The organism is Amycolatopsis sp. NPDC052450, from assembly GCF_044547565.1.
GTDB lineage: Bacteria > Actinomycetota > Actinomycetes > Mycobacteriales > Pseudonocardiaceae > Amycolatopsis.
In genome coordinates this window covers 1-57,671 of record NZ_JBIUAQ010000045.1, presented here as the reverse complement: position 1 = coordinate 57,671, position 57,671 = coordinate 1, and the positions used below count along the sequence as shown (strand labels likewise).

The window sequence follows — 57,671 nt, the reverse complement described above, 5'->3', positions numbered from 1 at the left end:
CGGCCGACGTGTCGTCGAGCAGGTCGCCGTAACCGCGCAGGTCGACCCAGATCTCGCCATCGCGGCGAGGGACCTCTTCGACGACACCCCAGCTGCCCGCCATTTCGACGGTCTCGGTCTCCCCGGCGGGGCGGCCGGGCAGCGACCAGTAGTCGATGCCCTGCCACTCCCCGAGGAACACCGCGTCGGCGGGCGGCTCGGTGCCGACGTCCTGCGTCTTGCGGGTCGCGAGCGTGCCGGAACCCTCCATCACCGGGGTGCGCGCGTGCTCGTCGAGCAGGACGACCCTCGCGTTCGGCCAGCGCTCGGCGAGCCGGTCCGGGTTGGTGCGCAAGGATTCCTGACGGTCCGCCGTGGAGCGCGAAAGCGTCGGGAGCGCACCCAACTCGAACGGTGTCTCCATCAGGAGGACTCCCCGACCGTCACGTCGCCCAACGCCTCCAGTTTCGGCGCGAGGACGTCGGCGTCACCGACGACGACCCCGGTGAACCGCTTGGGCGCGAAGAACTCCAGCGCGGCGTTCGCGACGTCTTCGGCGGTGACCGCGGCGAGCCGTGCCGGGTGCTCCCTGAGCCACTCGACGCCCAGCCCGGTCGCGGCGAGCGCGGCCAGCTGTGCGGCGAGCCCGCCCTGCGAAGACGCGGACGTGACCAGCGAGCCGATCGCGTACTGCCGCACCGACTCGACCTCGTCGGCGGTCGGCGGCACGAGACCGAGCCTGGCCAGCTCGTACCGGGTCTCCATGAGCGCGGCCGCGGTGGCGTCGGTCGCGGTGTCCGCGTCGACGTTCACCACGGCGGTCTGGTCGGTGAACTCGAATCCGGAGTGCGCGCTGTAGGTGTAACCCTTGTCCTCACGGATGTTCTCGACCAGCCGCGACGAGAAGTACCCGCCGTACACGAGGTTCGCCAGCTGCAGTGCCGGGTACCGCGGGTCCGTGCGCGACACGGTCTGCGCGGACAGCCGGATCTGCGACTGCACGGCACCGGCCCGCGGCACAAGCAGGACGTTGCCCCCGGTGAGCTCGGGCAGCGGCGGCAGGCGGACGGCGGAGCGGTCCGAAGCCCAGCCGCCGAACGCCTTCTCCAGGTCGCCGATGACGGTCTCCGGGTCGATGTCGCCGACGATCACCAGCACGGATCCCCGCGGCAGCACCGAAGCCCGGTGCAGCGCGCGAACCTGTTCCGGCGTCACGACGGCCACGTCTTCGGCCTGCGGGACCTCCCGCACCGCGGGGTGGTCGCCGTAGCGGTGCTTCTGCAGTGCCTCGCGGGCGATCGTCCTCGGCTGCGTGCGGGAGACGGCGATCCGCTCGATGAGGCGCTCGCGTTCCCGCTCGACCTCGGCGTCCGCGTACGAAGCGCCGGTGAGCGCGTCGGCGAGGACGTCGAGCATCGTCGGCAGGCCGTCGGCCAGCGAGGTGCCGGTGATGGCGAGCCGCTCCGGGTCGACACCGGACGCGAGGTCGCCGCCGATCAGCGCCAGGTCGGCGTCGATCTCGATGCGGTCGCGGCGGGCGGTGCCGGTCAGCAGGGTCTCGGCCAGCACCTCGGCGGTGGCCGGGTGCAGTTTGCCGTCACCGGCGAACGGGATCCACACCCGCAGTTCGACCAGCGGCACGGTGGGCTTGCGGACGGCGAGCACCCGCAACCCGTTGCTCAGCGTGGTGTCCACATGGGACAGATCGGCGGCGGCGCGCTGCGTCCCCAGCGGCGGGACCGGCCGCGGCCCGGCGGCCGTGCGGCCGATCTCCTCGGCGGTGCGGTGCGGTGCGCTCACTGCTCGGTACCTTCCTGGTCTGAAGATCCACTACCCGGGCGGACGACGAGCACGGCGCGCGAATCCGGCCGCAGCGCCTTCGCCGCCGCCGAAACGGCCTCCCCGGTGACCGCCGAGATCTTCTCGGCGAGCCGGTACACCAGCGACGCGTCGCCGTACAGCAGCTCGAAAGAGCCGAGCGCGAGCGTCCGGGACACCAGCTTGTCGTGCTCGGAGTGCAGGCTCGCGGCCCACCGCGCGGTGACCTTCTTGATCTCCTGGTCACCCGGCGGCGTGGCCGCCAGCTTCTCCAGTTCCTCGTCCAGCGCGGTGAGGACCTGGTCGGTGCTCACGTCCGGCGGGTGGATCGCGGTGATGGTGAAGGTGTCCGGGTCACGGGCTTCGAACGGGCCGAACAGCCCGGCGCCCGCGCCGATGTCGACGACCAGCGGCTCGCGGTGCACCAGACGCTGCTGGAGCCGGGAACCGTCGCCGTCGGTCAGCACGCCGGCGAGCACGAGGTTCGCCAGGTAGCCGTCGAGGTCGTTGATCGGATCCGGCATGCGGTAGCCGACGCCGACCGCGGGCAGCGGGGCGTGCGGGTCCACCTGCTCGCCGCGCAGCTCGCCCTCGGGGGCGGGCTCGGCGAACGAGGGACGCTCGGGCGCGGGCCGGTGCGGCACGTCGCCGAAATGCTTCTCGATCAGCTCGCGGGCCTGCTCGACGGTGAAGTCACCGGCGACGGTCAGCACCGCGTTCGCGGGCGAGTAGTAGGTGTCGAAGAAGGCCGCGCAATCGTCCAGGGTGGCCTGTTCGAGATCCTCGAAACCGCCGTAACCGTTGTGCGCGTTGGGGAACGTGGAATACAGCACCGGCGGGAGGGTGATCCACGGGAACCCGCCGTACGGCCGGTTCAGCACGTTGAGGCGGATCTCCTCCTTGACCACGTCGATCTGGTTGGCCAGGTTCTCCTGCGTCAGCTTCGGCGCCCGCATCCTGTCCGCTTCGAGGAACAGGGCGCGCTCGAGAGCCGCGGCGGGGAGGACCTCGAAGTAGTCCGTGTAGTCCGGATGGGTGGAGCCGTTGAAGCTGCCACCACTCGACTGGACGTGCCGGAAGTGCGCGAGCTTCTCCAGGCTCTCGCTCCCCTGGAACATCAAATGCTCGAAGAGGTGCGCGAAACCGGTGCGCCCTTCGGGCTCGGAACGGAAGCCCACGTCGTAGTGGACGCTGACACCCACCACCGGAGCGGTCGAGTCGGGCGCGAGCACCACGCGCAGACCGTTGTCGAGGGTGAATCGGACAAGCTCGGGATCGGCCATGCGCACCACCCTACGGGCTACTCAGGCCTCCAGGCGACGACCCTGGCGGGTCGCGGCGAAGGTTCCCACGAGTGCGGCGGTGAAGTCGCTCACCCGCGCGACGTCCGCCTCGTCGTCGCCTTCCTTGCCACACCAGTAGATCTTGGGCGGCCCCTTCAGCCCGGCGAATCCGGCGACCCAGCTTTCTTGTTCGCCGAGAGCGAGCGCGTACGGCAGCGCCCGCGAGAGGAGCACCTCGCGTTCGAGCTTCGGGACGGCCGCCGCCTTGGTCTCCAGAAGCGCGTCACGGACGCCGAGCAGCCGCCGGTGCAGTGTGACGCCGGCCCCGGTGCGCGCCGGGAGCCACCGGGCGGCGACGGCCAGCACCGCGCCCGCGGCGATGACGATCAGCCCGAGCTGGGCGTAGCCGACGGTCAAGGCCAGCAGGACGGTGAGGAACAGCCCGTAGAAGCAGGCGCGCAGGCCGATGCCGGTGAGCCTGCCGGGCAGTCGCGAGTACCAGCGGCGTTCGACGACGCTGTCGTCCAGCGCGTCTCGCACCGTTTCGATCCCCACCCGTGCGGACTGGAGCTCCGACAGCAGCACCGACTCCCGCCCGTCCGGCAGCAGGACGTCGAACACCGCGCGTTCGCAGGCGGTCAGCTGCTCGTCCGGCGGATTGCGGCGGACGAGCCGCCAGCCGGTCAGCTCGCCGGGCTCCTCGGTCACCCAGAGGTAGTTCCGGACCGCGAGGTCGACGACCGTCGCGGCCAGGTCGACGGCGTCGGCGCGCCCCGTGAGCACGGTCCCGACCTGTCCGGGCAACACGCCATCGGGTGACGAGAACGCGGCCTGGTCGTCCTTCCCGGTGAGCAGCCGGACCGGGAGCGCGTCGCCCGGGTGCCGGTCGCGCCTTCGCAGCAGGGCCAGCGCCACGGCGGCCACGACCAGCGCGAGCGCGAAGCCGCCCCAAGCCCAGCCGACCGGAGAGGTGAGCACGAACGCTCCGGCGAAGGTCTTCGACGGCTCCAGCCGCGCGTTGGCCGGGACGGTGCCGCCGGGCAACTCGACCGAGACGTCCATCCGCTGCCCGGCCGCGAGATTCTGCTGACTGAACCGGGTCAGCCCGGAATGCGCGATCTGGGCGGTCCCGCAGTGCGCGCGCGAACCTTCGGGCCCGGCGTAGCAGGTGACCGCGTTCGGGATGGACGGCGCGGCGAAGCTCGCGCGCACGAGTTCGAGCCGGGCGTCCCAGCCGCCAGCGACCTGCCAGCCGACGCGCACCAGGCCGTCCGCTTCGGTGACCGCACCGTCCACTGTGTACCGGACGATCGAGGTGCCACCCCTGAGCTTGACGGTGAACTCGTCTTCGGTCAGCTCGGAGTTGCCCGCGCCCTCGATGACGACGTCGCGGATGCCGATGATCCGGTCACGGTCGTGCGGGGCCGCCGTGCGGAGCGGGATCCGGCGGGTCATCGTCGCCTCGCTCGGCACGGACACCGCCTCGACGACCGAGAGGGCGCCGTCGCGTTCCACCTTGAGCGAGATCTCCGCGCTGTTGGGCAGCGAAGGCAGCTGCGGTTCGCCCTGCGCTCCCGCCGGTGCCGCGCCCAGCACCAGCAGAACGAGCGCCAACACCACGCAATTCGGCACCAGCTTGCGATAGTTGCGCGCGCAAGGATCGCAAGCCGGTGCCGAATCGCGAGTCTTCATGATCAGGCGGGGACCGGTTCCGGGCGGAGCGAGCGCAGGTGCCCGGATTCGGCGAGCAGACCGTCCAAAGCGGACAGGAAAGACGGAAGGTGCGCGGCGAACCGGCGCAGATCCCGATCGCCTTCGAGGCCGCCGAACCAGTACAGCCCGGCCGAGCCGTCCGCCGACGGGTCGAGCCCCTCGAACGTGCGGAGCCAGTGCTCGGTGCCGCCGAGCACGATGGCGTACGGCAGCGACCGGGAGAACACCAGTTCCCGGTCCGCCACGGGGATATCGGCGACGTTGACGGTGTGCAGGTACTCGAGCAGGCCACGCACCTGGCCGACCAGCCGCCTGCCGCGGGAAGTCCGCGGCGGGACCCACGAGGCGCCCAGCAACGCGGCGACCCCGGCGAGCACGACCGCCACGCCGAGCAGCGCGTGCCCGGCCGTGAAGGTCAGGACGACGGTGCCCACGAGACCGAGCGCGACCAGGCCGATACCCGCCAACGCGAGCTTGCTCCTGCCCTTGTCCGGACGGCGGGAGAACCAGCCCTTGCGCACGACGTCGGCGTACATCGCCTCGCCGGCGACGCGGAGGTCGACGGTGCCGCGGCCGCGGAGTTCCGACAGCAGCACGGAATCGGCGCCCTCGGGGAGGAGCGCGGTGTAGATCTCGCGTTCGAAGGCGACGAGGTGCTCGTCGGGCGCGTTGCGGCGGGTGATCTGCCAGTCGACCGTGCCCGCGCCGCGGACCTCGGCGATCCACAGGTAGTTGCGGACCGCGAGGTCGACCACCGTTCCGCTGACGTCCACGACGTCGACCGTCTCGTCGACGACCGTGCCGACCTGGCCGGGCAGGACACCGTCGGGCGAGGCGAAGGAGACCCGATCACCGTCTCGCATGAGGACGTCGACCGGACCGGTGCCCGCGGTGAGCGCGCCTTTGTCGCGACGTCGCAGCAACCACACGGCGAGCGCGCCGAGGATCAGGAACAACGCCAGCGCCCCGAAACCGAGACCGGCGACGGTGGTGAGGGCGAACGCCCCGCCGACCGAGGCGATCTGTTCGAACCGCGCGTTCGCGGGCACCGTGCCCGCCGGAAGCCCGACGGCGAGGTCGACCCGTTCGCCCGCCGCGAGTTTGTCCTGCTCGACGCGGACGACGCCGCTGTGGTCGATCTCCGCGAGCGAACACTGCCTGTCCGAGCCGAGCGGCCCGGCGAAACAGTCCACTGTGGGCGTTTCCTGCGTCGGCGCGCTGAACGAAGCGGACACGCGGGACAGTTCGCCGTCCCAGCCGCTCGCCACCTGCCAGCGCACCTGCTGCGCGCCGTTGACGTCCGCGACCGCTCCGTCCACTTTGTACTTGAGGGTGGCCGCGCCGCCGTCGAAGGTGGCGACCAGCTGCTCACCGTTCGACTCGGCCTTCCCCGCGCCCTCGACCGAGACGTCACGGACGCCGTAGACGCGGTCCTGCTCTTCACCGGCGGGAACCTTCAACGGAATCCGGCGCACCAGGTGCTGTCCACCCGGGACGGTCACCTGCTCGGTGATCGACACCGAACCGTCGCGTTCCACCTTCACCGAGACGGCCGCGGCCGCGCCGCTCGGCGGCTGGAGCAGCCCGAGCTGGCCGCGTGCGCCGATCGGCGGCGGCTTCGGCAACTGCGGCGCGTTCGTCAGCGAAGGGCCCGCTTCGGGCGCCTCCGGAACCTTCGTATCCGACGGCGGGGCCATCAAGGCCGAGCTCGCCGCGACGGCCAAGACCGCCGTCCCCCATTTCGTCAACACAGCCACACACCTTAGGGCAGCCGATCTATGCTGACCGCCGAAACGCCGAATCCGCCACCTGGGCGAACGGCGTTGCCGAACCGCATGGGGGATCCACTCGATGAACCAGCAGCCGCCCGGCGCGCCTGATCCGCGGCGCCGGCCGACTCCGCCACCGACGCCACCGACGCACGGTGGCCGCCCGCTCCCGCCACCCGGAGCGCGGCCACTGCCGCCACAAGGTGGCCGTCCGCTTCCGCCGCCGGGCGCGCGTCCGCTGCCACCGCAAGGCGGCCGCCCGCTCCCGCCACCCGGCGCACGGCCACTGCCGCCGCGCGGTGGTCCGGGCCCCGTCCCGCCCGGCCGCCCAGGGCAACCGCCGGTCTCCCGGCCGACGCCGGTCCCGCCGCCGTTCCGGCCGGGTCCGCCGAGCGGCGGGATGCCGCTGCCCCCGCCGGGCGCGGCCCCGCTGCCGCCGCCACGGATGGGCGCACCGGTCCCGTTCCGGCCCGGCCCGGTCGGCCCGCCGCAGCTTCCGTACGGCCCGCGTTTCGCTCAGCCCGCGTTCACCCCGTACGGCGGATATCACGCCAAGAAGTCGAACGGCGGGGTGATCGCGGCGGTCGCGATCGTCGCCGTGATGGCGGTCATGGGCGGATTGCTGATGGTCGTCACCATCGCGAACGGCGACTCGCGTCACACCGCGGATGTCGGATACTCCAGTTATTCGACGACGTCCTCTTCGGACTACACGACGACCACGTCCAGCGACACGTCGACCGAGACGAGCACCCGTTCACGCGATTCGACCGCCTCGCGCGAAACGTCGGGGGGCTCGACCCGGGAGACCTCGGCCAGCCGTGCCCCGTCCGGTCCGCAACCGCAGTACAAGCTGGCGGACAACCCCCTGTGGCTCGATTCCCAAGTCGGCCTGCCGAACCAGCCGTGCAACCTCTCGCGCTGGGCGAACAACCCGGAAGCTGCCGCGGCGTTCTTCGAAAGCGCGCGGCCGTGCCTGGACAGCGTCTGGCAGCAGGTCATGAACTACACGAAACTGCCGTTCCGGGTCCCGACCGTGAAGTACCCGTCCGGCAAGAACTGGTCGAGCCCCTGCGGCGACGCCGGCAACGGTTCGGTGGCGGCGTTCTACTGCTCGCAGAACGAGACGCTTTACATGCCGTACGAAGGCCTTCAGGTCCCGCAGTACGGCAACCGGCCCGGGGTCTATCTGGCCCTCTACGCCCATGAGTACGCGCACCACATCCAGGCGCTCTCCGGTATCTCGAAGGCCTACTGGGACGCACGGTACGAAGCGGGCACCGACTCGGCGGCGGGCCTGGAGATGTCGCGGCGCAACGAACTTTCGGCGCAGTGCCTGTCCGGGACGTTCCTGGGCTCGACCGTCGGCCGCGGCGGCTCGGTCGACCAGGCGATGTACCGCGACGCCTGGCAGACCCAGGACCGCGGCGACCACAACGGCGGCCCGCGCGACCACGGCTCCGACGCGCACGCCGTCTCGTGGTGGCAGCACGGCGCGCAGAAGAACCGGCTGTTCCAGTGCAACACGTGGGCGGCCAAGCCGGCCGACGTCTCCTGACCCGCTCGGGTTTCGCCCGGCTCGGTCCGTGAAGGACTCCTTGAGGGACTCTGGGTCCCTCAAGGAGTCCTTCACGGACTTCTGCAACGCGACCTTTCGGCACTGTGGCACCGCCGGCAGCGTGTAAAGGCACGTCGGCGCAAGTCCGTGAGGGCCTCCTTCCCTACTCTCAGGGTAGGGAAGGAGGCCCTCACGGACTTCTGCGTAGGTCAGCTGGGCGGCGTGAAGGGGTTCTCCGGGACCGGGTCCGGGGGAGGCTGCGGCTGCGCGATCGGCTGCGTCGCAGGCGCAACAGGTGCCACAGGCGCGAAAGGCCGCACCACCGGCGGCCCGTACTGAACCGCCGGTTGCAGCTTCGCCTGGTCCCGCTGCCGCCGCTCCGCCAGCACCGCCGACAGGTACGCCCACGACGGCACCCCCGGCGGCACCGGCGCCCCGATCACCGAAGCGACCTGCTGCGCGAGCCCGTACCCGAGGGCTTCGACCGCTTCGGGGCGAAGCTCGCTCGTACGGCTCAAGTACTGCCGGACGGCCAGCGCGAGGTCGTTCGGCAGCCGGGTCAGATCCAGCTGCGAAGCCCAGTACGCCAGCTGCGGCGGCATCCCGACGTACGGCGTGCGGGAGGCGGGCATGCGTTCCCGGATCACCAGGGTGCCGGCGAGGTAGTCGCCGACGCGGCGGCCGTTGGGCGACAGCAGCGACGTGACCACGGCCACGACGCCGAGCATGCCCAGCGCCCAGAAGTCGACGAAGAATCCCGCGAGCCCGCGGACCAGCGCGTGCCGGAACCGGACCGGGCCGCCGTCGGTGCGGACCACCCGCAGGCCGAGCGCCATCTTCCCGAGGGTGCGGCCGCGGGTCAGTGTCTCGCAGATCACCGGGTAGCCGACCATGATCAGCACGAGGGTCACCAGGAACAGGGTCAGCGCCAGCGCCTCGTCCCCGAACGCGGCGACCTGGCTCAAGACCAGCATCGCGACGACCAGCGCGATCAGCTGGAGGGCGACGTCGAGCATCATGGCGAGCCCGCGGCTGGCCAGTTTCGCCGCGCGCACGTCCAGGACGACGGCCTCGCCGGTGACGAGTTCGGACTCTTGTTCCACCTGGCAAGCGTAGTGACGAATAGGCTGGGCGACCAAGGACGATCGCCGGGAGGGCTCCGAGTTGGACGTGGACGTGTTCGTCGCCGCGCATCAGGCCGAATGGAACCGGCTGCGTGACCTCGTCGGCCGCGCCGGGAAACTCAGCGGCCCGGACGCCGACGAGCTGGTGACGCTGTACCAGCGCGTCGCGACGCATCTTTCGATCATCCGCTCGGTCGCGCCCGATCCGGTGCTCGTCGCGCAGCTGTCCGGTCTGGTCGCGAAGGCCCGCTCGGCCGTCACCGGTTCGCACAGTCCCGCCTGGCGTGAGGTCGGGCTGTTCTTCACGCAGCGGTTCCCGGCGGCGCTGTACCTGAGCAGGCGTTGGTGGCTGGCGTCGGCGGCCGCGTCGATCGCGGTGATGGCGATCGCGGCGGTGTGGATCGCGGGCGACCCGCAGGTGCTCGCGTCGCTGGCCTCGCCCGAGGAGTTCAAGGACCTGACCGCGCCGGGCGGGAAGTACGAGACGTATTACTCGTCCGACCCCGCGGGGTCCTTCGCCGCGCGCGTCTGGACGAACAACGCGTGGGTGGCCGCGACCTGCCTGTTCCTGGGCGTGGTGCTGGGGCTCCCGGTGATCTACGCGCTCTGGGCGAACTCGCTGAACCTCGCGATCGGCGCGGCGCTGATGTCCTCGGCCGGACGGCTCGACGTGTTCTTCGGCCTGATCCTGCCGCACGGCCTGCTGGAGCTGACCGCGGTGTTCGTCGCAGCCGGGACGGGTTTGAAGCTCGGCTGGACGGTCATCGATCCGGGACGCCGGTCCCGGACGGCCGCGCTCGGCGAGCAGGGGCGGTCGGTCGTGGTGATGGCGCTGGGGCTGACCGTGGTCCTGCTGATCTCCGGCGTGATCGAGGGTTTCGTGACGCCGTCGGGCTTGCCGACCTGGGCCCGCATCGGCATCGGAGTGATCGCCGAGGTGGCGTTCCTACTCTACGTGTTCGTGGTCGGGCGCCGGGCCGCGAAAGCGGGCGAAGTGGGTGACGTCGACTGGCGATACGCTGGAGATTCTCGACCTGAAGCCGGCTGAACTGGTTAGCTCCTCCCATGGGGAGAAAACGGTTACGCGTTCTGGCGATCGTCGTCCTGTCCGTGCTCGCCTCGACGCTCCTCGTGGGCGCGTCCCAGGCGCGGACCGGGTCCGCGCCGTCGGGCAAACAGAACTGGGTGGTGAGCGTCGGCGGATTCCGCACCGACGCCGACCGCAACTACATCCGCCTCGGCTACCTCGTGTTCAACCCGGCCGACAACACCGTCGCGCACAACTTCTGGACCTGGAACCAGGCGGATTTCCCCGCCCCGGTCAACAGCGGCGACGTCTATTACTGCGGCGACTGGGCGCCGGGCTCCAATCCCCGCAACAACTGCCCGATCAAGACCGCGCCGGGCTTCACCGGTGAACCGAACGGCCACTTCACCGGCACCTATGCCGAGAACTCCGGGCAGGTGGCCATCACCTGGACGAAGAGCACCGTCAACGGCACCACGACGACCGTGAATCTCGCGGAGACGTGGGCGGTCTCGGAATCCCGGCCGGGCCTGGGCCGAATGCGGCTGGTGAGTGACGACTACTCGATCACCAGCGGCATCGCCTACGGCAGCAACGCCTCGCTCGCGCAGACCAGCAAGGCCCCGATGAGTTCGATCCGCGCGACCCAGCGGTCGTACCTGCTCGAAGGGCAAGGGGTGAACCGCCGCGCGATCACCGACTGGACCAGGGGCAGCAGTGGTGCCCTCGGTGTCGGTCCCGGGTGGAACAAATGCGATGACGGCTCGTGCCTGGGGTTCGTGCAGTACGACTCCGGCTGCGCCCCGACCTCCTGCTGCCTCCCGGGCGCCGGATACGAGGCGTGCGCGCAGAAGATCATCGACACCGGCGACAGGCGGTTCTACTACCTGAGCGATGCCTTCGGCGGACGGCGCAACAGTTACGAGTTCTGGTGCGAATGCCTGTCCTACAACGGTTGCTACCTCGGCAACAGTCACGTCCGCCCGCTGCTGCAGGTGATCGACGACGCGGGGGCGTTCCAGGGCTGGGTCGGCGCCGAGGTCAGCCCCGACCGGAGCGGTACGCGGGATCCCTTTGGCGAGTATTACTCGATTTTCGCTCTGGTCGCCTAAGTGAGCGGCAATGAGGTTCTCTTGAGGTGAGGCAAGGGTGGCAGGTTGCGAAAGCCCCGCGACCCGCGACACCTTCGCGTCACCCCTCGACTCCCGCGCAGTGCCGGTCGAAATCCATCGGTTCCTCCTGATGATCGGTTCACCAGGGGCCGGAGCCGTCGACATCAGAGCCGTCCGGCCGCCTTCAGCGCGAGATACCGGTCGGCCAGCCGCGGCGGCAGGTCCTCGGGGACGGCGTCGACGACCTCGACACCGTGCCGCGCCAGCCGCGCGGTGACCTGGCGCCGTTCGGCCAGCACCCGCTCGGCCGCGGCCGCGTCGTAGACGGCTTCCGCGTCGCCGCGGCCCGCCGCCATCTCGGCGACCCGCGGATCCGCCACCGAAGCGATCATCAGCTGGTGTCGCGAGGTCAGCTTGGACAGCACCGGGAACAGGCCTTCTTCCAGCGGCGCCGCGTCGAGCCCGGTCAGCAGGACGACCAATGCGCGCCGCCGGGTCCGCCGCAGCGCCTCCGCGATCATGCCGCGCGCGTCGGTCTCGACCAGTGACGATTCGAGCGGCGCCATCGCGTTCACCAAGGCGGGCAACAAGTCGCTCGAACCCTGGACCGCGGCGTGGACTTGCCGGTCGTAGGCGAGGAGGTCGACGCGGTCGCCCGCCCGCGCGGCGAGCACGGCCAGCAGCAGGGCCGCGTCCATCGCCGCGTCCAGCCGCGGCGCGTCCCCGACCCGGCCCGCCGAAACGCGGCCGGTGTCGAGCACCAGCACCACGTGCCGGTCGCGTTCGGGGCGCCAGGTCCGCACCATGACGTCGGACGCGCGCGCCGAAGCCCGCCAGTCGATCGACCGGACGTCGTCGCCGATCACGTACTCGCGCAGGGAGTCGAATTCCGTGCCCTGGCCCCGGATCAGCACGGCGTTGCGGCCGTCGAGCTGTTGCAGCCGCGCCAGCCGCGACGGCAGATGTTTGCGGCTGTGGAACGGCGGCAGCACCCGCACGGTCCACGGCACGTCGTGCGAACCCTGCCGGGCGGCGAGCCCCAGCGGGCCTGTCGATCGGACGGTGACCCTGGCCGCCGTCCGGTCGCCGCGCCGGGTCGGCAGGAGCCGGGTGGTCACGACGCGGCGTTCGCCCGCCGGCAGCGTCAAACGATGCCTGTCGTCCGCGCCGGCGCTGGGCGGCCAGGCGTCCCGCAGCCAAGCGCGTACCGGACGGCCACCGGGATTGGCCAAGGTCAGCGTGACCTCGCACGCCTCCCCCAGCCGCACGGACGTCGCGCCGGACCGCGCGAATTCCAGCCGCCGCACACTCCCGGCGAGCAGGAGATCCAGCGCCACCAACAGGAACAGCACCGCGGCGGCCAGCCCGATCCCGGCCAACGAGGGCAGCAGGAGACCGACCACCGGCGCCGCGAGGAGCGCCAGCAGCCCGAGCCGCCCGGTGACGGCCATCAGCGCGGAACGGGCACGGACGCGAGGACGCGGTCCAGCACACCGTCGGCGGTCGCGCCTTCGAGTTCGGCCTCGGGCCGCAGATCGAGCCGGTGCCGCAAAGACGGCCGTGCCAAGGCTTTGACGTCGTCCGGGGTGGCGTAGTCGCGCCCGGCGAGCCACGCCCACGCCTTGCTCGCGGCGAGCAGCGCGGTCGCGCCACGCGGCGAAACGCCGAGCCGCACGGACGGCAGCGACCGCGTCGCCCGGCAGACGTCCACGATGTAGGCGAGCACCTCGGGGCGCACGGTGACCCCGGCGACCGCGCGCCGGGCGGCGTCGAGCTGGGCGACCCCGGCGACCGGGGCGATCCCCGCCGCGCCGAGGTTTCGCGGGTCGAAACCCTGCGCGTGCCGGGAAAGGATGCCGAATTCGTCCTCACGGGACGGCATCGGCATGGTCAGCTTCAACAGGAAGCGGTCGAGCTGCGCCTCGGGCAACGGGTACGTGCCTTCGTATTCGACCGGGTTCTGTGTCGCGATGACGATGAACGGATCGGGCAGCGGCCGCGTCTTGCCGTCACTGGAGACCTGACGCTCCTCCATCGCTTCCAGCAGCGAAGACTGCGTTTTCGGCGGAGTGCGGTTGATTTCGTCGGCCAGCAGCAGGTTCGTGAACACCGGGCCCTCGCGGAACGAGAACTCGCCGCTGTGCGCGTCGTAGACGATCGAGCCGGTGATGTCGCCCGGCATGAGGTCCGGCGTGAACTGCACCCGGGTGGTCTCCAGCTCCAGTGCCGCGGCCAAAGCCCGCACCAGCAACGTCTTGGCCACGCCGGGAACGCCTTCGAGCAGCACATGTCCCCGGCACAGCAACGCGATGATGAGTCCGGTGACGGCCGCGTCGTTGCCCACCACGGCCTTCCCGACCTCGGCCCGCAGGGCGATCAGCGCCGCCCGTGCTTCGGCCGCACCATCCACCGTGCCCTGCTCGGACTGTTCGGTACTCAAGACCGCTCCACCTCTCGTTCCACGACATCGAGTCCGTCCGCCAGCCGCACCAGGGCGGCGTCATCCGCGGGCGGGTCCCCGTACAACAGCGCGCCGATCTCGGCCGGCGCCCGGCCGGTCCGCACGGCGACGGAGTCCACCAGCGCCGCGGGTTCGGCGTCACGAGTGAGCCCCAGCAACGGCCGGAGCCGCGCGCGGGCCGCCTCGCGCAGGGTCTCCCCGGCGTGCGCGGCGGCCTTCGCCTTGCGGTACAACCTCGCCCGTCCTTCGGTGGCCTCGGCCGCGCGCACCACGACCGGGATCGGTTCGGTCACCACCTGGCCCAGTCGCCGCGAGCGCCACAGTGCCAGCAGCACCACCGCGATCCCGGCCTGCAACGCCGCGTACGACCAGCCAGCCGGGATCAGTTCGGACAGCGGCTTCTTCTCCGCTTCGAGCGAAGGATCCGCCGGCGTCGGCAGATACCAGACCAGCCGTTCGTGCTTCCCGAGCAACCGCATCGCGAGCGCCGCGTTGCCCTCGTTGGCGAGCGCTTCGTTGGTCAACGGCTCGGGGCCACCGAGTACGGTGACCGTTCCTTCCGGACCGGGTACTTCGAGATACGAGCCGCCGTAGCATTCCTGCGCTCGCGGCTGCGTGGCCGTGTACTTCAAGCCGCCCATCGTCGCGCTGCCCGCCGCGACGGGATCCGCGGCCTGGCAGTCCGGGGCGCGGGTCTCGGTTTCGAGCTGACCGGTCGACCGCACACCGGGGAGGATCTCCTCGACCGTGGCAGAACTCGGCCGCACCAGCACGACGTGCTTGGCGCTCCGCCGGATTTCGGCGAAGGTGTTTTTGGGCAGATACGCGGGCTGGGTGATCAAGACGGTCGCGTCCCTCGCGACACCCTTGGCCGCGGCGGCGGTGCGCACGACCGGGATCTTGACGCCTTCCCGTTCCAGCAAGGTCGCCAGCGCACGGCTGCCACCGGGCTCGTAGGACCCCGGTTCGAGCGCGCCGGTGGTCTGCTCGCCCTGGACGAGCACGAGCAGCGTCCCGGTCAGCACGAGCATGAGGACGACCGCGAGCGGCAACCGCACCCCGCGCCAGATCCGGCGGGCGTCGGGCGAAACCGAGGTCATCCGGCCGCCAAGGCGACCGGCCTGGCACGACGGCAGCGTTCGTCCAGTTCGGACAGTGACCGGTAGCCGGCCTCGATGGCCGGGATGCCGCCGTAGTGGACGTCGTCGAACAGACGGGCGCCGGCGCGCAAGGCCACGGCGACGTCGGGGAGCAGCCGTCCGGCTTCGATGGCGGCCTCGTCGGCGGTCCGGCCGGATTTCTCGTCCAGCAACGCCCGTTCCTCCAAAGACCGCACCACGGCACGGAAGAGCTCACGGACGGCGTCGTCGAAGTCACCCCGCGACGCGGCCTCCTCGGCCGCCTTGCGATGTTCGCCGGAAGCCTTGCGCTGCCCGGCGAACACGGCGCGGCCGCTCTTGGCCGACGCCGCCAAGGGACCGGACTTCAGCCGGATCACCACGACCACGACGATCACCACGACGACCAGCAGTACCACGGCGAAGATCCCGCCGGGCACGGCGCTGTCGACGGATTCGAGGACGCCGAACAGCTTTTCGAGCACCCAGCTGAACGCCTGGGACAGCCAGTTCGGCTTCGCGGCCTGATAAGCCTGACCCGCGAGCTCCTCGGCGGCACGCAGCCGGGCGGTGTCCCGGTCGATGTCGACCGGGACCTCGGAGAGGAAACGCGTCACCATGCCTGCGGCGGGGGCGGCGTCGCGATCCCGGCCGCGCGGGCCAGTTCGATGTCCATGCCCTCACGGCGCATCCGCTGATCGATGTAGAGGATCACGGTCACCAGCGCGGAGAACGGGCCGACGATCGTCTGCGCGATCACCGTGCCCACCGACTGCAGGATCAGGTCACCGGTCGAGGGGATGTACACCTGCTCGGGATCGGTGAACAGGGTCATGAACGCGCCGAAGCTGAACGGCATCGTGATGATCATCGCCAGGAACGCCGAGATCACGGCGGCCAGCAGCAGGATCCCGAAGATCCGCCAGAACATCCCCGAGACCAGCTTCGCCGACCGGCGGAACGCCTCCCGCACGGTGCCGCGTTCCAGCAGCAGCGCCGGGCTGGCCAGCGCCCAGAAGGTGAAGGGGATGATCGCGGGCACGAAACAGAAGATCGCCGCGACCATGATCGCCAGCGTGTAGAGCACGGTCAGCCCGAGCAGCGGCAGCAGCCGTCCCGCCGCCTCCTTCACCGCCTCCTTGAAGACGATCGGCTTGCCCAGTGCGGCCTTGCCCATCAAGACGGTCAGGAACCCGGTGAGCAGCGTGGTCCCGATCATCGTGGCGATCAGGCTGACGAAACTCGCCGCCAACGATCCGCCCAGCATGTCCAGCGTCTGGTTCAGCAGTTCCTGATCGGTGGCCGCCGGGCCGAGATCGCGGAGCCGCTCGAGGTCCTCGGTCGTGTCGACCAGCAGGTACCCGATCAGGTCGATGGCCGCGGTCAGCACGGCGGTCACGGCGGCGGCGCCGAAGACCATCCGCCAGTACCGGCGCATGGTCGTGACCGCGCCGTCGAGGATGTCGGTGAGGTTCAGCGGGCGCAGCGGGATGACCCCGGGCCTGCCGAGACCGACCTTCCAGTTCGGATACTGCTGCTGTTGCTGCGGCGGCTGGTAGGACGGCAGCGGCGGCGGCGTGGCCCCGGACGGGGACTGCCACTGCTGCTCAGGCGCCGGTGACGGCGGCACTTCCCCCCGCGGCGGTGTCGGCATGTCCGCCTGCGGCGATGTCGGTTCGGCCGCCTTCGGCTGTGCCGGTTTGCCCGGAGTCTCGGTACCTTCCGGCCCGGACGGTCCGCCGGTCTCCGTCATGCGACAGCCCCTCTACCCGTTCACGTTGCTTACGCCCACTCTTCCAGAGGGTCCGACACCCGGCCAGAGCTGGGGTGACGACACTGATGGGTGACCACTCACCTCATGCTGGATACCCTCTGCAGCCGAGCTGTGGGAAGGGACACCGTTAGCTCGTTATGCTGAACATCGGGCCGGGTACCCCCGGTTCGCCCCTAGAACCACCGGGACCGACTTGATGACGCAACCGCCCCACGGCCAGTGGCCGCCACGCGGCGCCGTCCAGCCACCGCCGGTGCACGGCCAGCCCCCTGCCCAGTGGCACGGCGCGCCGCACCACTTCCCGCCGCCACCACCGCGCCGGCGGTCCGTGGGCGCGATCGTCGGCATCTGCCTCGGCGCGGTCGCCGTACTGGTCCTCGGCCTCGTCGCGATCATCTCACTCAATCGTGACGGCACCGATCACGTAGCGAACGCGGGCTATTCGACCCTGCCGAACCCGACTTCCCCGGCCGCGTTGCCGCCGAGCGGGTCTTCTTCGCCGTCGTCCTCGACGAACCCGTTCCCGTCGTCGCCGTCCAAGGCGCCGTCGTCGAGCGGGCCGCAGAAGATCCTCAAACTCGGCGACCACCCGATCCTCCAGGACCCGAACGCGGGCTTGCAGAACCGGGTCTGCACGCTGCCGCAGTGGCAGAGCAGCCAGCAGGCCGCGGAGGCGTTCTTCACCGCGGCGGGCAAATGCCTCGACAACGCGTGGGGACCGTTCCTCGACGCCTACGACCTGCCGTTCACCCCGCCCGCGCTGCACTTCCCCACCGGGGCCAGCTTCGAAACCGAATGCGGCACGATCCAGGTGGGCATCGCGACGGCGGCGTACTACTGCGAGAACAACCTCTACGTGCCGTTCCGCGGCCTTCAGACCGACCAGTACGGCAACAACCCCGGCGTCTACCTCGCCCTTTTCGCGCACGAGTACGGGCATCACGTGCAGGAGGTCGCCGGGCTGATGGACGCCGCCTGGCAGAAGATCTACGACGCGGGCCAGAACAGCCCCGCCGGGCTGGAGATGTCACGGCGCAAGGAACTCCAGGCGCAGTGCTTCTCCGGGATGTTCCTCGGCGCGCACGTCGACCAGGGCGGCACGGTCAGCCGGGACATGTACAACAAGGCATGGAACGACCAGGAGACCCGGGGCGACAACACCTCGCGCAGCCAGGACCACGGGACTAACGCGCATTACGCGTCCTGGTGGCGGGCGGGCGCGAGCAACAACCGGATCGCCGACTGCAACACCTTCTCGGCGCCGGGGAGCGCCGTTTCCTGACCTGTAGTGCGGCGGGCGTCCCAAGCGTGTCCGGAGCCGGATCACGCGAGATCGCCGTCCAATCACGCGAGTTCGCGGGATCAGGCCGTCGCGAGCCTCCGCGGCCCGCGCAACACCAGGTAGACGTACATCCCGCCGGCGAAGCAGCTGAACACCAGCAGCGCCATCCCGAGCGGCCGCCGCGCGTCGCTGGCTCCCGCGGTCGCGTCGGCCGCGTGCACCGAGACGCCGTCGCCCGAAGCCCCGTCCGGGACGACGACCTCGAGGCGCTCGCCCTTGCCGTGTCCGCAGCCGTTGAGCGAGCCCTCCATCGGCTTGCCGCCGAATTCGAACTTGACCTTCTCGGTCGCGCCGCCGCCCGTGCAGGGCGCGGGCTCGACGACCTCCGCCCGCACGGTCGTCCCCCGGGGCTCGTTCGTGATGCCGAACAGCCCCGGCCCGGCGAACCAGGCCAGAAAGATCACCAGCAGGCCGGCACCGGCCGCCACGGCCAGGGAGTTCCACCCCGGGGTGAGCCCTCTGGCGGGGTCCGATCGCTTGCGCACGAACGCCATGCTCCCAGAACCCGGCGCCAAAACACAGGAGCCCTCTTTGTCCAGAGGGCGTGATACCAGCGGCAGAACAGAGGAGCCCTCTTGTCCAGAGGGCGTGATAGCAAAGGTCCCCCGCTACCGCTCGATCGTCTCCGCGGAGGTCACCTTCCGGATGTAGAGCAGCTTGTCGCCCGGCTCGATGGCGTCGGCCTGCGGGGCGTCCACGCGGTACAGCACGCCGTCGCGGACGACACCCAGCACAATGTCCGGCAGATGCCGCGGCGAACCGCCCTCTTCGGAGGGCTCAACTGGGCGTTCGGCGATCGCGAGACCGGACTCGGGGGTGAGCAGGTCCTCGACCATGTCGACCACCAGCGGCGTCGACGTCGCCATGCCGAGCAGCCGCCCCGCGGTCTCGCTCGACACCACGACCTGGTTCGCGCCCGACTGCTTGAGCAGGTGGACGTTTTCCGCTTCGCGCACCGACGCCACGATGTGGGCCTTCGGCGCCAGCTCGCGCGCGGTCAGCGTGACCAGCACCGCGGTGTCGTCCCGGTTCGGGGCGACGACGACGGCCTTGGCCCGCTGCACGCCGGCGACCCGCAGCACGTCGGCGCGGGTGGCCGAGCCGTGCACGGTCACCAGGCCGAGCGAGGTGGCCGCTTCCAGGGCCTGCTGGTCGGTATCGACGACGACGATGTGGTCGGGTTCGACGTTCTCGTCCCCGAGCAGCGCGTTGACCGCCGACCGGCCCTTCGTGCCGAATCCGACGACGACCGTGTGGTCACGCACCTTCGTCCTCCACTTTTGGATCTTGAAAGCCTGCCGAGAGCGCTCGGTGAGCACTTCGAGGGTGGTACCGACCAGGACGATGAGGAAGAGCACGCGCAGCGGGGTGATCACCAGGACGTTCACCAGCCGAGCGGACGACGTCGCGGGCGCGATGTCACCGTATCCCGTCGTCGACAGCGACACTGTCGCGTAATAGAGGCTGTCGAGAAGGCTGAGCCCGTCGCCGTTGGCGTCGCGGTAGCCGTCCCGGTCGAAGTAGACGATCAGGACGGTCGCGAGCAGGGCGAGCATCGCGCCGATGATCCGTTTGAGAATCGACCGCAGCGGGCTGACCGTCAGTTCCGGCATGCGGATCACGCCGACGAGCTCGTGGTCCGGGCGGTCGCTCAGCCGGACCGGGAAACGCTTGAGAACCCTCATGCACAGGCTCCGGCCTGGTCCGCGTCACTCACGGTCGGGAGGATAGCCGAAGATCCTGACGTTGAGCGCGGTATGCGAAGCTCAGGGCATGTCTTCGGATTCCAAGCCGTCTCAGCGGCCCGCGTATTTCCTCGCCGGCCTGCTCGGCGCGGCCGGTGTGCTGCACTTCGCCCAGCCGAAGCCCTTCGACGCCATCATCCCGAAGCAGCTCCCGGGCTCCCCTCGGGCATGGACCTACGGCTCCGGCGTGGCCGAGCTGGGCGTCGCCGCCGCGATCGCCGCGCCGAAGACACGGCGACTCGGCGGGCTCGCGGCCGCGCTGCTGTTCGTCGTGGTCCTGCCGGGGAACGTGAAGATGGCCGTCGACGCCGACCGCCGCAAGGCGCCGAAGCACTGGCGGGCGGCGTTCTGGGCCCGCGTCCCGCTCCAGATCCCGCTGGTGACCTGGGCCCTGAAGGTGCGCGACCGCGCCTGACTCCCTGACCCCGCAATTCGTCACCTACTTGCGGTAGTCGCACACGCAAGGATCGCAAGTAGGTGACGAATTGCTAGATCGTCGGGACGCTCCGCAGTAGTTGCCGCAGGCCTTCGGCGTCCAGCAGGTCAGCCGGGCGGACGGTCTTGTCGTGTTTCACGTAGTGGAATGCCGCGCGCACCTTCTCGACCGGCACCTTCTTGAGTGCCGCCCACGCCAGCCGGTACGCCGCCAGCTGCACGGCCAGCGGCGCGAGCCGGTCTTTCTCCGGTACCGCGCCGGTCTTCCAGTCGACGACGGTCCACCCGCCGTCGGCGTCGGCGAACACGGCGTCCATCCGCCCGCGCACCGTCACGCCCACGACGTCCGCCGAGAACGGGACCTCGACGGCGTGCGGCACCCGGTGCGACCACTCGCTTTTCTCGAACGCCGTCTGCAACGCCTCCAGCTCGGAGTCGGGCGCTTCGTCGACGTCCGCCGCGCCTGGCAGGTCGTCGATCTCCAGCAGTTGCTCGCCGCCGAACCGCTGCTCCAGCCAGCCGTGGAACGCCGTCCCCCGGCGCGCGTAAGTGTTGGGCCGCACGGGAAGCGGTCGCCGCAGCCGTTTCGCCAGCGCGGCGGGGTCGGCCGACAGCTCGACCAGCTGACTCACCGAAAGATGCGACGGCAGCACGACCTGCTGAACGCGGTTCTGCGCCCGCGCGCGCTCCTCCAGCAGCACCTTGGTGTCGGAGATCCAGCCGTCCGGATCGTCCTCTTCCTCTTCACTGTCTTCCGCGTTTTCCATCGCGCCGACTACCAGGTCGACGCCGTTGGTGACGCCTTCGCGCCGCGGCCACAGCGGATCGACCGGCCACCGCGACCGGCGGGAGTCGGCGACCAGCGGGTTCTCCCCGTCGGCTTCCGGCTCGTCGGCCCAGTGCTCGATCCGGCCGACCGAGTTGCCGCGCATCACCTCGCCGATTTCGAGCAGGAACTCCGAAGGCCCCTTCGGCCGCGCGCTGCTCTCGTTCCACCAATGGCCGGAGATCAGCATCGTGTGTTCGGAGCGGGTCAGCGCGACGTAGCAGAGCCGCCGCTCCTCGTCCGCTTCCCGCGCGATGAAGCCTTCTTCGTGCAGTTCCAGCGCTTCCTGCACTTCCTTGCGGTCCGAGCCTTCGGGGATCCGCAGCTCCGGCAGGTCCTCCGAGTCCCCGCGCAGCGCCGCGGGCAACGAGGTCGACGTCCGCAGCCACGACGACGAACGCCGCCGCCCGGGGAAGACCTCCTTGACCAGATGCGGGATCGCGACGATGCGCCATTCCAGTCCCTTGGCCGAATGCACGGTCAGCACCTGGACCCGATCCGGGACGACCTCCACCTCGCCGGGGGTGAGCCCGTCCTCCGCGTGCGCGGCCGTGTTCAGGTAGTCCACAAAGGACAGAAGAGTGGCCGTCGGCGACGTCTCGGCGAAATCCGTGACGACGTCGGCGAAAGCGTCCAGATGCGCGCGCCCGGCGGGCCCCGGGCGAGCCAGCGACTCGACGTCGAGCAGCATGGTGCGTTCCACGTCGGCGACCAGTTCCGGCAGCGACTGGTCGAGCCGCCGTCGCAACGCCGAAAGCTCGGAGCCGATCTTCCGGATCCGCCGGTAGCCCTCGGACGAATACCGGTCCGGCGTCCCGGGATCGTCGATCGCGTCGGCGAGGCCCGCCTGTTCGACCCGTTCGGTCACCAGCACCGGTTCGTCCACATCGGACTTTCCCGACGGCGGCACCGGCGAGGACAGTTCGCCCGCGCGGCGCCACAACGCCGCGAGGTCGGCCGCCGCGATCCGCCAGCGCGCCCCGGTCAGCAACCGGGCGGCGGCACTGCCGGCGAGCGGATCGGCGAGCACCCGCAACGTGCTGACCAGGTCTGCGACTTCGGGTTCGTCGAGGAGGCCGCCGAGGCCGACGACCTCCACCGGAAGCCCGCGTGCCCGCATCTCCGCCGCGATCGGCGCCATGTCGGCGCGGCGGCGCACCAGGACCGCCGCGGTCGGCGGCTTTCCGGTCTCCTCCACGGTTTCGAACCAGCGCTTCGCCACCGCGTCGGCCACCCACTCGCGTTCGGCGCGGACGTCCGGCAGCAGCGCGGTGGCGATGTCGGCCGCCCCCGCGCCCTCCAGCGCACGCAGCCGCGCGACACCGAGCCCGCGCTCTCGCAACGGTTCCGAGATCGCGTTCGCGAGTTCGAGCACCTCGGGCGGGTTGCGGAAACTGGTCAGCAGCCCGAAATCCAGCGCCGGGACAAGCCGTTCGCCGTTGTCGCGCGGGAAGTCCGTGGTGAACCGGGGCAGGTTCGCCGCGCTCGCCCCACGCCAGCCGTAGATGGCCTGCGCCGGGTCGCCCACCGCGGTCACCGGCATCGGCGGATGCTCGACGCCGCCGAACAACGACCGCAGCAGGATCCGCTGGGCGTGCCCGGTGTCCTGGTACTCGTCGAGCAGGACGGCGCCGTAGCGCTCCCTCTCCCCCGCGACCACCGCCGGATAACTGCTGGCGAGCTGTGCGGCCAAGGACATCTGGTCGGCGAAGTCGAGCGCGCCCTCGGCTCGTTTCCGCGCGTGATACGCCTCGACCAGCGGCAGCAACGCGAGCCGGAATCGTTGCGCGGTCATGACTTCGGCCAGTTTCTGCGGCAGCGCCGCACGCTGGCCCTTTGCCCGCGGCGCGTTCTCGATGACCTCGCACAGCCAGGACGTGTACCGCGCCAGCCGTTCGGGCTCGACCAGATGCTCACCGAGTTCCCCGGCCAGCGCCAGCAACTGCGCCGTCACCGTGGCGGGCACGCGATCCGTGTCGAGGTCATTGTCCCAAGTGGACACCACGCGATGCGAGAACTGCCACGAAGACGTCTCCGACAGCAGCCGGACCCCTGGCTGGACGGGCAGTCGCAGGCCGTGTTCGGACAGCAGCCGCCCGGCGTACGCGTGATAGGTGAGCACCGTCGGCTCGCCTGCCGTCACCGTCATGCGCAGGTCGCCGGTCGGATCGATCCGGTCGAGCAGCCCCGATCCGACGAGGCGGCGCAGCCGGGTGCGGACGCGTTCGCCGAGCTGGCGGGCGGCCTTGCGGGTGAAGGTCAGGCCGAGGACGCGTTCCGGTGGCACGATGCTGTTGGCCACCAGCCACACCACACGCGCGGCCATCGTCTCGGTCTTGCCCGCGCCCGCGCCGGCGACCACCAGCGACGGCTCGATGGGCGCGGCGATGACCTCGGCCTGTTCGTCGGTCGGGCTGTGCAGGCCGAGCGCGCGGGCGATCTCGCCGGGTTCGACCTGACGGCGCTGAAGTGCGGAGATCAAGGCCCGGTCACCTGCCTGCCCTCGGGCCGCAGCGGACAGCAACCCCTTGCCGGGCAACGATCACAGTCCGGGTTCTCGGTGACCCCGTACTCCGGGCCCGCGGCGGATCCGGCCGCCGAACGCACCAGTTCGAGCCACTGCTTGCCGCCGCCGGAGTCCAGCGGCGCTTGCTCGCGCTGGGTGGATCCGGTCTTGTTGTTGGACTTCGCGACGTAGACCAGCCGCGCGCCACCGGGTTTCGAACCGCCTTCGACCGCGCCGAGCAGCACGGCGAGCTGGTACGCGGCGAGCTGCGGATGCTGTTCGGCGTCGGCGGCGGAGATCGGGACCTTGCCGGTCTTGATGTCGATGACGACCGGACGGCCATCCTTGTCCATCTCGACGCGGTCGACGCGGCCGCGCAGGAGCACGCGGACGTCGTCATCCCCGACCGGGAGCTCGACCTCGATGTCCTGCTCGACCCCGGCTTCGATCAGCTCCTTGCGGCTGGATTCCAACCAGGAGATGAAGTTCCGCAACATCTGCTCGACGCGCGACCGCTCACGGCGCGAGAACCACGGCGCCCCCGCGTCGACCCTCACCCACGCTTCGTCGAGGGCGGCGCGGATCTGCTCGTCGCTGCTGCCGCCCGCGACCGCCTGCGCGAGGCCGTGCACCAGGGTTCCCGTGACGGCCGCGAGTTGCGCCGGGTCGCTGCCGCCGTGGCGTTCGATCAGCCACCGCAGCGGACATTTGACCAGAACCTCCACAGTGGACGGTGAGATGCGGATGAGGTCGCCCGGCCCGTGCACGGGTTCGCCGGTGGAGGGTTCCAGCAGGCCGTACCAGGTGCCCGGATGCGCGCCCGGCACCCCGGCGGCGGCCAGTTTGGCGAGCTGACGCGCCGCCCGCTGACGCCTTTCCGGCTCGCTCGATTCGTCGCAGACCACCTCGCGCAGTTCACCGACGAGTTCGGCGAGCACCAGCGAACGGCCGGCAGGCTTCATCCGCGAATCGAGGCCGCCGTCGTCCGCGCCGTTCTCTTCGAGGTCGTCGATGAACCGCGAGGGCTGCTCGTCCTCCCCCGCGACCGCGCTGACCAGCAACGTCTTCCGCGCGCGGCTCGCGGCGAGGTAGAACAGCCGCCGCTCTTCGGCGAGGATCGGCGCGGTGGCGGACACCTTCTCGTCGTCGACGCCGGACATGAGGTCGACCAGCCGCTCCACGCCGAGCACGGAGCCGCGCAACCGCAGATCCGGCCAGCTGCCCTCCTGCACACCGGCGATGGACACGACCGTCCACTCACGACCGGCGGCCGCGTGCGCCGTCAGCAGCGAGACGCCGTCGCTCTTCATGGCCGCGGGCGCCAGCGTGTCCCCCGCGATGTTCTGCGAGGACAGGTAATCCGCGAACGAGGCGACACTCGCCTTCGGCAATCTGTCGACATAGCGACCGGCCGCGTCGAAGAGGGCGACGATCGCGTCGAGATCCCTGTCCGCCTGCGAGCCAAGGGAACCACCGCGATCGACCAAACGCAGTAAGCGCTGCTCCAGACCGCTGGCCTGCCACAGATCCCACAGCACCTGCTCGACACCCTCGCCGCGCACCACGGCCTGGTGCGCCGCGTGCAGCAGGCCGCCCACCCGGCGCATCGGCAGCGACTCGGCATCGGCGAGACCGGTGAGGACATCGTTGGTACGTAAGGCTTCCACCAGCAGTTCGTCGCTGGACCGCTGCCCGCCGCCGGCGAGTTCCAGCCTGCGCAGACCGCGACGCAGCCGCCGCAGGGCGAGCGGATCCGCGCCGCCCAGCGGCGAGGACAACAGCATCTCGGCGAGGTCGACGTCGAGCAGGTCCGGATCCGCGGCGAGCCGCAGCATCGCCAGCAGGGGACGGACCGCGGGCTGCTTCGCGAGCGGCAGTTCCTCGGTGGCCGAACCGATCGGCACCCCGGCCGCCCGCAAAGCGCGTTGCAGGACAAGGAAAGTACGGGCGGGCGACCGGACGAGCACCGCCATCTCCGACCACGGCACGCCGTCGACGAGATGCGCGCGGCGGAGCTGATCGGCGATCCAGCTCGCCTCGGCGGCCGGGGTCGGCATCAGGCGGACGCGGACGGCGCCACCCTCGGCGTCCGGCGCGTCGACGAGTTTGCGCTGCGGAGACGAGCCGGGCAGCACGGAGCCGAGTTTCGTGACGGCCGTGCGGATCACCGGGGCGAGCCGGTGCGCCGTGGTCAGCAGGACCGTGCGTTCGCCGTCCTCGTCCGCGTCGGCGAACAGCCGGGGATCCGCGCCGCGGAAGGAGAACACGGACTGATCGGGGTCACCCGCGACGACGAATTCGTCGGCCGCGTGCCCGATGAGCCGGATGAGCTGGGTCTGCAACGGGTCGAGATGCTGGGCGTCGTCGACGAACAGATGCCGGACGCGGCGCTGCTCGCGTTCGCGCAGTTCGGGGTCGTCCTCCAGCGCGAGCAAGGCGGAAGTGACGAGCTCCGCCGCGTCCAGCGCGGGCGCGCTCGCGACGCCGAGCGCGTTGCCGCCCGCGCCCTGCAGCAACGTGACCTCTTCGTACTGGCTCCAGAAACGCCCGGCCGCGATCCACTCGTCGCGGCCGCGACGCCTGCCGAGTTCGACCAGATCCTCCGGGCCGAGCCCGCGTTCGGCGGCGCGGAGCAGCAGGTCTCGCAGTTCCTCGGCGAAACCGGGGACGTTCAGCGCGGGCCGCAGCTGTTCTGGCCAGTCGAGCGCGCCCGCCTCGATGTCGCCGGCGAGCAGATCGCGGACGACGACGTCCTGCTCCGCTCCGGCCAGCAGGCGAGGCGGCGGGAGTTCGTCGGCCTGCGCCTCCATCCGCAACAGCGCGTACGCGTACGAGTGCACCGTGCGCACGAGCGGTTCGCGGATCGTGCGCGGCAGCGGATCCTCTTCCGGATCGGTGGTGAGCCGGTGGGTGATGTCGGCGCGCAGGACCTCGGCCGCCTTGCGAGAAGTGGTCAGGATGAGCACGCTCTCCGGGTCCGCGCCCTCCGCGATGCGCCGCGAAGCCGCCGACGCCAGCAACGCCGTCTTGCCCGTACCCGGGCCGCCGAGGACCCGGCGGAAGCCGTCCGGGGCGGCCAGCAGGCGCCGGGCGCCGGAATCCCACTGGAACGAGGGCGTGCCGGTGACCGGCGTGCGGACCAGCCGCGCGTCGGTTCCTGCCGCTGTTCGCCGCCCGTTCACGCCCACGATGGAACCACGCCCCGCCGACACAACCTCGCAGCGGCACGGCAAAGTGGTCCCATGGATGACGAACTGCACGAGCGGGTGCGCGAGGTCATCGCGAGCGTGCCCGCCGGCTCGGTCGCGACTTATGGGGATATAGCGTCGGTTTCGGGAGCTCCGTCCCCACGGCTGGTCGGGCGGATCCTCGGCGAGGACGGCCAGGACCTGCCTTGGCACCGGATTCTGCGCGCCGACGGGACGCCTGCCCCGCATCTGGTCCACGAGCAGCTGGAGAAGCTGCGCGCGGAGGGCGTCCTGGCCGACGGACAGCGCGTCGACCTGCGAAAATACCGGTGGCAGCGTGATCCCGGCGACGACGCTGGTCCCGGCGCTCTCTTTTAGGTTAGCCTCGCCTAATGAGCTACATCGAGGCGAAGGTGACCGGGGTCCGGAGGCTGACCCCGCATATGAGCAGGGTGACCTTCTCGGGGGCATCGCTGGTGGACCACGCCCCCGACCAGTACCTGAAGGTGTTCTTCCCGCTGCCCGGCCAGGCGGAGCCCGTGCTGCCCGCTCCGCTGAGCGGTGACGAAGTGCTGTCCTGGTACCGGAGCTACCTCGCGATGCCCGACGACGTCCGGCCGTCGATGCGCACCTACACGGTGCGCGCGCTGCGGCCATCGGTGCAGGAGGTCGACATCGACTTCGTGCTGCACGGCGACGAAGGCCCCGCCTCGGCTTGGGCGTCGCGCGCCACGGAGGGTGACCGCGTCGCGTTCCTGGGGCCGCACGGGCTCTACGACGTGCCCCCGGACACGACCTGGCAGCTACTGGTCGGCGACGAGACCGCGATCCCGGCGATCGGCGCCATCGTCGAGGCGCTGCCCGCCGGAACGCGAGCGGTGGTCTACGTCGAGATCGGTGATCGCGAAGATCGGCAGGTCTTCGAAACGCAGGGGACGGTGGAGCTGCACTGGGTAGTGCGGGGCTCTGGCCCTGTCGGCGACGCGGTGCTCGAAGCCGTGCGTAAGGCCGAACTGCCGGGCGGGACGCCTTACGCGTGGATCTCGGGCGAAGCGAACATGGTGAAGCTGACGCGGCGGCACCTCGTGCGGGAGCGCGGAATGGACAAGCGGGCGATCTGCTTCACGGGGTACTGGCGGCAGGGCGTGAGCGAAGAGGCCGCCGGGCGGGAAGCGATGCGACAAGCGGAAGCCGGGGAGACCCCGCCCCCCGAAGAGGACTAACCCCCTTCACCCCCTCCGCGCCCCTTCTCCCCCTTCGGCCCCCTTCGGGTGCGCGTTGCGGGGTGCAGGTGCGCCCAATGTGGCATTGGGGACGCTGGGTGTCCCCAATGCCACATTGGGCGCACCCCTCGACCTGCGGAAAGAGAGCAAGGGACCTTTGCTACCGCTTACGTAGCCATGCTAAGCAAGCGATAGCAAAGGTCCCTTGCTATCGCTTTGGCCCTCGGTCGCCGCGCGGAAACGTGCCGTGAGGGCCTCCTTGCCTACCCTCAAGGTAGTGAAGGAGGCCTTCACGGACCCTGGATCCCTCAAGGGGCCTTCACGCGCCCAAGCCACAAACTCAGTGCGGCACCCAGAGCGTCACCCGGGTCCCCCGCCCCGGATGCGAATCGATCGTCCCCCGCCCGCCGACCTCCGCCAGCCGCGCCATGATCGACTGGCTGATCCCGAACCCCGGCGGCCGGTCCAGCATGCTGAAGCCGGTCCCCTGATCCCGCGCGATGACCGCGACGCCGCCTTCGGACTCCTCGACGCGAAGCACGACCTGGTTCGTTCCGGCGTGCTTCACGGTGTTTCGGAGCGCTTCGCGGACGGCGTCGCGGATGGCGGTCCGGCGCGCGTGCGAGAGGCGGTAGTCCTCTTCGGTCTCGGCGGCGACGAGTTGGGTGCGGAGGCCGTCGCGCGCCATTTCGGTGGCGACCTCGGCGAGGTCCGCGGCGAGGCCGCGTGCCGAGGGCGCGTCGGGGCCGGCCAGTTCGCGGCGCAGTTCGGCGGCCTGCGCCCGGGCCGCGGCACGCATCTCGGCGAGCCGCTGTGCGGCGGCGGAGTCGTCGTCGGGCGCCTCCATGCCCATCGCTTCCAGTGTTTGGAGCACCGAGTCGTGCATGACCCGCTGGGTCCGCAGGCGTTCGGCCCGCTGCCCTCGGCGCATCCCGATGCCCAGCGCGAACCGGGTCCCGACGCCGAGCAGGATCAGGATCCCGGCCGTGGTCACCATCGCCACGACGAGCGCGACCATGCAGCCGACCGATCGGCTGACCGCGAGCGGATGGTCGATCGGGAGTCCGCCGATCCAGGTCAGGAACGCCCGGAACGGCAAGGCCGCGATCAGCAGCACGCAAGCGGCGGGCAGCCCGAACGACAGCGTCCACAACGCCACCGTCCCGACCATCCACGTCCACGCGACGTCGATGGCGAACGGCTGGATTTCGGTGGGCGCGGCCACGGCCACGATCGTCGTGAGCACCACGCCCACGGCGAGATCCGCGTACATCAGCCGCCCGGACGTCTTCGCCCGGATCCCGCGGCCCTTCACGACCCACCAGACCGCGAAGACGTTGAGCAGCACCGCCAGTAGCGTCGTGCTCAGCACCGGGACGATCCCCGCCGAACCGTTCGCGACGAGGAAACCGATGTATACCTTCGGAAACGCGGCCACGCGGTAGAAGATCGGGCCGAGGGCGGAATAGCGCATGGCGCGCATCAGCAGCGAGTCCGCGGAGTCTTCCCGATAGCGCCAGTCGGGAACGGAATCGGGGTCGGGTGCTTCGTCGGCTGGGCTCGCGCCCAAGACCGAAGAGCCCTTTCGCAACATCGCGCGCACGAACGTGACCGATTGAGACTCGGACATCCGCCGCCCTCCCCGCGTCCGATGTGTCGAGCCTGGCAAAGCGGACTTCCCGCGTCAAGACGGCCGAATGCGCAGTTCCGCGACGAGAAGTTTGACGAGCGCGCCGAGTCGCTGACGTTCGGGCTGGACAGTCGGCACCCCGGCGGCTTCCAGCGGCGCCGCGGTCACCGGGCCGACGCATGCGCACAACACTGGGCCTCGCAATGCGGCAAGAAGCTCCTTGCGACGCGAACCCGCCAGCGTGAGCAGGTTCGTGGCCGCCGGAGCGGAGGTGAAGGCCAACGCGTGCACGCGTCCGGACAGCACACTTTCGACGAGTTCGTGCACAGGTCCGACGTCGGCGGGCGAAAGCCAGCGGTACGGCTGCGCCTGGACGACGTCCGCGCCCGCGTCCCGCAGCGAACCGGTGAGTTCGGGCAGCAGGGTTCCGTGCAGCTGGACGGCGACCCGTGCGCCGCCGACCCCGGCGTCGCGCAAGCCTTCGAACAGTTCCGCGTTGCTCTCTTCGGGCGCGGAGAATTCCTCGCGCAGCCCCTCGCCGCGCACGGCGCCCGCCGCTTTCGGTCCGCGCACGAAGATCCGTGACGCCGCCAGCCGCTCCAGCAACGGTTCGCGCAGCCCCCAGCCTTCGGCCGCCGAAAGCCAGCCGCGGAACCCGGCGCCGGTGGTGACCGCGGTGAACCCGACCGGTCCGGCCAGCACGGCGTCCGTCGCCGCCCGCAATTCGGTGTCGTCGGGTAGCGGGACGATCCGGATGGTCGGTGCGTGCAGCACTGTCGCGCCGTGTCGTTCGAGTGCGCCGATGAAGTCTTCCGCCCGCCGTTCCGCGGTGATCCCGATCGTGATGCCGGCCAGGTCAGCCATAACGCGCGCCCATCTTCCTGATCTCCTCCGCCAGCCGCTCGCGCAGCTCCGGCGGTTCGAGCACTTCGAGGTTCCCGCCGAAGCGCAGCAGTTCGCCGACGGCCGGTTCTCCCGGCTCCACGGGCAGTTCCATCGTGAGCCAGCCGTTTTCGTCCGGCTCGGCGACCGCTTCCCGCAACGCCCGTACTCCGACGGCTCCGAGATAGAACGGCACCAGTATGCGGGCGAACTCGTTCAACCGGACCACCGCCACTCGCGAGTACATCCGCTTTTCGAACTGCTCCGACCATTCCTGCCAGTACCGCGCGAGGTCGAAGTCGGACGGCCGCTCGAAGGTCTCACCCAGATCGTCGAGCTCCTCGATGCGGGAGACCCGATAGGTCCGGTCGGTCCCGTCGCAGCGCGCCGCGAGATACCAGTTGCCCGCCTTGAGGATCAGACCGAGCGGGTCGAGGACGCGATCGACCTTCCGCTGCCCCCAGCGTTCGTACCGGACCTTGATCCGCCGCGCGTGCCAGACCGCGTCGGCCAGTTCGGACAGTCGCGGCAGGCTCTCGATCCCGCGATGCCAACCGGGAACGTCCAGGTAGAACCGGTCGGAGACCTTGCTCGCCCCGGCGCGCAGTTCCGCGGGCATGGCCGCGTGCAGTTTGAGCTGCGCGGCGGCGAGGACCGTGCCCAGCCCCAGTTCGGCGGCCGCGCCCGGCAGGCCCGCCAGCGAAAGCGATTGCGCCTCCTCCTCGGTCAGCCCGGTCAGCCGCGTGCGATAGCCGTCGACGAGCTGATATCCGCCCGTGCGCCCGCGATCGGCGTACACCGGCACGCCGGCCGCGGACAGCGCCTCGACGTCGCGGTAGACCGTCCGGACCGAGACCTCCAGTTCGGTCGCCAGCTCCTCGGCCGTCATCCGGCCGCGGTTCTGCAGCAGGAGGAGAACCGACAGGAGTCTGCTCGCGCGCATGACTCCAGTATCCCCGAAAACCTGACATGATCTGACAGGTATGGCTGACAGGGTGAACCCATGAACACGTTCGCCATGAAGAACTGGGAAGAAGCCCTCGTCAGCGGCACGGAGGGCGGGCCGCGCGTGGCACACGCGCACGCCACGTTCGCCTACAGCGGGCTGATCGAAGGTGAGGCGGTCATCGACTATCTGCTGTACTACGCGGGCGAGGGCTTCGACGGCGGCGGAACGACGTCCCCCGGCCTCGAACGGATCGAGGGCAGTGTGGACGGGCGCAAGGGAAGCTTCGTGATCAAGCACGACACCGGGTTCGACGCGAAGGGCATCTCGTCGCAGTTCACGGTCGTCGAAGGCTCCGGAACGGGTGAACTCGCCGGGATCACCGGCACCGGCACCACAACCGGCGCGCTCGGTGAGCCGAAGATGTCGTACACGTTCGAATACGCGCTCTAGGGAGGACCAGTGCTCGAGGTCGATCGCGAGCAGGTGCTGGCGTACCGGATCGCGGCGCACGGACTGCACCGTGAGGAGACGGAGCCGGCCGCGGCGGCCGTGTTCGACCTCGGGCTGCAGGATTCCGTGCGGGACACCGCTCTGCTGGGCCTCGCCGCCCGGATCGACGGCGACATCACGCCCGAGGTCTGGGACGACGCGCGCTTCGTGCTCGCGTGGACGCATCGCGGCGCGCCGCATTTCCACCGTCGCACGGAGCTCGACGCGATCCGGGCCGCGCTCGTGCCGCTCGACGAGAAGGACGCGATGGCGCGGATCCTCTGGCAGCGCAAGCAGGTCGAGGACGCGGCCATGTCCGCGACGGACGCGCTGTTCACCGCCGCGAAGGCGATCCGCGAGGTCGTCACCGGTACGCAGACCAAGGGCACGGTGAGCGGCGCCGTCACGAAACTGATCCCCGAAGGCCTTTCGTACGCCTGCCGCGGCTGCGGTGTCGTGCACATCTACGAGCAGCTGATGCGGGTCGCGTCGATCCACGCCGGAGTCCGGCTGGAGGCGGGTGCGACCCCGGCAACGTTGGCGCCACTGGAAAAGCGCGGTCGGCTCAAGACGACGCCGGACGTCGAGGCGGCCAAACGCGTGGTCGAGGGCTACCTGCGGATCAACGGTCCCGCCGCCCCCGGTGACGCCGCCGCCTACGTCGGAACGACCCGCGCCGGCGTCGACGCGATGTGGCCGGACGGCCTGGTCGAGGTCCGGGTCGACGGCAAGAAGGCGTTCCTGCCGGAAGACCGGGTGCCGTTGCTGGAAAATCCGCCGGAGCCGGACGTGGTGCGCCTGCTGCCGCCGCTGGACCCGTTCGTCCAGGCGCGCGACCGGGCCGTGCTGGTGCCGGACAAGGCGCGGCAGAAAGAAGTGTGGAAGATCCTCGGCAGTCCCGGCGCACTGCTGGCCGACGGCGAGATCGCCGGCGTGTGGCGGGCCAAGGCGAGCGGGAAGAAGCGGCTCGACTTCACCGTCGCCCCGTTCGACGCCCTCCGCCCGGCCGTGCGGAAGGCGGCCGAGGAGGAGGCGGCCCGCGTCGCCGCCGCCCGCGACTTTCCCGACCACCGCGTCACCTTCGCCTGACCGCAAGACCCCGCAATTCGTCACCTACTTGCGTCCACCACCCCCGCAATTCGTCACCTACTTGCGCCACTTCCCCGCGCGACCACCGCAAGTAGGTGACGAATTGCGGGGGTCACGGATCGACGGCCAGGCGGTAGCCCCGTTTCACCACCGTCTGGACGAGTTTCGGTGACCCCAAAGAACTCCGCAGGCGTCCGATGGCGGTCTCGACGGCGTGCTCCTCGCCGCCGTCGGGCAACGCGGCGACCAGCTCCCGCCGGGAGAACACCCGCCCCGGCGACTCCGCCAGCGCCCGCAGCATCGCCATCGGCGCGGGCGCGATGTCACACCACTGCCCGTCGACCAGCGCCGCCTGCCCGCGCAGTTCGATACGCCGCCCGCCCGCCGCCAACCGCGGTGAACGGGCTACTAACGCGTCCGACACCGTCCGCGCCAACGCCCCGATCCGCGACCGCGCGGGCTGGACCGTCGGGATCCCCAGCGCGGCCAGCGGCGCCGCGGTGATCGGCCCGACACAGGCGACCACGACGCGCTTTTCCAGTGCCCGCACGACTCCCGGCAGTTTCCCGGTCCGCTTCGCCACCGCCAGCAGTGACGCGGCCGCGGGCGCGCTGGTGAACGGCAACGCGTCCACCGAACCGTCGAGGACCGCGTCCAGCAGCCGGTCCAGCGGCCCGGGATCGGCCGGACCGACCCAGCGGTACACCGGCACTTCGATCACCTCGGCGCCCGCGGTACGCAGACTGTCCACAAAGTACGGAAGCGGCTCGCCGTGCAGCTGCACCGCGATCCGCTGACCGTCCACACCGGAATCGAGAAGATGCCGCAGCACTTCGGCGTTACTCTCCGAAGTGGGCGAGTAGTCCTCCGAAAGCCCGGCCGCGCGGATCGCCCCTTTGGCCTTCGGGCCGCGTGCGAGCAGCGCCGAACTCCCCAGACTCTCCAGCAACTCCTCCCCCAGCCCCCAGCCTTCGGCCGCCTCGACCCAGCCGCGGAAACCGATCCCGGTCGTCGCGACGACGACGTCGACGCGGTCTTCCAGCAACCGCATGGTCGCCGCGCGCAGTTCGGTGTCGTCGGCGAGCGGCACGATCCGGATGGCCGGACCGTAGCGCACGGTCGCACCCTTACGCACGAACAGCGCGCCGAGCTCGTCAGCCCGCCGCGCCGCCGTGATCCCGATGACGAATCCCGCCAGGGGAAGGACTTCTGTCACGGCGAGAACTCCACCTCCACCACTCCCCCGGAGACCCGCACCCGGTACGCCTCGACCGAGACACCCTCGGCGTCGAGGCAGGTGCCGGTCCGCAGGTCGAAGCGTTCCTTGTACACCGGCGACGCCACCACGGGGACTCCGCCCGCGTCACCGACGATCCCCCGCGAAAGCACCGCGGCGCCGCTGACCGGGTCCATGTTGGACAGTGCGTACCACCGGTCGCCGGGCAGCCGGAAGATCGCCACCTGCACGCCGCCGTCGAGCAGGGCGGCGACACCGGACCATTCGGGGACCGCGCCCGCCGCGCAGACGGCGGTCCAGGTGCGCTCGATCGAGGTCGTCACTGTTTCACCTCCGGGATTCCCAGCAGCACGGGCACCTTCTGGTCGCGTTCGGTGCGGAACGAGATCGTCGGATCCGGCGTCCCCGGCGCGTTGACGAACGAGCTGAACTTCGCCAGCTTCTCCGGGTCCTCCAGCACGCCGCGCCACTCGTCGGCGTAGTCGCCGACATGCTTGGCCATCGCCGCGTCGAGGTCTTCGCAGATGCCGAGCTTGTCGTCGACGATCACCGCGCGCAGGTGGTCGAGCCCGCCTTCCATCTCCTCGACCCACGGCGCGGTGCGTTGCAGGCGGTCGGCCGTGCGGACGTAGAACATCAGGAACCGGTCGATCGTGCGGATCAGTGTCTCCGTGTCCACTTCGGACACGAGCAGATCCGCGTGCCGCGGGGTCGCGCCGCCGTTGCCGCCGACGTAGAGGTTCCAGCCCTTGTCGGTCGCGATGACGCCGAAGTCCTTGCTCCGTGCCTCGGCGCATTCCCGCGCGCAGCCCGAAACCGCGGACTTCAGCTTGTGCGGCGAGCGCAGGCCGCGGTAGCGCAGCTCCAACTCGATCGCCAGCCCGACGCTGTCCTGCACGCCGTAGCGGCACCACGTCGAACCGACGCACGACTTCACCGTGCGCAACGACTTCCCGTACGCGTGTCCCGACTCGAATCCGGCGTCGACGAGCCGCCGCCAGATCAGCGGGAGCTGGTCGACGGTGGCGCCGAACAGGTCGATCCGTTGTCCGCCGGTGATCTTGGTGTACAGCCCGAAATCCATCGCCACCTGCGCGATCACCATGAGCTTCTCCGGCGTGACCTCGCCGCCGGGGATCCGCGGGACGACCGAGTACGTCCCGTTGCGCTGCAGGTTCGCGAGGAACTTGTCGTTGGTGTCCTGCAGCGTCGCCTGCTCGCCGGCGAGGATGTGCCCGTTGCCCAGCGTGGCCAGAATGGACGCGATCGCCGGTTTGCAGATGGCGCAGCCGGTTCCGGTGCCGTAGCGGTCGATCATCTCGCTGAACGTGGTGATCCGCGTGGCCTGGAGGATCTGGAACAGCTCCGCGCGTGACTGCGGGAAGTGCTCGCACAGCGCCTTCGACTGCTCGACACCGCAAGCCGTCAGCAGCTTGCCCAGCAGCGGGACACACGATCCGCAGGCCGTGCCCGCCCGCGTGCAGCCCTTGATCTTGGCGACCGAATCGCAGCCCTCTTCGGTGATCGCGTGCGTGATCGCGCCCTTGGAAACCGCGTTGCAGGAACAGATCTGCGCCGCGTCGGGCAGCGCGTCGACCCCGACCGCCGACCCGCCACCGGCCGGGGCGAGGATCGCGCCGGGTTCGGCGGGCAGCGGCCTGCCGACCATCGCGCGCAGGGTGTTGAACTCGCTCGCGTCACCGACGAGGACCCCGCCCAGCAACGTCTTCGAGTCGTCCGAGATGACGAGCTTCTTGTACGTCCCGGCGACGGCGTCGTTGAACGCCACCTCCAGCGCGCCCTCCGTCGCCGCGTGCGCGTCGCCGAAGCTGGCGACGTCGACACCCATGAGCTTGAGCTTCGTCGACATGTCCGGCTCGGGGAACGTGCCCTCGCCGCCGGTCAGCCGCGCCGCGACGATCTCCGCCATCGCGTACCCCGGTGCCACGATGCCGTACACCTTGCCGTCGACGGCCGCGCATTCGCCGATCGCGTACACCGCCGGGTCGGACGTCCGGCAGGTGTCGTCGACCAGGATGCCGCCCCGCGCGCCGACCTCCAGCCCGGACGAACGCGCCAGATCGTCCCGCGGCCGGATGCCCGCGGAGAAGACCACGAGATCGACGTCGAGTTCCGTACCGTTGCCGAGCTTCGCGAGGTAGCGCTCGCCGTCCGGCTCGATGGCGTCGGTCGACGTTCCCGTGTGGACGGTCACGTCGAGGTCGGTGATCAGCCGCCGGAGCAGGCCACCGCCGCCCTCGTCGACCTGCAGCGGCATCAGGCGCGGCGCCATCTCGACCACATGCGGCGAGAGACCCATGTCCCGCAACGCCTTCGCGGCTTCGAGGCCCAGGAGTCCGCCACCGATGACGACCGCCGAACGACGTCCGCGCCCGGGCCGCTGAGCGGCTTCGCGGATCGCGTCGAGGTCCTCGATCGTCCGGTAGACGAAGCAGCCCGGAAGATCGTGTCCCGGCACCGGCGGGACGAACGGCCGCGAACCGGTCGCGAGGACGAGCGCGTCGTACGGCTGCTCGTGGCCGGCCTCGGTGACGACGACCTTGCGGTTCCGGTCCACCGAAACCACCGCGTCGCCGAGCCGCAGCTCGACCAGCGGGTCCTCCGCGTAGTCCGCTCCATCGAGAGCGAGGGAAGCCGGATCCCAAGTGTCCACATAGGACGTCAGAGCGACGCGATCGTAGGCGGGCCGCGCCTCCTCGGCGAGTACCACGATCTGCCATTCGCCGGTCTTGTCCTCCGCGCGCACCGCTTCGACGAGCCGGTGCGCGACCATGCCATGTCCCGCGACGACGAGTTTCCGCATCAGACCTCCGCTCCGGCGAGCGCCAGACCCCGGACGCTCGTCACCTCCGACTGCTGCTTGCGCAGGTACACCGCCCACGTGACGGCGAAGCACAGCCCGTAGAAGACGAGGAAGGCGACGAACGCCGGCACCCCGCTCTTCGTGTCCGCGAACGACTGCCGGAACGCCAGGTTGATGAACAGCCCGCCGAGCGCGCCGATCGCCCCGGCCAGCCCGATCAAGGCTCCGGAAAGCTTGCGTGCCTTGAGCATCTCCAGCGTCTCGTCGGCGCCCTCGCTGATCGCGACCTTCGCCTTGGCGCGGAAGATCGCCGGGATCATCTTGTACGTCGAGCCGTTGCCGATGCCGGTGAGCACGAACAGCACGATGAACGCGACGGTGAACAACGCCAGCGAGTTCGACGTCGACGCCAGGATCAGCACCACGGTCGCCGCGGCCATGCCGACGAATGTCACGAAGGTGATCTTGCCGCCGCCGATCCGGTCGGCCAGCCAGCCGCCCGTCGGCCGCGAGAACGAGCCGAGCAGCGGGCCGAGGAACGTCACCGCGGCCGCCTGCAGCGGCGTGCGGCCGAACTGGTTCTGCAGCACCAGGCCGAAGGCGAAGCTGTACCCGATGAACGAACCGAACGTGCCGACGTAGAGGAACGACATCACCCAGGTGTGCGGATCCTTGACGACCTCGCGCATCGCCTTGGTGTCGCCCTTCATCGAGGCGAGGTTGTCCATGTAGAAGTACGCGCAGACCGCCGCGACCACGATGAGCGGGATGTAGATCGCCAGCACCACCCGGGGCGCGGTCGCGCCGACGGTCCCGATCACCAGTAGCCCGATCAGCTGGATCGCCGCCACGCCGAGGTTTCCGCCGCCCGCGTTGAGCCCGAGCGCCCAGCCCTTGTGCTTCTCGGGGTAGAACGCGTTGATGTTGGTCATCGACGACGCGAAGTTCCCGCCGCCGACCCCGCCGAGCGCGGCGATCAGCAGGAACGTGCCGAGCGAGGTGCCCGGTTGCATCGCGATCGCCGCCAGGATCGTCGGCGCCAGCAACAGCAGCGCGCTGACGATCGTCCAGTTCCGGCCGCCGAACCGCGCCACCGCGAAGGTGTACAGCGGCCGCATCAGCGCGCCGATCAGCGTCGGCGTCGAGACCAGCAGGAACTTGTCCGCGGCCGAGAAACCGTACTGCGGTCCCATGAACAGGACCATGACCGACCACAGTGTCCAGACGGAGAAGCCGATGTGCTCGGCCAGGATGGAGAACCAGAGGTTCCGCCGGGCGATCTTCTTCCCGGTCTCCTCCCAGAACCGCTCGTTCTCCGGATCCCAGTGCTCGATCCAGCGCTTGCCACGAGCGTGCATGAGGTCCTCCTTGGTGGATGCGTTCGGGTTCACTGGGCGGCCAGCCATTTCGCGACCCCGCCGACGGCGTCCTTGCAGCCGCCGCAGCCGGTCGTCGCGCGGGTCGCCCCGGCGAGGGCCGGGACGTCGGTGGCGCCGCCGCGCCACGCTTCGACGAGCCGCCCCTTGGTCACCGCGTTGCAGCGGCAGATGACCGCCGACGCGGGCAGATCGGCCGGGCTCGCCGCCGACGGCGCCCCGGGCGGCAGTGAGCGTCCTAAAAGGACCGCCAGCCGGTCTTCGGGCACCGGAGTGCCCCGGTCGTAGAGTTGCGTGATCGTCGCGGCCGCGTCGGGCAGGCCGAGCAGGATCGCGCCGGCCACCCGGTTTTCGCGGATGACGAGCTTGCCGTAACGGCAGCCCGCCGGGTCGCTGAAGGTGAGTACTTCGGCGGCCGGGTCGTCCGCGCCGGTCATCGTCTCGCCGAGCGCGGTGAGGTCGATGCCGCGCGCCTTGAGCCGCGTCACCGCCTGGGTACCGCGATAGCGTGACGCGGATTTGGTGCCGGTGACCAGATCCGCGACGACGGCGGCCTGTTCCCACGCGGGCTGCACGAGCCCGCCGAACGCGCCCGGATGCTTCGCGCAGTCACCGATCGCGTGGATCCGGCCGTCGCTGGTGCGCAGCAGATCGTCGACGACGATGCCGCCCTCGACGGTCAGCCCGGCGTCCACGGCCAGTTTCGTCTCGGGCCGGACACCGGTGGAGACGACGATGAGATCGGCGGGGACGTGCGTACCGTCGTCGAGTTTGAGCCCGTCGCCGCTGACATAGCGCGCGGCCCCGACGCCGAGCCGGAAGCCCACGCCGAGTTCTTCGAGCTTCCTGGTCAGCACCCGTGCGGATTCCGCGTCGAGCTGACGTTCCATGATGTGCGGCATCGGATGCACGACGGTGACGAGGTTTCCGCGGCCGGCGAGGCCTCGCGCGGCTTCCAGGCCGAGCAGGCCGCCGCCGAGGACCGCGACCGGGGCACCCAGTTTGGCGGCGTCGAGGATGCGGGCGCAGTCGTCGAGGGTGCGGAACGCGACCACGTCCGGGCCGGGTTCGAGCCCCTCGACCGGTGGCATCCACGGGTTCGCGCCGGTGGCGAGCACGAGCGCGTCGTAGTCCACTGTGGATCCGTCGTCGAGATGGATCCGCCTCTCCGCGCGGTCGATCGACGTCGCGGTGACGCCGCGCCGCAGGTCGGCGCGGGTGCGGGACGACCAGTCGTCGTCGTGCAGCCGGACGGCCTCGGGCCGCATGGTCCCGGCGACCACCGACGAGAGCAGCACCCGGTTGTAGGCGGTGTGCTCCTCCGCGCCGACGACGGTGAGCCGCACACGTTCGCCTTCGGGATCACGGCGCTGGATCTCGTCCGCGAGCCGCGCGCCCGCCATCCCGTATCCGGCGATGACCACCGACCGGGGGCTCACGCGACGGCCTCGGCCGGGGCGAGCGCGACCGCGCACACCTTGAACTCGGGCATCCGGCTCGTCGGGTCGAGCGCCGGGTTGGTCAGCAGGTTCGCCCTGCCCTCGCCGGGAAAGTGGAACGGCAGGAACACCAGGTCGGGGCGCAGCGACGCCACGCAGCGGACGCGGGCGACGGTCTCGCCGCGCCGTGAGCGCACGACGGCGAGGTCGCCCTCGGCCAGCCCCGCCCTCGCCGCGGTGTCGGGATGAACTTCCACGAAGGCCTCCGCTACGACGTCGTTCAGCTCCTTGACCAGCCGGGTCTGTGCCCCGGACTGGTAGTGCTGCAGGACCCGGCCCGTGGTGGCCTGCAAGGGGAATTCGGCGTCGGGCAGCTCGGCCGGGCCGACGTGGTCCACCGGGACGAACCGCGCGCGGCCGTCCGGGTGGGCGAAGGAGTCGAGGAACATCCGCGGCGTGCCGGGATGCGATTCCGCCGGGACGGGCCAGTAGAGGGCCTCGCCGTCCCGGAGCCGGTCGTAGGTGATGCCCGAGTAGTCGGCGACACCGCCCTTGGACGCCTGGCGGAGCTCGGTGAAGACGGTCTCGGCGTCCGCCGGGAACCGTCCGTCGGGCTGGCCGAACCGGCGGGCGAGTTCGGAGAGCACGTAGAGATCGGTCTTCGCACCCAACGGCGGGTCGATCGCCTTGCGCCGCAGCAGGATCCGGCCTTCGAGGTTGGTCATCGTGCCGTCCTCCTCGGCCCACTGCGTGACCGGCAGGACGACGTCGGCCATCGCCGCGGTCTCCGACAGGACGAGGTCCGAGACCACCAGGAAGTCCAAAGAGGACACCTTGTCCTGGATCTTCCCCGCACCGGGCGCGGAAACGACGAGGTTGCTGCCGAACACCATCAGCGCGCTCGGTCCGTCTTCGCCGCCGAGCGCCTCCAGCAGCTCGACGGCCGAGCGGCCCGGCCCCGGCAGGGATTCCGGCGGAACACCCCACACCCCGGCGACGTACTCGCGGGCCGCGGGGTCGTCGATCTTGCGGTAGCCGGGCAGCTGGTCGGCCTTCTGCCCGTGCTCACGCCCGCCTTGGCCGTTGCCCTGCCCAGTCAGGCAGCCGAATCCGGAACCCTCGCGCCCCGGCAGGCCGAGGGCGAGCGAGAGATTGATCCAGGCGTTGACCATCGCGGTGCCGTTGGCGTGCTGCTCGGTGCCGCGTGCGGTGAGGATGTAGGCGTTGCGGGCCGCGGCGAGTTTGGCGGCGACGCGGCGCTGATCCGCGGCGGAAACCCCGGTGACCTGCTCGACCCGCTCCGGCCACCAGGCCGCGACCGAGCGCCACAGCTCCTCGAAGCCGTTCGTTCGATTGTCCACATAGGACTGTTCGAGCAGACCATCGGCGACGACGGCGTGCAGGATTCCCTGAGCGAGCGCGAGGTCGGTACCCGGCGCGGGCGCGAGGTGCAATCCGGCGAGTTCGGCGGTCGGGGTGCGGCGCGGGTCGACGACGATCAGGTCCGCGCCCCTCAGGTGCTGGGTGAACGGCGGCATCGTCTCGGCCGGGTTCGCGCCGACGAGCAGGACCGCGTCGGCGTCGGCGAGATCCGTGACCGGGAACGGCATCCCCCGGTCGGCGCCGAACGCCTTGATCCCCGCGGCCGCCGCCGACGACATGCAGAACCGGCCGTTGTAGTCGATCTGCGAGGTGCCCAGCGCGACGCGGGCGAACTTCCCCAGCAGGTACGCCTTCTCGTTGGTCAGCCCGCCGCCGCCGAAGACGGCGACCGAATCGGCACCCTTGGCCGCGCGGATCTCGGTGAGCCGCCGGGCGACGAGGTCGAGCGCCTGCGGCCAGGACGCGGGCCGCAGCTCGCCGTCGACCCTGATCAGCGGCGTCGTCAGGCGGGAAGGCGAGGCGAGGAGCTCCCCCGACGTCCAGCCCTTCTGGCACAGGCCGCCGGCGTTGACCGGGAAGTCACGCGGCGCGACCCGGGCGCCGTCGAGGCTCATCCCGCACTGCAGGGCGCAGTACGGGCAGTGCGTGTCCACCGCGGTCGCGGTGGGGGCGGCGAGCGGCACGGGCACCTCCTCCAGGCGTCGATAGCGCTTGAAGGTAGGTAGGCCGTGTTACCTGGAAAGTCCTGAATGTTTCAGGCGTTTGACATTGACCGCCGCCGATGGACGTCACACCGTGAGGTCACCGCACCCCCGCAATTCGTCATCTACTTGCGGTCGTCGCCCGGGCGACGACCGCAAGTAGATGACGAATTGCGACTATGAACGAAGTGTATAGACGGTGCGTATACACACTGTGTATAGTCGCCCGCATGTCCATCGGGAACACGCTGCTCGGCCTGCTCGAAGCGGGCCCCAAGCACGGTTACGACCTCAAACAGCTCTACGACAGGCAGTTCCGGCAAGACCGTCCACTGCACTACGGGCAGGTCTATTCGACGCTGAACCGGCTCTTGAAGAACGGCCTGGTCGAGGAGAACGGCGTCGAAGCGGGCGGCGGTCCGGACCGGAAGCGCTACGCGATCACCGAAGCGGGCGTCACCAACGTCGAGGAATGGCTGAAGAGCCCGGAAAACCCCTCGGTCTACCTGCAGAACACGCTCTACACCAAGGTCGTGCTCGCACTCCTGTCCGGCCGGGGTGCCCAGGATCTGCTCGACGCCCAGCGCGGCTCCCACCTGCGCACCATGCGCGAGCTCACCGCCCGCAAGACCGACGGCGACCTCGCCGACCAGCTGATCTGCGACCACGCGCTGTTCCACCTGGAAGCGGATCTGCGGTGGCTGGAACTCACCGCCGCCCGTCTCGACGACCTCGCGCGCCAGCTGACGCGCTGATCTGGGGACCACACAGTGGAAACACCGTTGTTACACGGGCTCGGCCTGCACAAGGCCTTCGGCCCGAATCAGGCGCTGGCCGGGGCCGGGCTGACGCTCGAAGCCGGCGAGATCGTCGCGATCATGGGGCCCTCGGGGTCCGGGAAGTCGACACTGCTGCACTGCCTGTCCGGCATCCTGCGGCCCGACGGAGGCCAGGTGCTGTTCCGCGGGCGTGATCTCGCGGCCATGGCCGACGCCGAACGCAGCGCCTTGCGCCGCACCGAATTCGGTTTCGTCTTCCAGTTCGGGCAGCTCGTCCCGGAGCTGACCTGCCTGGAGAACGTCGCGCTGCCGCTGCGCTTGGGCGGGATGAAACGCCGTCCCGCCGAGCGGATCGCGCGGGACTGGCTCGACCGGCTGGAAGTCGGCGACTCCGACGACAGCACACCCGGCCAGGTTTCGGGCGGGCAGAGCCAGCGGGTCGCCATGGCCAGGGCGCTGATCACCGAACCGTCGGTGATCTTCGCCGACGAACCGACCGGCGCGCTGGACACGCTCAGCGGTGAGCTGGTCATGCGCCTGCTGTCCGAGACGGCGAAGCAGACCGACGCCGCCGTCGTCCTGGTCACCCACGAACCGCGGGTGGCCGCCTACTCCGACCGGGAGGTCATCGTGCGAGACGGCCGGACCCGCGAGCCGGTGGTCACCCGATGACCGGGCGCGAAGACCTGCTGCTGGGGTTCCGGCTGGCCGTCGGGGGCGGCCGGGGCTCGATCGTCAGGCTCGTCCTGAGCACGGTCGGCATCGGGCTCGCGGTCGCGGTCCTCCTGATCGGCGCCTCCGCGGGCACCGTCAAGGAGAACCGCGATCAGCGGGCGTACGCCGCTTCCCCGCGGTACGAACAGATCCCGGGTGTCGCACCGCTGAACTACCACGCGACGACGACCGACTTCCGCGGTCAGGCGATCTCGCTCGTCCATCTTCAAGCCACCGGGCCGAACTCGCCGATCCCGCCGGGGGTCGACCGGCTGCCCGCACCGGGCGAGGTCTTCCTTTCGCCGAAGCTCGACGAACTCGTCACGACGGACACCAGTGGCCTGCTGCGGCCCCGTCTGCCCGGCAAGCCGGTCGGGATCATCGACGCGGAAGCCGTGCTCAATCCGAACGATCTCGTCGTCTACGCCGGCACGGGCAATCCGCGGAACGGCGTCGCGATCTATGCCTTCGGTTCCCCTCCCGGCTACGAAACGCCGTTCGAACGGGGAATCCTCTCGCTGCTGCTGATCGGTCTCTTCGTCCTGCTCACGCCGGTGTTCATCTTCGTCGGGACGGTCTCCCGGCTAGGCGGCGCGGCCCGTGACCGGCGGCTCGCCGCGCTGCGGCTGGCGGGCTCGTCCCTCAAGCAGCTGCACCGGATCACCGCGGCGGAATCCCTCGTGGGCGCCGTGACGGGCTCGATCGCCGGCGCGGCGGCGTTCCTGCTCTTCCGCGGCGCGGTGGCGGACTTCCAGGTGTTCCGGTTCGGGGTGTACCCGAAGGACCTGACGCCGCCGTGGCCGCTGGTGGTGCTGATCGCGCTCGTGGTCCCCACCCTGACCGTCGCGACGGCTTGGGCGGCCCAACGGCATACGGTCGTCGAACCGCTCGGAGTCGTCCGCGAGACCACCCCGCCCCAGCGCCGGTTGTGGTGGCGGCTGCTGCCGATCGTCGCCGGAATCGCTTTGATAGCACCGGATTTCAGCGTCGCGACTGAACTCGGCCGGATGGCGCTGATCGCCGGTGCTGTGCTGCTGATGCTCGGGATACCCGCGATGCTGCCGTGGCTGCTGGAGCGCGTCGTCACCCGGATCAAGGGCGGGCCGCCGTCGTTCCAGCTCGCGATCCGCCGTCTGCGGAACGACAGCGGGACCCCGGCTCGAGTGGTCGCGGGTCTCTGCGTGGTGCTCGCCGGGGCGATCGCGCTGCAGAGCCTGTTGGCGGGCCAGGTGTCTCTGACGGCCGTTTACCAGGAGAAGACCGACGACCGGATCACCGTCCATGCCGACGGCTCGGTGGCCGACCAGGCGATCGCCGCGGTCCGCACGGTGCCCGGCGCGGCCGACTTCCAGACCATGCGTTCGATGCTCGTCGACGCGAACCGGGTGGACAGCGCGCTGTCCTCGCTCGCCGTCGCCGACTGCGCCACGATCGAAGCGGTCACCACCGCGACCGGATGCCGCGACGGTGACGTGTTCGCCGCCCCGGCCTCTCTCCACAAAGGACAGTCGGTGAAGCTCACCGACAACGACAAGCAGGAGCGGGCGTGGACCGTTCCTGCCACGCCCCGCCCGCTCGGCGGGAAGCCGTCGGGGCTCGCCGAGCAGCTCCAGCCGCACGTGCTCGCGACGCCTGCCGCGATGGCGGGCGTCGACCTGGCCGCCGCGCCGGTCACGGTGAGCCTGCGTGGGACGACCGGGAATCCGGACTTCGTCGAACTCGTGCGGAACTCGGTGGCGCCGTACAGCGGACAGGTCGCCGTGGCGTCCGCCAACGAAAAGCGGGCCTCCGACGAGGCCCGGATGTACGACGACGTGCGGAACATCCTGTTCGGCGGCGCGTTGTGCATCCTGCTGCTGGCAGGGGTGAGCCTGCTGGTGCTCGCCCAGGAACAGGTCCGGGAACGGCGCCGGGCGCTCGGGGCACTGTCGGCCACCGGCGTGCCGGTTCGGGTGATCGTCCGGTCCCTGTTGTGGCAGAACGGGATTCCGCTGCTGCTGGGCATCGTGGTCGCCACCGCGACCGGAATCGCGGTCGCCGCGCTGGGCAGGCGGCTGTTCTGGGACGGGCTGTACGTCGACTGGTCCGCGGTGGGGATGCTCATCGCGGCGGCGGTCGCGATGGTGCTGCTGGTGACGGCGTCGACGGTGCCGTCCGTGCGCTCGGCGGCGAAGGCGGAGAACCTGCGCACCGAGTGACCTACAGCACGGCGCTCACGTCCCGGGCGGCGGCACGGAGTCCGTCGTGCGCCGCCCGGGTCGACCGCGGGTCGAGGGCGTTGGCGGCGAGCCGGAAGAGGATCGCCCGCAGGAGAAGCTGGGGCCATTCGGGCAGATGCGCCCAGCGTTCGAGAAGATCGATGGTGGCGCCGCCCCAGGCCAGCGCGTCGACCGCGACGATCGCGGCGCCCCATTCACCCGGCCGGTAGTAAGGCACGAAATCGACGATGCCGGGGGCCGCGTCGCCGTCGAACAGCACGCCGGCGAGAAGCTCCCCGTGCACGACCTGGTCCGGCAGTTTGACCGGTCTTCGGGAACCCGCCAGCACCTCGAACCAGCGGCCGCCCTTGTTCTCGTCGAGCGACAGGTCCGCCTCACCCCAGGCGAGTTTGTCGGCCAGCGCCTCGAGATCGGTGCGCCGCCCCAGGAAATCCGGCCGCGGCAACCCGGCCGTCGCACGATGCAGTTTGACCGCCGCGTGCACGACCTCGTCGTAGCGGTGCTCGGCCGTACCGGACACGAATCGGTTCGCCGACCAGCCGCCGACCACCCACCGGCCGTCGCTGGACCGAACGGGCTTCGCGACCCGCAACCCCGGCTCGTCGATGGCCTCCAGCGCCCGCGCCGTCCACAGCGTCCGCGACTTGTCCACGACGGGCTTGAGCACGAGATCGTTGTAGCGCCAGGCGGTGGTGCCGGGCAGCGGTTCCGCGTCACCGGTACGTCCGCCGAACGCCGAACAGACGTGTTCCGGAGGGCTTTCAAGGGTGGCACGCACGGCTCGGGACGTTACCCCGTCTTCCGGGCCACGAACGAGAAGACGCGCTGGTGTTGAGTAGCGATACTCAAGACAGGATCGCTTCTGACCTGCCATTCTTCGACCGTGATCCCCCGAACGGCGCAGCGCACCGCCCTCGCGCTCGGCTCTCTGTGGCTGGCCGGCACTCTGGGCGCGGGCACCGTGGGCCTGCTGCTCCCGCTCGCCGCGTTCCTGCACGCTCCCTGGCTCGCGTCGCCGGTACCGCTCGTGTCGATCGGCGTGGTCTACCTCGTCGGATTCGCCGCGCCGGAAGCCTTTCCTGCCGTCGCGAAACCCTGGCCCCGGCTGGTGTGGGCCTTCGCGACCGGGATTTCCGGCGTTCTCGGCGCGATCTTCGTGGTGGAGGTGGCGGAGGCGTTCGATTCCTGGTTCGCGGTGCCGTTCCTCGGGGTGCCGGTGCTGCTCGTCGCGGGGCTGTTCGCGTACGACCTCCGGATCCGGGCCATCGCCGGGCTCCTCCTGATCGCGCTGATCGCGGGCGGGATCGCCGTTCCCGCGGCCCTGCCCGAAGACACCGCCACCCGGCGGCTGGCCGTGACCGGTGTTCCGCGCGACCGCACCCTCGCGGCCGACCTCGGTCCTCGACGGCTCCCGACCAAAACGACCGAAGACTCCGGAGCGCTGATCGTCGAGTACGCGCCCCAACTGTGGATCTCGCCCGTCTGGACCTTCGCGACCGACGCCGTCGACAACTGCGAGACGTCGGTGAAGACCACCTGGCGCCTCTCGAACGCGACGTGTGCCCAAGTCGGCGACGGCGAGTTCCTCCGGCGGAACGCGGACCGCATCGAGTTCATCCAGCGGCGCGGCACGCTTTCGGTGCACGTCGCGGGCAACCACAACTGGAAACCCGAGGAACTGCGCGAACTGGCCGCGAAGACCCATCCGCTGACCGACGCCGAGATCATCGCCGCCGTCCCGAAGTCGCCCCACGGGAACCGGAAGGACGTCGTTGCGGGATTCACGACCTTCGTGCGGGCGATCTTCGCGGGCGGGTCCGGTCCGTGAAGGCCCCCTTGAGGGAACCAGAGTCCGTGAAGGCCTCCTTCACTACCTTCAGGGTAGGGAAGGAGGCCCTCACGGCATCGGCAAGAAGTGAGCAGGGGACCTTTGCTATCGCCCGCACCCCAGGCCCAGCAAAAACCCTCAGTAAGTCGGCAGGCTCTGGTCGATCTGCCGCGCCCAGGCAAGCACGCCGCCGCCGAGGTGGGTCGCGTCCTTGAACCCGGCCTGGTGCAGCGCCGCGAGTGCCTCCGCCGAACGCGCGCCCGACTTGCAGTGCAGCACGATCGGCTTGTCCTGCGGCAATTCCGACAGCGCCTCGCCCGAGAGGATCTTGTCCTTCGGGATGAGCGTCGCGCCCTTGATGTTCACGATCTCGTACTCGTGCGGCTCGCGGACGTCGATGAGGGCGAAGTTGTCGCCGTTGTCGAACTTGGCCTTGAGCTCCGCCGGCGTGATCGTGTGCCCCGAAGCGGCCGAAGCTGCTTCGTCGGACACGACGCCACAGAAGGCTTCGTAGTCGATGAGCTCGGTGATCTTCGGGGTCTCCGGATCCTTGCGGATCTTGACCTCGCGATACTTCATCTCGAGCGCGTCGTAGCTGACGAGCCTGCCCAGCAGCGGCTCACCGATGCCGGTGATCAGCTTGATCGCCTCGTTCACCATGATCGAGCCGATCGACGCGCACAGCACGCCCAGCACCCCGCCCTCGGCGCACGACGGCACCATGCCGGGCGGCGGCGGCTCGGGGTAGAGGTCGCGGTAGTTGAGCCCCTTGCCGTTCGGCGCGTTCTCCCAGAACACGCTCGCCTGCCCCTCGAACCGGTAGATCGAGCCCCACACGTAGGGCTTGCCGGTGAGCACGGCGGCGTCGTTGACCAGGTAGCGCGTCGCGAAGTTGTCGGTGCCGTCGAGGATCAGGTCGTACTGCTCGAACAGCTCCAGCGCGTTGGACGACTCGAGCCGGTCGGTGTGCAGGTGCACCTTGACGAACGGGTTGATCTCGGCGAGCGACTCCTGCGCGGACGCCGCCTTGAGCTTGCCGATGTCGGACTGGCCGTGGATGACCTGGCGGTGCAGATTCGATTCGTCGACCTCGTCGAAGTCGACGATGCCGAGCGTGCCGACCCCGGCCGCGGCCAGGTACAGCAGCGCCGGGCTGCCGAGGCCGCCGGCACCGATGACCAGCACCTTGGCGTTCTTCAGCCGCTTCTGCCCGGTCATCCCGACGTCCGGGATGATCAGGTGACGGCTGTACCGGGCCACCTCTTCCTTGGTGAGCTCGGCGGCCGGCTCAACGAGCGGCGGCAGCGTGCCTGACATCGGGTCCTCCATCTCGCGTGGATCGCGGTCGCATCCCAGTATCTACAACACCGACAGGCGGAAACGACTTCCCCTGTTTCAGATCCTGGGAAATTCCAGCAGATGGGATGGCGGGACTAGGGTGTCTGGTTCGGCCAGGAGCCGGGTTTGCAGACCTTGCCGTCCGCGGGCACCTTCCCGCGGTCACCGCCGGGGAGATTGTTCAGCTGCGCCACGAAGTCGTTGGAGACGCCGAACGTCTGCTGCATCATCACCGGCGCGATCCCGCCGTTGACCTGGCAGCCCACGTGCTTTCCGCCGAGAGCGTGCCCGACCTCGTGGTTGATCGCGTACTGGCGATACCCGACCATGTCGCTCTCGAACGCCATCGCTCCGCGCACCCAGCGGGCGAGGTTGATCACCACGCGCTTGTCGAAACTCGACCGGTAGCACGAGGTCTCGTAGGTGATCTGGAACATGCAGACGTCCGCGCGATGCGTCGTGTTCGGTGTGGTGAGACTCACCCGGAAGCTGGGGTTCGGGTAGCTCGCGTCGACCCGCTGGAGCGCCTTCTTGCCGTCCCACGTCCAGCTCTTGGCGTTGGACAGCGTGCCCTCCACCATCACGGCGAAGCTGTCGTCACCGCCATAGCTGACCGGATCGATACCGTCCTCGACCTCGACGGTGTAGGTGAACAGCTGTCCCGTCCCGACCTTCTCCCCCTTGCCCGGCACCACGTGATAGGTGCCCTGACCGGACTCGGTGAACGGGTCGCCCTTGGGCAGATCCGCGGTCGGGATCTTGAGATCGACCGGTTTGGCCGGATTCTCCGGGAGGACGTCGCCGCCCCCGTCGACACCCGCGCCCGGCTCGCCGCCGTTGCCGGCGGAGCCGTCGGATCCATCGGCCGAAGCGAGGCTCGCCCCGTCCGTGGGGATCGGCTCGGGCGGACCGGTGGCGGTGTTGAACACGACCAGCGCGGTGATCACCACGAGGATCGGCAGCGCGTACACGCGCCAGCCGTAGGTCTTGGCGAAGTGGCCGATGCCGCCCTTGCTCTTGCGCGCCTTGGACTTGGCGGTGCCGGGCTCGTGCGGCTTCCAGGACGCGCTGAGCGGCTGGGCGCTGGTCCGGCGGCCGCCGGGGCGGTAGCGGTCCTCGTCGAGCCGCTGCGAGGGCGGCGGTGTCGGCCGGTACTGGCCGGTGCGCGGCGCGTCGGACGTCCGAGGCTGGGTACGCGGCGAACGACGACCGGAGGCGGAGTACTGAGACCGCCGTCCTTCGCCCTGCGCGCCTTGCTTAACCCGGTCCACGGGAACCAGGGTGCCATAACCGAACTGTGATGTTGTGAGCGACCGGCGCTTCGCGCGGCGTGTCCTGCCCACCCGAGTGGGCTACCAGCTGCCCGATTCGACCGATTCCCACATGCCCAAAACGGCCCGCGCTACGACATTCGGGCGTTCCATCTGCGCCACGTGGCCGGTTCGGGGGAGAACGAGCAACCGGGCGTGCGGAAGTAGCCGAGCGGTGCGCTCCGCGCGCCGGACGGAGATCACCCGGTCGTGCTGCCCCCAGACGACAAGTGTCGGCGCGGCGACGTTCGGCGCGACGGCCCACAACGACGCGGGACCGCGCGCGGACCACGTCCGGAAGATGCCGAACGTGCTGCGAGCGAGCGCGGGGGCGGCCCAGGCGAAGGCGGCGCGAGCGCTGTGCTCCTCTTCAAGCTCGTCCAGCCTGCTTTCAGCGAAGCGGCCCGGGTCGGCGAAGCAGAGCTTGATGACCTGCATGGCGCGTTCGCGTGGACCCAGCGCGGCCAGCTGACGGCGCACCCGCGGGCCGATCAGCGGCAGATACGCGAACGCCATCCGCGGATCGGACAACCGCTTCATGCTGGGACGGAGATCCGGCATCGCCGGCGAGATCAGCGTCAGCGTCTTCACCAGTTCCGGATGCCGGGCCGCGACGAGCAGCGCGACCGCTCCACCCATCGAGTTGCCGAACAGGTGCACCGGCCCGCCGTCGAGGCTCTCGATGTGGCTCGCGACGATCTCGGCGTGCGCGTCGAGGCTGAAGTCGAAAGCGTCGGGCGGCTCCGAGTAGCCGAACCCCGGCAGATCGACCGAAGTACCTGCCGCTTGGGGCGCCAGGAGGGCGGCGAGATCGGTCCAATTCGTGGACGAGCCGCCGAGCCCGTGGACGTAGACGGCCGTCTCCGGACCGCCCGGGGTCCGGCGGATGTGCAATTTCACCCCGCCGACACCTATTGTTTCCCCGGGCCACGGCGGCGGCGCGGGGTCCAGCGACGGCAACGACCTGCGCGACAGCGGTACGTGGGTCAACGGCGGGCGGCCCCCGGCGGCACGGGAAACTGGAGAAGACACAGCACCAAGGATGCCCGACCCTTGGCGGTCCGGCTGTACCGGCGAGTAATCTCGAGGTCACTTCACGCGGCGGTGACCCCGCCCGGCGGAGCCCGCTCGACTGCGCTGACGAGTTCTCGGCGGTAAGGATCGCCTCGAACAAGGCTGATGCGTTCTCGGCGGAGACGAGTGCCTCGAACTGGAGGAACGATGACAGAAATGGCGCGACTGCAGGCACGAGGTGTCCGCCTGCCCAGAACGGAACGCCGCGCCCAGCTGCTGGCCGCCGCTCAGCGGGTGTTCGCCGCGAACGGTTACCACGCCGCCGCGATGGACGAGATCGCCGAAGAGGCCGGGGTCAGCAAGCCGGTCCTCTACCAGCACTTCCCCGGCAAGCTCGACCTCTACATCGCGCTGCTGGAGAGCCACGTCGACGAACTGGTGCGGCGGGTCAAGGACGCGCTCGACTCCACGACGGACAACAAGCAGCGCGTGCCGGCGACCGTCGGCGCGTTCTTCGACTTCGTCAACAACGACGCGGGCGCGTTCCGGATGGTCTTCGAGTCCGACCTTCGCGGCGAGCCCGCCGTGCAGGAGGCGGTGGACCGGGCGACGTCGGCCAGCGTCGACGCGATCACCGAGACCATCACCGCCGACGCGGGCCTCGACGAGGACAAGGCACGGCTGCTCGCGGTCGGCCTCGTGGGACTCTCGCAGGTCAGCGCGCGGTTCTGGCTGGCGCACCACAAGTCGATGAGCCGCGAAGAGGCCGTCGCCCTCACCGCCAACCTCGCCTGGCGAGGGATCGGCGGCGGCTTCCCGCTGCAGCACTGACCCGCAATTCGTCACCTACTTGCGTTCATCCCGATCGCAAGTAGGTGACGAATTGCGTGGGGTCACTGGTCACTGGGGCAGGAGCTTCTTCAGGCGGTCGGCGGCGAGCTGGGCGTCGGCGACGACCTTCGCGGTGTCGATCCCGACAACGCGTCCTTCGCGCTTGAGGGCGCGGCCGTCGACGAACACCCACGAGACGTTCGCGGGCTGGGTGTTGAAGACCAGCTGATTCACCCAGTCCACCTTCGGCGCGAAGTTGACCGCCTGGGCGTCGACCAGCTGGAGATCCGCCCGCTTGCCCGGCGTCAGCGACCCGATCTCCTTGTCCATCCCGAGCGCTTCCGCGCCGCCGAGCGTCGCCATCCGGAGCACGTCCGCCGTGGTCGGGTAGACCGCCGGATCCGTCCTGGTCGCCCGCTGCAGGCCGACGGCCGCGCGCATCACGTTGAACATGTCGCTCGTGTCGTTGGTGCCGCCGTCGAGGCCGAGCCCGACCTTCATCGACCGCTTCTTCATCTCCGGCAGCCGGATCACCCCCGACGCGAGCCGCATGTTCGACAGCGGGTTGTGCACCACGCCGACCCCCGCGGCCGCGAGTTCGTCGAGGTCGGCGTCGGTGGCCTGGATGACGTGGTTCGCCACCAGCCCGGGGTGCAGCGCGTTCGCCCGCCGGAGCGCGTCCATCTGCCCCGCGGTCAGGTCGGCCTTCGATTCGAGCAGATGCACGTTCAGCGCGACGCCGAGTTCACGCGCGAGCTTCTCCGAAGCGTCGACGCTCGGGAAGTTCCCGGTGGACGGATGCGTGCCGATCTGCAAGCGCGCCAACGGATTCGGATCGATGACCTCGCGCTTCACCCGGCGGATCTCGTTCTGCAGTGCGGGATCGGTGGTGCCGTTGTACGAGTAGAGGAACCGCAGCTTCGACTCGCCGAGCGCGCGGAGACCGCCCTTGGCGAAGTCGATGTTGAACGCGTGCGACCAGTCGGTGACCGTGGTGATGCCGGTCGACACGACGTCGGCGGCCGCGAGTTTCGTGCCCGCGTACGCGTCCGCGTCGGTCACCGGCGCGCGGTACAACGGGATGACGCATTTGCCGAGCCAGCCGATGAGTTCCTTGTCGGCCGCGCAGCCGCGGATGAGCGACTGCCACAGGTGGTTGTGCAGGTCGACGAATCCGGGCAGCACGATCTTGCCGCGGCCGTCGACGACCTTCGCGGAGCCCGCGTCGAGGTCCTTGCCGACCTGTTCGATCTTCGTGCCCTCCAGCACGACATCGGCGTCGGCGAGGGCGCCGAGCGGTCCTTCGCCGAGACTCGGGTCCATCGTGAGCACCATCGAGGCGTCACGGATGACGACCCGGCCGGCGCCGGCGAACTCCGCGTCGCTCCCGGCTTCGGTGGTGTCGCCGCCGATGCCGGTGAGCAGGGCGGCGCCGAGGACAACGGCGAGGGTGAGGGTGAAAACGGACAGGATGGATCCGCGCTGTTTCATCGTTCCAACTCCCCAGTCGAAAGCAGCGTTGCGAGATCACGCTAGCGCCTCCGGCGAGAGCAAGGGACCTTTGCTCTCGCTTTGGACCATCCAGGCGGCACCTTGGACCATCCAGCGGCACCGGGCAGAGCCGCGGTTCGGCTATGAATCAAGCGACCGCGTCCCGATCCGCGAGGAGTCACCATGCCCCACATCGCGCTCGACGAGAACCTGCCCGGCATCACCGCCCTGTTCGCCTACCGGCCGGAGACGGCGGCTCCGCTCGGGCAACTCGCCGAGGTCCTGCTTCGCGGCCCGAGCAGCCTCAGCGTCGGCGAGCGGGAACTGATCGCCGCGGTCGTCTCGCGCGGCAACGACTGCACGTTCTGCTCACGCAGTCACGGCGCGGTCGCCGCCGAAGCGCTCGAAGGGGGCATGCCGGTCGTCGAAGCGGCTTGGAAGGACATCGACGGCGCACCCGTGCCGTCGAAGGTGCGGTCGCTTCTGCACGTCGCGCTCGCAGTCCGCGAAAGCGGGAAATCCGTGAGCGAAGAGCTGATCGAGACCGCCCGCGCGGAGGGCGCGACGGACGTCGAAATCCACGACACCGTCCTGATCGCGGCCGCTTTCTGCATGTTCAACCGCTACGTCGACGGGCTGGCCACGATCGCCATCGACGACCAGGATGCCTATCGGGAGGCGGGCGTCCGCCTCCTGGAAACCGGCTACACGGGCCTCTGAGGAGAGCAAGGGACCTTTGCTCTCGCCGGCCGCACCGGTGCGTCGCGAAAGCCACTTTCGCGACGCCTGACGTCCCGAAAGTGGCTTTCGCGACATCCTCAAGCGCCCCACCCGAACCCTGAGCTGCAAAAAGAGAGCAAGGGACCTTTGCTACCGCTTCTCTCAATGTCGAGAGGAGCGATAGCAAAGGTCCCTTGCTCCCGCTTTCAGACCCTCGCGGCGCGGCGGACGAGTGCCGCGATGCGGTCCGAAACCTCTTGCGTTCGTTCCTGCGGCAGCATGTGCCCGGCCCCCGGGTAGCGCACGAATTCGGCCTCCGGCAGCGCGTCGGCGATGACCTTGGCGTGCGGAGGCGGGCAGAGCCTGTCCCGCTCCCCCGCCAGCACGATCACCGGTTTGCCCTGCAGCGCGGCCAGCGTGACCCGGCAGTCGTGCCGGGAGATCGCGTCCTGGAATCCGGCGACGCTCGCCGGATGCGCGCACAGCAACTGTTCGGCGACCGAGTCCACGTCGGCCCGCTGAGGCCGCCGCCCGAAGACGAGCAGCCGCGCGCCGGGCCGCACCACCGACAGCGGCAACGGCAAGGCATCCCGGCGGTTCTTCGCGAGCAGCTTCGCGAGCCTCCGTTCGAACCTCGCCGCGCCGCTGCCGGCGATCCCCGGCAGGCCGAGGGTGATCCGGTCCATCTCACCGGACGATGTGGCGACGAACGCGACCCCTGCGACGCGCCGGTCCACCAGATCGGGATTCCTGCGGGAAAGTTCCATGATCGTCATGCCGCCCATGGAGTGCCCGGCGAGCACGAGCGGACCGTTCGGGACGCGGTCCTCGATCAGTTCGGCGAGGTCGTCGGCGAGGGTCGGGATCGTGGCCGTCCCCGGTTTCGCCGGCGCGGAACCGCCGTGACCGCGCAGGTCGTAGCGCAGGATCCGCACGGAGTCGCCGAGCCGCGACGCCACGCCGTCCCAGGTCCGGTGGTCCTGGGTCCAGCCGTGCACGAGTACCAGGGTGAGTTCGGAGTCGGCCGGACCACTCATCTCGACGTGCAGCGCGGTGCCGTCGCCGGTCACGAACCGGTGTTCCCGCGACGGGTCCCACGAGACGGCGTCACGCTGCTTGACGCTCTTCATCGCTTCCCCGGCAGCAGGAAGGACTTGCGCCAGAAGTACATGCCCGGCTTGCCGACCAGACCGGATTCCTGCAGGAACGGCATGATCTTCTCGCCGGCCCACTGGATGCTTTCGCGCCAGTTGGGGTTGTTCAGCGCGGCTTCGACGCCGTCGCGCGGCCGGATACCGACGGCCTTGTAGACGTTCGGGTTGATGAAGGCCCGCGTCACGAAGTACGAAATGACCGCGATGATGAACTGCTGGTAGAGGATTTCCTTCTTCGACAGTTTCGCCATTCCGCGAGTGACCTCTTCGCGGGCGAAGGTGACATGCCGGGCTTCCTCGAGCACGTGGATCCGGTTCACCATGCGCACCAGCGGCTGGATGTCCGGGTCGTTCATCTGCTCGCGCTGAAGCCGGTCGAGGACCTCTTCGGCGACGAGGATCGCGCCGTACCGCGCGGGGCCGTAGCTGATCGATGGCATCAGTTTCGCCAGCCGCCGCAGCCAGGGCACCGGCCCGTAGGACGGGCAGCCGATCCGCGAGGCCATCCGCGCGAACATCGTCGAGTGACGGCATTCGTCCGCGATCTCGGTCAGCGCGTACTGGGCGTGCGAGCTGGTGGGGTCTTGCTCGTAGACCTCCTTGAGCAGCATCTGCATCAGGAGGATTTCGAACCACAGTCCTGTGGTGGCGACGCTCGCGACCTCGTGCTTGCCGAGCTCGATGCGCTGCTCTTCGGACAGCGAATCCCACAGCTCGGTGCCGTAGAGCGAAGAGCGATGTGCCGGGATGAAGCGCTTCCCCTCCACGAGCGGAGCGTTCCAGTCGATGTCGACGTCGGGGTCGTAGAACTTGTTTGCGGAGGACTTGAGCAGCCGCTCGGCTGTCTTCTCCCGGTCTGTTTCCTTCAGCGCCCGCGTCATTGCCGACACACCCCTATCTGTAACTCGCGGTAACAGTTACCTCTGGTAGCATGACTGGGGTGATCGAACGTGTCAAGCGCAACAGCAAGCAGTCGAGCAAGCACCCCACCGCGGGTGAGGCCGACACGGGCGACGCCCGTCGCGACCGCTGGCGCAAACACCGGATCGCGCGCCGAGCGGAGTTCGTCGAAGCGGCCCTCCGCGCGCTCGACACGCACGGGCCGGACCTCGGCATGGAAGACGTCGCCGCCGAAGCGGGCGTCACGAAACCCGTGTTGTACAGGCACTTCGACGACAAGGCGGATCTGTACGTCGCGCTCGGGCAGCGCGGCACGGAGATCCTCTTCCAGCGGCTGATCCCGGCCATCAACTCCGAGCTTGCCCCGGTCCCCCGGATCCGGATGGCGCTCGACGCGTTCTTCAGCGTCATCGAAGAGCACCCGAACCTGTACCGCCTGCTCGCACGCGGCGGCCTCCAGGAGAAGGTGGTCGTCAAATCCGACGTCGTCGCCGAGGACAAGGAACTGATCGCCACCGCGCTCACCGCGCTGCTCGGCGACTACATGCGGATGTTCAACATGGACTCCGGCGCCGCCGAACCGTGGGCGCACGGCATCGTCGGCATGGTGCAGAGCACCGGCGAATGGTGGCTGGACCGGCGCTCGATGGGCCGCGACAGCGTCGTCGAATACCTGACACAGATCATCTGGGCCGCGATCGACGGCCTCTCCCGGCAGCAGGGCATCGTCATCGATCCCAATCTGCCGCTCGAAGAGAACAAGGTCGTCCAAATGCGGAAGACCCAGGAAAAGCAGGCGGAGGGGCAATGAGCGAGCACGACGAAGACGGCTACTCCGGCGAAGCGGTCCTCGTGATCGACGGAACCGAGATCGCCACGACGGTCGACCTGCGGGGCTACTTCCAGCCCATCGACGGGTACTACCGCTGGTACGGCCGCGTGGCCACGAACGAGCAGGTGTCCGCGGCCGCCGGCGGTAAGAAGACCTCCGTCGAGATCCGCGCGGGCGAGTACAGCGCGAAGGGCGAACTCTCCGACCCGGACCCGTGGGACCGCTACCGCATCATGGGCACCAGCACGCCGCCCTTCCACGTGCCGACCTCACTGGAAGAACTGAACGAACTCAACGCCTGACCGCTGACCCGCGGGTGAGCAAGGGACCTTTGCTATCGCCGCCAGGTGACAGCAAAGGTCCCTTGCTCTCTTTCCGCAGGTCAGCGGCGATAAGGCGCGGGTCGTGAGGTCGCCCAGGCACAACCGAGCGGGGGGGGGTTTGGTCGGTGAAAGGGCCCAAAACAACCCCCCCCCCCCAAGCCAAAGAACCCCCCCATAAACCACCCCCACCTCCGGAGACCCCGCCCCGTGGGGGCCCC

General features: G+C 70.0%; 48 protein-coding genes (1 of these 48 running past the window's edge). 17 read left to right on the top strand and 31 right to left on the bottom strand.

Translation table 11 applies throughout. The features are described from left to right. The 5 genes from nudC to ACIHAO_RS40070 all read right to left on the bottom strand — a co-directional run. On the bottom strand, nt 1-403 hold the 5' end (the start) of the coding sequence (gene nudC / locus ACIHAO_RS40090) for an NAD(+) diphosphatase (RefSeq protein WP_396567068.1). 611 nt of this gene lie to the left of the window's left edge; 403 of the gene's 1,014 nt are visible here — the first part of the coding sequence; its start codon is at nt 401-403; the stop codon falls past the left edge of the window. Further along, a complete protein-coding gene (locus ACIHAO_RS40085) occupies nt 403-1,779 on the bottom strand; it encodes a M16 family metallopeptidase (protein ID WP_396567066.1) in 1,377 nt (458 codons plus the stop codon). The genes nudC and ACIHAO_RS40085 overlap by 1 nt, the downstream gene beginning before the upstream one ends. Then, nucleotides 1,776-3,080: a M16 family metallopeptidase gene (locus tag ACIHAO_RS40080; protein ID WP_396567064.1), complete on the bottom strand. Its 1,305-nt coding sequence runs from the start codon at nt 3,078-3,080 to the stop codon at nt 1,776-1,778. Before ACIHAO_RS40080 ends, ACIHAO_RS40085 begins: the two co-directional genes overlap by 4 nt. A 21-nt stretch (nt 3,081-3,101) precedes the next feature. Next, nucleotides 3,102-4,697, bottom strand: coding sequence for a DUF2207 family protein (locus tag ACIHAO_RS40075; RefSeq protein ID WP_396567062.1), 1,596 nt, complete (start codon nt 4,695-4,697; stop codon nt 3,102-3,104). A 77-nt stretch (nt 4,698-4,774) separates the two neighbouring features. After that, a complete protein-coding gene (locus ACIHAO_RS40070; protein ID WP_396567060.1) occupies nt 4,775-6,544 on the bottom strand; it encodes a DUF2207 domain-containing protein in 1,770 nt (589 codons plus the stop codon). A gap of 100 nt (nt 6,545-6,644) precedes the next feature. On the opposite strand from ACIHAO_RS40070, the gene ACIHAO_RS40065 reads away from it, so the two are divergent. Further along, a complete protein-coding gene (locus tag ACIHAO_RS40065; RefSeq protein ID WP_396567058.1) occupies nt 6,645-8,120 on the top strand; it encodes a neutral zinc metallopeptidase in 1,476 nt (491 codons plus the stop codon). 209 nt (nt 8,121-8,329) lie between these two features. Here the strand turns inward: ACIHAO_RS40065 and ACIHAO_RS40060 are convergent, their stop codons facing one another. Continuing rightward, nucleotides 8,330-9,223 carry an RDD family protein gene (locus tag ACIHAO_RS40060; protein WP_396567056.1) on the bottom strand — a complete coding sequence of 298 codons (894 nt, stop codon included), beginning with the start codon at nt 9,221-9,223 and terminating at the stop codon, nt 8,330-8,332. 61 nt (nt 9,224-9,284) lie between these two features. Here ACIHAO_RS40060 and ACIHAO_RS40055 point away from each other — a divergent pair, with 61 nt between their 5' ends. After that, on the top strand, nt 9,285-10,292 hold the full coding sequence (locus tag ACIHAO_RS40055) for a stage II sporulation protein M (RefSeq protein ID WP_396567054.1): 1,008 nt from the start codon (nt 9,285-9,287) through the stop codon (nt 10,290-10,292). Nucleotides 10,293-10,309: 17 nt separating this feature from the next. Beyond that, nucleotides 10,310-11,383, top strand: coding sequence for a hypothetical protein (locus tag ACIHAO_RS40050; protein WP_396567052.1), 1,074 nt, complete (start codon nt 10,310-10,312; stop codon nt 11,381-11,383). A 164-nt stretch (nt 11,384-11,547) separates the two neighbouring features. Here ACIHAO_RS40050 and ACIHAO_RS40045 read toward each other — a convergent pair whose 3' ends face one another. The 5 genes from ACIHAO_RS40045 to ACIHAO_RS40025 are packed head-to-tail and all read right to left on the bottom strand — an operon-like array spanning nt 11,548 to nt 16,715. Beyond that, nucleotides 11,548-12,834 carry a DUF58 domain-containing protein gene (locus ACIHAO_RS40045; RefSeq protein WP_396567050.1) on the bottom strand — a complete coding sequence of 429 codons (1,287 nt, stop codon included), beginning with the start codon at nt 12,832-12,834 and terminating at the stop codon, nt 11,548-11,550. Next, nucleotides 12,834-13,793, bottom strand: coding sequence for an AAA family ATPase (locus tag ACIHAO_RS40040; RefSeq protein WP_396567084.1), 960 nt, complete (start codon nt 13,791-13,793; stop codon nt 12,834-12,836). The genes ACIHAO_RS40045 and ACIHAO_RS40040 overlap by 1 nt, the downstream gene beginning before the upstream one ends. Before the next feature lie 26 nt (nt 13,794-13,819). Then, nucleotides 13,820-14,944, bottom strand: coding sequence for a DUF4350 domain-containing protein (locus tag ACIHAO_RS40035; RefSeq protein ID WP_396567048.1), 1,125 nt, complete (start codon nt 14,942-14,944; stop codon nt 13,820-13,822). After that, nucleotides 14,941-15,582, bottom strand: a complete 642-nt coding sequence (locus ACIHAO_RS40030) for a DUF4129 domain-containing protein (protein ID WP_396567046.1) — start codon at nt 15,580-15,582, stop codon at nt 14,941-14,943. The genes ACIHAO_RS40035 and ACIHAO_RS40030 overlap by 4 nt, the downstream gene beginning before the upstream one ends. Further along, on the bottom strand, nt 15,576-16,715 hold the full coding sequence (locus ACIHAO_RS40025; protein ID WP_396567044.1) for a hypothetical protein: 1,140 nt from the start codon (nt 16,713-16,715) through the stop codon (nt 15,576-15,578). The genes ACIHAO_RS40030 and ACIHAO_RS40025 overlap by 7 nt, the downstream gene beginning before the upstream one ends. 217 nt (nt 16,716-16,932) lie before the next feature. Between ACIHAO_RS40025 and ACIHAO_RS40020 the strand changes: the two genes are divergently transcribed. After that, nucleotides 16,933-18,018, top strand: a complete 1,086-nt coding sequence (locus ACIHAO_RS40020) for a neutral zinc metallopeptidase (protein WP_396567042.1) — start codon at nt 16,933-16,935, stop codon at nt 18,016-18,018. Between the two features lie 80 nt (nt 18,019-18,098). Here ACIHAO_RS40020 and ACIHAO_RS40015 read toward each other — a convergent pair whose 3' ends face one another. Beyond that, nucleotides 18,099-18,506 (bottom strand): hypothetical protein, encoded by a 408-nt coding sequence (locus ACIHAO_RS40015; RefSeq protein WP_125796760.1) that lies wholly within the window; start codon nt 18,504-18,506, stop codon nt 18,099-18,101. A 180-nt stretch (nt 18,507-18,686) separates the two neighbouring features. Then, nucleotides 18,687-19,763, bottom strand: coding sequence for a potassium channel family protein (locus ACIHAO_RS40010; protein ID WP_396567040.1), 1,077 nt, complete (start codon nt 19,761-19,763; stop codon nt 18,687-18,689). Between the two features lie 88 nt (nt 19,764-19,851). Here ACIHAO_RS40010 and ACIHAO_RS40005 point away from each other — a divergent pair, with 88 nt between their 5' ends. Beyond that, nucleotides 19,852-20,238 carry a MauE/DoxX family redox-associated membrane protein gene (locus tag ACIHAO_RS40005; protein ID WP_125781025.1) on the top strand — a complete coding sequence of 129 codons (387 nt, stop codon included), beginning with the start codon at nt 19,852-19,854 and terminating at the stop codon, nt 20,236-20,238. A gap of 73 nt (nt 20,239-20,311) precedes the next feature. On the opposite strand, the gene ACIHAO_RS40000 is transcribed toward ACIHAO_RS40005, so the two are convergent. Together ACIHAO_RS40000 and ACIHAO_RS39995 are read right to left on the bottom strand one after the other, a co-directional pair. Further along, nucleotides 20,312-23,566 (bottom strand): ATP-dependent helicase, encoded by a 3,255-nt coding sequence (locus ACIHAO_RS40000; protein WP_396567037.1) that lies wholly within the window; start codon nt 23,564-23,566, stop codon nt 20,312-20,314. Further along, nucleotides 23,563-26,778, bottom strand: a complete 3,216-nt coding sequence (locus ACIHAO_RS39995) for an ATP-dependent helicase (protein ID WP_396567035.1) — start codon at nt 26,776-26,778, stop codon at nt 23,563-23,565. The genes ACIHAO_RS40000 and ACIHAO_RS39995 overlap by 4 nt, the downstream gene beginning before the upstream one ends. Nucleotides 26,779-26,832: 54 nt before the next feature. On the opposite strand from ACIHAO_RS39995, the gene ACIHAO_RS39990 reads away from it, so the two are divergent. Next, the gene (locus ACIHAO_RS39990) at nt 26,833-27,156 is read left to right on the top strand and encodes an MGMT family protein (protein ID WP_125796648.1); all 324 of its coding nucleotides are present in this window, start codon (nt 26,833-26,835) and stop codon (nt 27,154-27,156) included. A 14-nt stretch (nt 27,157-27,170) separates the two neighbouring features. Then, nucleotides 27,171-28,001, top strand: coding sequence for a siderophore-interacting protein (locus ACIHAO_RS39985; protein WP_396567033.1), 831 nt, complete (start codon nt 27,171-27,173; stop codon nt 27,999-28,001). A 340-nt stretch (nt 28,002-28,341) separates the two neighbouring features. On the opposite strand, the gene ACIHAO_RS39980 is transcribed toward ACIHAO_RS39985, so the two are convergent. Genes ACIHAO_RS39980 through ACIHAO_RS39970 form a run of 3 tightly spaced genes read right to left on the bottom strand, consistent with a single transcriptional unit; the run spans nt 28,342 to nt 31,456 of the window. Further along, entirely contained in the window at nt 28,342-29,631 is a 1,290-nt protein-coding gene (locus ACIHAO_RS39980; protein WP_396567031.1) for a sensor histidine kinase, read from the bottom strand. Between the two features lie 54 nt (nt 29,632-29,685). Continuing rightward, nucleotides 29,686-30,495 carry a uroporphyrinogen-III synthase gene (locus tag ACIHAO_RS39975; protein ID WP_396567029.1) on the bottom strand — a complete coding sequence of 270 codons (810 nt, stop codon included), beginning with the start codon at nt 30,493-30,495 and terminating at the stop codon, nt 29,686-29,688. Next, on the bottom strand, nt 30,488-31,456 hold the full coding sequence (locus ACIHAO_RS39970; protein ID WP_396567027.1) for a helix-turn-helix transcriptional regulator: 969 nt from the start codon (nt 31,454-31,456) through the stop codon (nt 30,488-30,490). The genes ACIHAO_RS39975 and ACIHAO_RS39970 overlap by 8 nt, the downstream gene beginning before the upstream one ends. 60 nt (nt 31,457-31,516) lie before the next feature. Between ACIHAO_RS39970 and ACIHAO_RS39965 the strand changes: the two genes are divergently transcribed. After that, the gene (locus tag ACIHAO_RS39965; protein ID WP_396567025.1) at nt 31,517-31,912 is read left to right on the top strand and encodes a DUF3224 domain-containing protein; all 396 of its coding nucleotides are present in this window, start codon (nt 31,517-31,519) and stop codon (nt 31,910-31,912) included. Between the two features lie 9 nt (nt 31,913-31,921). Next, nucleotides 31,922-33,040: a DNA glycosylase AlkZ-like family protein gene (locus ACIHAO_RS39960; RefSeq protein ID WP_396567023.1), complete on the top strand. Its 1,119-nt coding sequence runs from the start codon at nt 31,922-31,924 to the stop codon at nt 33,038-33,040. A gap of 112 nt (nt 33,041-33,152) precedes the next feature. Here ACIHAO_RS39960 and ACIHAO_RS39955 read toward each other — a convergent pair whose 3' ends face one another. The 6 genes from ACIHAO_RS39955 to ACIHAO_RS39930 are packed head-to-tail and all read right to left on the bottom strand — an operon-like array spanning nt 33,153 to nt 41,982. Further along, nucleotides 33,153-34,256 carry a uroporphyrinogen-III synthase gene (locus ACIHAO_RS39955; RefSeq protein ID WP_396567021.1) on the bottom strand — a complete coding sequence of 368 codons (1,104 nt, stop codon included), beginning with the start codon at nt 34,254-34,256 and terminating at the stop codon, nt 33,153-33,155. Then, on the bottom strand, nt 34,253-34,600 hold the full coding sequence (gene nirD / locus ACIHAO_RS39950) for a nitrite reductase small subunit NirD (protein WP_396567019.1): 348 nt from the start codon (nt 34,598-34,600) through the stop codon (nt 34,253-34,255). Before nirD ends, ACIHAO_RS39955 begins: the two co-directional genes overlap by 4 nt. Continuing rightward, entirely contained in the window at nt 34,597-37,101 is a 2,505-nt protein-coding gene (gene nirB, locus ACIHAO_RS39945) for a nitrite reductase large subunit NirB (protein ID WP_396567017.1), read from the bottom strand. Before nirB ends, nirD begins: the two co-directional genes overlap by 4 nt. After that, nucleotides 37,101-38,459, bottom strand: a complete 1,359-nt coding sequence (locus ACIHAO_RS39940) for a NarK/NasA family nitrate transporter (RefSeq protein WP_125780998.1) — start codon at nt 38,457-38,459, stop codon at nt 37,101-37,103. The genes nirB and ACIHAO_RS39940 overlap by 1 nt, the downstream gene beginning before the upstream one ends. A gap of 29 nt (nt 38,460-38,488) precedes the next feature. Next, on the bottom strand, nt 38,489-39,916 hold the full coding sequence (locus ACIHAO_RS39935) for an FAD-dependent oxidoreductase (RefSeq protein WP_396567015.1): 1,428 nt from the start codon (nt 39,914-39,916) through the stop codon (nt 38,489-38,491). Continuing rightward, nucleotides 39,913-41,982 carry a molybdopterin oxidoreductase family protein gene (locus tag ACIHAO_RS39930; protein WP_396567013.1) on the bottom strand — a complete coding sequence of 690 codons (2,070 nt, stop codon included), beginning with the start codon at nt 41,980-41,982 and terminating at the stop codon, nt 39,913-39,915. Before ACIHAO_RS39930 ends, ACIHAO_RS39935 begins: the two co-directional genes overlap by 4 nt. A gap of 248 nt (nt 41,983-42,230) precedes the next feature. On the opposite strand from ACIHAO_RS39930, the gene ACIHAO_RS39925 reads away from it, so the two are divergent. Genes ACIHAO_RS39925 through ACIHAO_RS39915 form a run of 3 tightly spaced genes read left to right on the top strand, consistent with a single transcriptional unit; the run spans nt 42,231 to nt 45,691 of the window. Continuing rightward, nucleotides 42,231-42,755, top strand: a complete 525-nt coding sequence (locus ACIHAO_RS39925; protein WP_396567011.1) for a PadR family transcriptional regulator — start codon at nt 42,231-42,233, stop codon at nt 42,753-42,755. A gap of 15 nt (nt 42,756-42,770) precedes the next feature. Next, a complete protein-coding gene (locus ACIHAO_RS39920; RefSeq protein WP_396567009.1) occupies nt 42,771-43,451 on the top strand; it encodes an ABC transporter ATP-binding protein in 681 nt (226 codons plus the stop codon). Beyond that, nucleotides 43,448-45,691 (top strand): FtsX-like permease family protein, encoded by a 2,244-nt coding sequence (locus tag ACIHAO_RS39915; RefSeq protein WP_396567007.1) that lies wholly within the window; start codon nt 43,448-43,450, stop codon nt 45,689-45,691. Before ACIHAO_RS39920 ends, ACIHAO_RS39915 begins: the two co-directional genes overlap by 4 nt. Before the next feature lies 1 nt (nt 45,692). Here ACIHAO_RS39915 and ACIHAO_RS39910 read toward each other — a convergent pair whose 3' ends face one another. Beyond that, on the bottom strand, nt 45,693-46,490 hold the full coding sequence (locus ACIHAO_RS39910) for a TIGR02569 family protein (RefSeq protein ID WP_396567005.1): 798 nt from the start codon (nt 46,488-46,490) through the stop codon (nt 45,693-45,695). A gap of 105 nt (nt 46,491-46,595) precedes the next feature. On the opposite strand from ACIHAO_RS39910, the gene ACIHAO_RS39905 reads away from it, so the two are divergent. After that, complete coding sequence (locus ACIHAO_RS39905) at nt 46,596-47,540, top strand: hypothetical protein (RefSeq protein WP_396567003.1); 945 nt, start codon at nt 46,596-46,598, stop codon at nt 47,538-47,540. Nucleotides 47,541-47,678: 138 nt separating this feature from the next. Here the strand turns inward: ACIHAO_RS39905 and moeZ are convergent, their stop codons facing one another. The 3 genes from moeZ to ACIHAO_RS39890 form a co-directional block, all read right to left on the bottom strand. Then, nucleotides 47,679-48,857 carry an adenylyltransferase/sulfurtransferase MoeZ gene (moeZ, locus tag ACIHAO_RS39900; protein ID WP_396567001.1) on the bottom strand — a complete coding sequence of 393 codons (1,179 nt, stop codon included), beginning with the start codon at nt 48,855-48,857 and terminating at the stop codon, nt 47,679-47,681. 116 nt (nt 48,858-48,973) lie between these two features. Next, nucleotides 48,974-50,149 carry a DUF3152 domain-containing protein gene (locus ACIHAO_RS39895; protein WP_396566999.1) on the bottom strand — a complete coding sequence of 392 codons (1,176 nt, stop codon included), beginning with the start codon at nt 50,147-50,149 and terminating at the stop codon, nt 48,974-48,976. An 81-nt stretch (nt 50,150-50,230) separates the two neighbouring features. Further along, nucleotides 50,231-51,088 (bottom strand): alpha/beta fold hydrolase, encoded by an 858-nt coding sequence (locus ACIHAO_RS39890; protein ID WP_396566997.1) that lies wholly within the window; start codon nt 51,086-51,088, stop codon nt 50,231-50,233. 321 nt (nt 51,089-51,409) lie between these two features. Between ACIHAO_RS39890 and ACIHAO_RS39885 the strand changes: the two genes are divergently transcribed. Next, nucleotides 51,410-52,033: a TetR/AcrR family transcriptional regulator gene (locus ACIHAO_RS39885; RefSeq protein WP_039922912.1), complete on the top strand. Its 624-nt coding sequence runs from the start codon at nt 51,410-51,412 to the stop codon at nt 52,031-52,033. Between the two features lie 69 nt (nt 52,034-52,102). Here ACIHAO_RS39885 and ACIHAO_RS39880 read toward each other — a convergent pair whose 3' ends face one another. Further along, entirely contained in the window at nt 52,103-53,524 is a 1,422-nt protein-coding gene (locus ACIHAO_RS39880) for an amidohydrolase family protein (protein ID WP_396566994.1), read from the bottom strand. Nucleotides 53,525-53,707: 183 nt separating this feature from the next. Here ACIHAO_RS39880 and ACIHAO_RS39875 point away from each other — a divergent pair, with 183 nt between their 5' ends. After that, on the top strand, nt 53,708-54,244 hold the full coding sequence (locus ACIHAO_RS39875; protein WP_396566992.1) for a carboxymuconolactone decarboxylase family protein: 537 nt from the start codon (nt 53,708-53,710) through the stop codon (nt 54,242-54,244). Between the two features lie 206 nt (nt 54,245-54,450). On the opposite strand, the gene ACIHAO_RS39870 is transcribed toward ACIHAO_RS39875, so the two are convergent. Next, nucleotides 54,451-55,374: an alpha/beta fold hydrolase gene (locus ACIHAO_RS39870; protein ID WP_396566990.1), complete on the bottom strand. Its 924-nt coding sequence runs from the start codon at nt 55,372-55,374 to the stop codon at nt 54,451-54,453. Further along, nucleotides 55,371-56,279 carry a diiron oxygenase gene (locus tag ACIHAO_RS39865; protein WP_396566988.1) on the bottom strand — a complete coding sequence of 303 codons (909 nt, stop codon included), beginning with the start codon at nt 56,277-56,279 and terminating at the stop codon, nt 55,371-55,373. Before ACIHAO_RS39865 ends, ACIHAO_RS39870 begins: the two co-directional genes overlap by 4 nt. A 50-nt stretch (nt 56,280-56,329) precedes the next feature. Between ACIHAO_RS39865 and ACIHAO_RS39860 the strand changes: the two genes are divergently transcribed. Both ACIHAO_RS39860 and ACIHAO_RS39855 read left to right on the top strand, forming a co-directional pair. Then, on the top strand, nt 56,330-57,109 hold the full coding sequence (locus ACIHAO_RS39860) for a TetR/AcrR family transcriptional regulator (RefSeq protein WP_396566986.1): 780 nt from the start codon (nt 56,330-56,332) through the stop codon (nt 57,107-57,109). After that, the gene (locus ACIHAO_RS39855; protein WP_396566984.1) at nt 57,106-57,432 is read left to right on the top strand and encodes a DUF4873 domain-containing protein; all 327 of its coding nucleotides are present in this window, start codon (nt 57,106-57,108) and stop codon (nt 57,430-57,432) included. Before ACIHAO_RS39860 ends, ACIHAO_RS39855 begins: the two co-directional genes overlap by 4 nt. Nucleotides 57,433-57,671: the final 239 nt, after the last annotated feature.

Coding starts and splice junctions, on each gene's coding strand:
- ACIHAO_RS40080 (WP_396567064.1), bottom strand. CDS start 3,080: ATGGCCGATCCCGAGCTTGTCCGATTCACCCTCGACAACGGTCTGCGC.
- ACIHAO_RS40065 (WP_396567058.1), top strand. CDS start 6,645: ATGAACCAGCAGCCGCCCGGCGCGCCTGATCCGCGGCGCCGGCCGACT.
- ACIHAO_RS40050 (WP_396567052.1), top strand. CDS start 10,310: ATGGGGAGAAAACGGTTACGCGTTCTGGCGATCGTCGTCCTGTCCGTG.
- ACIHAO_RS40045 (WP_396567050.1), bottom strand. CDS start 12,834: ATGGCCGTCACCGGGCGGCTCGGGCTGCTGGCGCTCCTCGCGGCGCCG.
- ACIHAO_RS40035 (WP_396567048.1), bottom strand. CDS start 14,944: ATGACCTCGGTTTCGCCCGACGCCCGCCGGATCTGGCGCGGGGTGCGG.
- ACIHAO_RS40030 (WP_396567046.1), bottom strand. CDS start 15,582: ATGGTGACGCGTTTCCTCTCCGAGGTCCCGGTCGACATCGACCGGGAC.
- ACIHAO_RS40025 (WP_396567044.1), bottom strand. CDS start 16,715: ATGACGGAGACCGGCGGACCGTCCGGGCCGGAAGGTACCGAGACTCCG.
- ACIHAO_RS40020 (WP_396567042.1), top strand. CDS start 16,933: ATGACGCAACCGCCCCACGGCCAGTGGCCGCCACGCGGCGCCGTCCAG.
- ACIHAO_RS40010 (WP_396567040.1), bottom strand. CDS start 19,763: ATGAGGGTTCTCAAGCGTTTCCCGGTCCGGCTGAGCGACCGCCCGGAC.
- ACIHAO_RS40005 (WP_125781025.1), top strand. CDS start 19,852: ATGTCTTCGGATTCCAAGCCGTCTCAGCGGCCCGCGTATTTCCTCGCC.
- ACIHAO_RS39990 (WP_125796648.1), top strand. CDS start 26,833: ATGGATGACGAACTGCACGAGCGGGTGCGCGAGGTCATCGCGAGCGTG.
- ACIHAO_RS39985 (WP_396567033.1), top strand. CDS start 27,171: ATGAGCTACATCGAGGCGAAGGTGACCGGGGTCCGGAGGCTGACCCCG.
- ACIHAO_RS39980 (WP_396567031.1), bottom strand. CDS start 29,631: ATGTCCGAGTCTCAATCGGTCACGTTCGTGCGCGCGATGTTGCGAAAG.
- ACIHAO_RS39975 (WP_396567029.1), bottom strand. CDS start 30,495: ATGGCTGACCTGGCCGGCATCACGATCGGGATCACCGCGGAACGGCGG.
- ACIHAO_RS39970 (WP_396567027.1), bottom strand. CDS start 31,456: ATGCGCGCGAGCAGACTCCTGTCGGTTCTCCTCCTGCTGCAGAACCGC.
- ACIHAO_RS39965 (WP_396567025.1), top strand. CDS start 31,517: ATGAACACGTTCGCCATGAAGAACTGGGAAGAAGCCCTCGTCAGCGGC.
- nirB (WP_396567017.1), bottom strand. CDS start 37,101: ATGCGGAAACTCGTCGTCGCGGGACATGGCATGGTCGCGCACCGGCTC.
- ACIHAO_RS39940 (WP_125780998.1), bottom strand. CDS start 38,459: ATGCACGCTCGTGGCAAGCGCTGGATCGAGCACTGGGATCCGGAGAAC.
- ACIHAO_RS39925 (WP_396567011.1), top strand. CDS start 42,231: ATGTCCATCGGGAACACGCTGCTCGGCCTGCTCGAAGCGGGCCCCAAG.
- ACIHAO_RS39915 (WP_396567007.1), top strand. CDS start 43,448: ATGACCGGGCGCGAAGACCTGCTGCTGGGGTTCCGGCTGGCCGTCGGG.
- moeZ (WP_396567001.1), bottom strand. CDS start 48,857: ATGTCAGGCACGCTGCCGCCGCTCGTTGAGCCGGCCGCCGAGCTCACC.
- ACIHAO_RS39885 (WP_039922912.1), top strand. CDS start 51,410: ATGACAGAAATGGCGCGACTGCAGGCACGAGGTGTCCGCCTGCCCAGA.
- ACIHAO_RS39880 (WP_396566994.1), bottom strand. CDS start 53,524: ATGAAACAGCGCGGATCCATCCTGTCCGTTTTCACCCTCACCCTCGCC.
- ACIHAO_RS39875 (WP_396566992.1), top strand. CDS start 53,708: ATGCCCCACATCGCGCTCGACGAGAACCTGCCCGGCATCACCGCCCTG.
- ACIHAO_RS39870 (WP_396566990.1), bottom strand. CDS start 55,374: ATGAAGAGCGTCAAGCAGCGTGACGCCGTCTCGTGGGACCCGTCGCGG.
- ACIHAO_RS39865 (WP_396566988.1), bottom strand. CDS start 56,279: ATGACGCGGGCGCTGAAGGAAACAGACCGGGAGAAGACAGCCGAGCGG.
- ACIHAO_RS39860 (WP_396566986.1), top strand. CDS start 56,330: ATGACTGGGGTGATCGAACGTGTCAAGCGCAACAGCAAGCAGTCGAGC.
- ACIHAO_RS39855 (WP_396566984.1), top strand. CDS start 57,106: ATGAGCGAGCACGACGAAGACGGCTACTCCGGCGAAGCGGTCCTCGTG.